General features: G+C 69.1%; 44 protein-coding genes and 7 pseudogenes. 25 read left to right on the top strand and 26 right to left on the bottom strand.

Going from position 1 to position 45,072, the window contains the following annotated elements; translation table 11 throughout:
- Nucleotides 1-107: 107 nt before the first annotated feature.
- Nucleotides 108-356 carry a hypothetical protein gene (locus ABZ919_RS39615; protein WP_361258538.1) on the top strand — a complete coding sequence of 83 codons (249 nt, stop codon included), beginning with the start codon at nt 108-110 and terminating at the stop codon, nt 354-356.
- Between the two features lie 173 nt (nt 357-529).
- Nucleotides 530-679 carry a hypothetical protein gene (locus tag ABZ919_RS39610; RefSeq protein ID WP_361258535.1) on the top strand — a complete coding sequence of 50 codons (150 nt, stop codon included), beginning with the start codon at nt 530-532 and terminating at the stop codon, nt 677-679.
- A 759-nt stretch (nt 680-1,438) separates the two neighbouring features.
- Here ABZ919_RS39610 and ABZ919_RS39605 read toward each other — a convergent pair.
- The gene (locus ABZ919_RS39605) at nt 1,439-2,527 is read right to left on the bottom strand and encodes an alcohol dehydrogenase catalytic domain-containing protein (RefSeq protein WP_361258532.1); all 1,089 of its coding nucleotides are present in this window, start codon (nt 2,525-2,527) and stop codon (nt 1,439-1,441) included.
- 102 nt (nt 2,528-2,629) lie between these two features.
- Between ABZ919_RS39605 and ABZ919_RS39600 the strand changes: the two genes are divergently transcribed.
- Nucleotides 2,630-3,523: a LysR family transcriptional regulator gene (locus ABZ919_RS39600; RefSeq protein ID WP_361258529.1), complete on the top strand. Its 894-nt coding sequence runs from the start codon at nt 2,630-2,632 to the stop codon at nt 3,521-3,523.
- A gap of 230 nt (nt 3,524-3,753) precedes the next feature.
- On the opposite strand, the gene ABZ919_RS39595 is transcribed toward ABZ919_RS39600, so the two are convergent.
- Both ABZ919_RS39595 and ABZ919_RS39590 read right to left on the bottom strand, forming a co-directional pair.
- Entirely contained in the window at nt 3,754-4,629 is an 876-nt protein-coding gene (locus ABZ919_RS39595) for an alpha/beta hydrolase (protein WP_361258526.1), read from the bottom strand.
- Nucleotides 4,630-4,876: 247 nt separating this feature from the next.
- A complete protein-coding gene (locus tag ABZ919_RS39590; protein ID WP_361258523.1) occupies nt 4,877-5,602 on the bottom strand; it encodes a dienelactone hydrolase family protein in 726 nt (241 codons plus the stop codon).
- A gap of 233 nt (nt 5,603-5,835) precedes the next feature.
- Between ABZ919_RS39590 and ABZ919_RS39585 the strand changes: the two are divergent.
- A pseudogene (locus ABZ919_RS39585) lies at nt 5,836-6,089 on the top strand (IS256 family transposase); the annotation flags it as partial.
- Nucleotides 6,090-6,185: 96 nt separating this feature from the next.
- Here the strand turns inward: ABZ919_RS39585 and ABZ919_RS39580 are convergent.
- A complete protein-coding gene (locus ABZ919_RS39580) occupies nt 6,186-7,118 on the bottom strand; it encodes a DUF2867 domain-containing protein (protein WP_361258520.1) in 933 nt (310 codons plus the stop codon).
- 51 nt (nt 7,119-7,169) lie between these two features.
- Here ABZ919_RS39580 and ABZ919_RS39575 point away from each other — a divergent pair, with 51 nt between their 5' ends.
- Nucleotides 7,170-7,778 carry a TetR/AcrR family transcriptional regulator gene (locus ABZ919_RS39575; protein WP_361258517.1) on the top strand — a complete coding sequence of 203 codons (609 nt, stop codon included), beginning with the start codon at nt 7,170-7,172 and terminating at the stop codon, nt 7,776-7,778.
- A gap of 375 nt (nt 7,779-8,153) precedes the next feature.
- Here the strand turns inward: ABZ919_RS39575 and ABZ919_RS39570 are convergent, their stop codons facing one another.
- Nucleotides 8,154-9,437 (bottom strand): MFS transporter, encoded by a 1,284-nt coding sequence (locus ABZ919_RS39570; protein ID WP_361258514.1) that lies wholly within the window; start codon nt 9,435-9,437, stop codon nt 8,154-8,156.
- Between the two features lie 66 nt (nt 9,438-9,503).
- Between ABZ919_RS39570 and ABZ919_RS39565 the strand changes: the two genes are divergently transcribed.
- From ABZ919_RS39565 to ABZ919_RS39545, 5 genes and pseudogenes are all read left to right on the top strand, one after another.
- The gene (locus ABZ919_RS39565) at nt 9,504-10,460 is read left to right on the top strand and encodes a DUF5937 family protein (protein ID WP_361258511.1); all 957 of its coding nucleotides are present in this window, start codon (nt 9,504-9,506) and stop codon (nt 10,458-10,460) included.
- A 276-nt stretch (nt 10,461-10,736) separates the two neighbouring features.
- On the top strand, nt 10,737-11,219 hold the full coding sequence (locus ABZ919_RS39560; RefSeq protein WP_361258508.1) for a winged helix-turn-helix domain-containing protein: 483 nt from the start codon (nt 10,737-10,739) through the stop codon (nt 11,217-11,219).
- A gap of 53 nt (nt 11,220-11,272) precedes the next feature.
- Complete coding sequence (locus ABZ919_RS39555; protein ID WP_361258549.1) at nt 11,273-11,830, top strand: transposase; 558 nt, start codon at nt 11,273-11,275, stop codon at nt 11,828-11,830.
- Nucleotides 11,821-11,922, top strand: a pseudogene (locus ABZ919_RS39550) (transposase); the annotation flags it as partial. The gene ABZ919_RS39555 and the pseudogene ABZ919_RS39550, both read left to right, overlap by 10 nt.
- Nucleotides 11,919-12,206: pseudogene (locus ABZ919_RS39545) on the top strand (GNAT family N-acetyltransferase); the annotation flags it as partial. The pseudogenes ABZ919_RS39550 and ABZ919_RS39545, both read left to right, overlap by 4 nt.
- 275 nt (nt 12,207-12,481) lie before the next feature.
- Here ABZ919_RS39545 and ABZ919_RS39540 read toward each other — a convergent pair.
- Nucleotides 12,482-13,306: a helix-turn-helix transcriptional regulator gene (locus ABZ919_RS39540; RefSeq protein WP_361258505.1), complete on the bottom strand. Its 825-nt coding sequence runs from the start codon at nt 13,304-13,306 to the stop codon at nt 12,482-12,484.
- A gap of 220 nt (nt 13,307-13,526) precedes the next feature.
- On the opposite strand from ABZ919_RS39540, the gene ABZ919_RS39535 reads away from it, so the two are divergent.
- Nucleotides 13,527-14,264 carry an SDR family oxidoreductase gene (locus ABZ919_RS39535; protein WP_361258502.1) on the top strand — a complete coding sequence of 246 codons (738 nt, stop codon included), beginning with the start codon at nt 13,527-13,529 and terminating at the stop codon, nt 14,262-14,264.
- A gap of 217 nt (nt 14,265-14,481) precedes the next feature.
- The gene (locus ABZ919_RS39530; protein ID WP_361258500.1) at nt 14,482-14,952 is read left to right on the top strand and encodes a transposase family protein; all 471 of its coding nucleotides are present in this window, start codon (nt 14,482-14,484) and stop codon (nt 14,950-14,952) included.
- A 502-nt stretch (nt 14,953-15,454) separates the two neighbouring features.
- On the opposite strand, the gene ABZ919_RS39525 is transcribed toward ABZ919_RS39530, so the two are convergent.
- Nucleotides 15,455-15,691: a hypothetical protein gene (locus tag ABZ919_RS39525; protein ID WP_361258497.1), complete on the bottom strand. Its 237-nt coding sequence runs from the start codon at nt 15,689-15,691 to the stop codon at nt 15,455-15,457.
- A gap of 426 nt (nt 15,692-16,117) precedes the next feature.
- Between ABZ919_RS39525 and ABZ919_RS39520 the strand changes: the two genes are divergently transcribed.
- Nucleotides 16,118-16,891, top strand: a complete 774-nt coding sequence (locus tag ABZ919_RS39520; protein WP_361258494.1) for an enoyl-CoA hydratase-related protein — start codon at nt 16,118-16,120, stop codon at nt 16,889-16,891.
- Between the two features lie 395 nt (nt 16,892-17,286).
- On the opposite strand, the gene ABZ919_RS39515 is transcribed toward ABZ919_RS39520, so the two are convergent.
- On the bottom strand, nt 17,287-18,441 hold the full coding sequence (locus ABZ919_RS39515; RefSeq protein ID WP_361258488.1) for an FAD-dependent oxidoreductase: 1,155 nt from the start codon (nt 18,439-18,441) through the stop codon (nt 17,287-17,289).
- A 628-nt stretch (nt 18,442-19,069) separates the two neighbouring features.
- Here ABZ919_RS39515 and ABZ919_RS39510 point away from each other — a divergent pair.
- Together ABZ919_RS39510 and ABZ919_RS39505 are read left to right on the top strand one after the other, a co-directional pair.
- Nucleotides 19,070-19,222, top strand: a complete 153-nt coding sequence (locus ABZ919_RS39510) for a hypothetical protein (protein ID WP_361258485.1) — start codon at nt 19,070-19,072, stop codon at nt 19,220-19,222.
- A gap of 546 nt (nt 19,223-19,768) precedes the next feature.
- Nucleotides 19,769-20,356 carry a lamin tail domain-containing protein gene (locus ABZ919_RS39505; protein ID WP_361258546.1) on the top strand — a complete coding sequence of 196 codons (588 nt, stop codon included), beginning with the start codon at nt 19,769-19,771 and terminating at the stop codon, nt 20,354-20,356.
- Nucleotides 20,357-20,378: 22 nt separating this feature from the next.
- Here ABZ919_RS39505 and ABZ919_RS39500 read toward each other — a convergent pair whose 3' ends face one another.
- From ABZ919_RS39500 to ABZ919_RS39490, 3 genes and pseudogenes are all read right to left on the bottom strand, one after another.
- Nucleotides 20,379-20,588: a DUF3761 domain-containing protein gene (locus ABZ919_RS39500; RefSeq protein WP_361258482.1), complete on the bottom strand. Its 210-nt coding sequence runs from the start codon at nt 20,586-20,588 to the stop codon at nt 20,379-20,381.
- A gap of 416 nt (nt 20,589-21,004) precedes the next feature.
- Nucleotides 21,005-21,247: a hypothetical protein gene (locus tag ABZ919_RS39495; protein WP_361258479.1), complete on the bottom strand. Its 243-nt coding sequence runs from the start codon at nt 21,245-21,247 to the stop codon at nt 21,005-21,007.
- Nucleotides 21,248-21,268: 21 nt separating this feature from the next.
- Nucleotides 21,269-21,745 (bottom strand): annotated as a pseudogene (locus ABZ919_RS39490) (acetoacetate decarboxylase); the annotation flags it as partial.
- 63 nt (nt 21,746-21,808) lie between these two features.
- On the opposite strand from ABZ919_RS39490, the gene ABZ919_RS39485 reads away from it, so the two are divergent.
- Complete coding sequence (locus ABZ919_RS39485) at nt 21,809-21,979, top strand: hypothetical protein (protein WP_361258476.1); 171 nt, start codon at nt 21,809-21,811, stop codon at nt 21,977-21,979.
- A 141-nt stretch (nt 21,980-22,120) separates the two neighbouring features.
- On the opposite strand, the gene mscL is transcribed toward ABZ919_RS39485, so the two are convergent.
- Nucleotides 22,121-22,564, bottom strand: a complete 444-nt coding sequence (mscL, locus tag ABZ919_RS39480) for a large conductance mechanosensitive channel protein MscL (protein WP_361258473.1) — start codon at nt 22,562-22,564, stop codon at nt 22,121-22,123.
- Nucleotides 22,565-23,142: 578 nt separating this feature from the next.
- Nucleotides 23,143-23,469 carry a hypothetical protein gene (locus ABZ919_RS39475; protein ID WP_361258470.1) on the bottom strand — a complete coding sequence of 109 codons (327 nt, stop codon included), beginning with the start codon at nt 23,467-23,469 and terminating at the stop codon, nt 23,143-23,145.
- A 120-nt stretch (nt 23,470-23,589) separates the two neighbouring features.
- Here ABZ919_RS39475 and ABZ919_RS39470 point away from each other — a divergent pair, with 120 nt between their 5' ends.
- On the top strand, nt 23,590-24,546 hold the full coding sequence (locus tag ABZ919_RS39470) for a hypothetical protein (protein WP_361258552.1): 957 nt from the start codon (nt 23,590-23,592) through the stop codon (nt 24,544-24,546).
- Between the two features lie 24 nt (nt 24,547-24,570).
- Here ABZ919_RS39470 and ABZ919_RS39465 read toward each other — a convergent pair.
- The 7 genes and pseudogenes from ABZ919_RS39465 to ABZ919_RS39435 form a co-directional block, all read right to left on the bottom strand.
- Nucleotides 24,571-24,750, bottom strand: a pseudogene (locus tag ABZ919_RS39465) (MerR family transcriptional regulator); the annotation flags it as partial.
- Between the two features lie 264 nt (nt 24,751-25,014).
- Nucleotides 25,015-26,217 carry a glycoside hydrolase family 64 protein gene (locus tag ABZ919_RS39460; RefSeq protein ID WP_361258467.1) on the bottom strand — a complete coding sequence of 401 codons (1,203 nt, stop codon included), beginning with the start codon at nt 26,215-26,217 and terminating at the stop codon, nt 25,015-25,017.
- 80 nt (nt 26,218-26,297) lie between these two features.
- Complete coding sequence (locus tag ABZ919_RS39455) at nt 26,298-27,575, bottom strand: family 16 glycosylhydrolase (protein WP_361258464.1); 1,278 nt, start codon at nt 27,573-27,575, stop codon at nt 26,298-26,300.
- Nucleotides 27,576-28,014: 439 nt separating this feature from the next.
- Nucleotides 28,015-28,623: pseudogene (locus tag ABZ919_RS39450) on the bottom strand (substrate-binding domain-containing protein); the annotation flags it as partial.
- Between the two features lie 314 nt (nt 28,624-28,937).
- Nucleotides 28,938-29,825 (bottom strand): neutral zinc metallopeptidase, encoded by an 888-nt coding sequence (locus ABZ919_RS39445; RefSeq protein WP_361258461.1) that lies wholly within the window; start codon nt 29,823-29,825, stop codon nt 28,938-28,940.
- 69 nt (nt 29,826-29,894) lie between these two features.
- On the bottom strand, nt 29,895-30,203 hold the full coding sequence (locus ABZ919_RS39440; protein ID WP_361258543.1) for a hypothetical protein: 309 nt from the start codon (nt 30,201-30,203) through the stop codon (nt 29,895-29,897).
- A 346-nt stretch (nt 30,204-30,549) separates the two neighbouring features.
- Nucleotides 30,550-30,771: a hypothetical protein gene (locus ABZ919_RS39435; RefSeq protein ID WP_361258458.1), complete on the bottom strand. Its 222-nt coding sequence runs from the start codon at nt 30,769-30,771 to the stop codon at nt 30,550-30,552.
- A 464-nt stretch (nt 30,772-31,235) separates the two neighbouring features.
- Between ABZ919_RS39435 and ABZ919_RS39430 the strand changes: the two genes are divergently transcribed.
- Entirely contained in the window at nt 31,236-31,856 is a 621-nt protein-coding gene (locus ABZ919_RS39430) for an SRPBCC family protein (protein ID WP_361258541.1), read from the top strand.
- Nucleotides 31,857-31,892: 36 nt separating this feature from the next.
- The gene (locus tag ABZ919_RS39425) at nt 31,893-34,205 is read left to right on the top strand and encodes an FdhF/YdeP family oxidoreductase (protein WP_361258455.1); all 2,313 of its coding nucleotides are present in this window, start codon (nt 31,893-31,895) and stop codon (nt 34,203-34,205) included.
- A 104-nt stretch (nt 34,206-34,309) separates the two neighbouring features.
- On the opposite strand, the gene ABZ919_RS39420 is transcribed toward ABZ919_RS39425, so the two are convergent.
- A complete protein-coding gene (locus ABZ919_RS39420) occupies nt 34,310-34,732 on the bottom strand; it encodes a hypothetical protein (RefSeq protein ID WP_361258452.1) in 423 nt (140 codons plus the stop codon).
- A gap of 285 nt (nt 34,733-35,017) precedes the next feature.
- Here ABZ919_RS39420 and ABZ919_RS39415 point away from each other — a divergent pair, with 285 nt between their 5' ends.
- The 3 genes and pseudogenes from ABZ919_RS39415 to ABZ919_RS39405 all read left to right on the top strand — a co-directional run bounded on the left by ABZ919_RS39415 (nt 35,018) and on the right by ABZ919_RS39405 (nt 36,938).
- Nucleotides 35,018-35,539, top strand: a complete 522-nt coding sequence (locus ABZ919_RS39415) for a WD40 repeat domain-containing protein (RefSeq protein WP_361258449.1) — start codon at nt 35,018-35,020, stop codon at nt 35,537-35,539.
- 383 nt (nt 35,540-35,922) lie between these two features.
- Nucleotides 35,923-36,088: pseudogene (locus ABZ919_RS39410) on the top strand (ribonuclease BN); the annotation flags it as partial.
- A gap of 55 nt (nt 36,089-36,143) precedes the next feature.
- Nucleotides 36,144-36,938 carry an SDR family oxidoreductase gene (locus ABZ919_RS39405; RefSeq protein WP_361258446.1) on the top strand — a complete coding sequence of 265 codons (795 nt, stop codon included), beginning with the start codon at nt 36,144-36,146 and terminating at the stop codon, nt 36,936-36,938.
- An 821-nt stretch (nt 36,939-37,759) separates the two neighbouring features.
- On the opposite strand, the gene ABZ919_RS39400 is transcribed toward ABZ919_RS39405, so the two are convergent.
- Nucleotides 37,760-38,791 carry a hypothetical protein gene (locus ABZ919_RS39400; RefSeq protein WP_361258443.1) on the bottom strand — a complete coding sequence of 344 codons (1,032 nt, stop codon included), beginning with the start codon at nt 38,789-38,791 and terminating at the stop codon, nt 37,760-37,762.
- Nucleotides 38,792-39,325: 534 nt separating this feature from the next.
- Between ABZ919_RS39400 and ABZ919_RS39395 the strand changes: the two genes are divergently transcribed.
- Complete coding sequence (locus ABZ919_RS39395) at nt 39,326-39,748, top strand: TetR/AcrR family transcriptional regulator (protein ID WP_361258440.1); 423 nt, start codon at nt 39,326-39,328, stop codon at nt 39,746-39,748.
- A gap of 59 nt (nt 39,749-39,807) precedes the next feature.
- Here ABZ919_RS39395 and ABZ919_RS39390 read toward each other — a convergent pair whose 3' ends face one another.
- The 4 genes from ABZ919_RS39390 to ABZ919_RS39375 all read right to left on the bottom strand — a co-directional run bounded on the left by ABZ919_RS39390 (nt 39,808) and on the right by ABZ919_RS39375 (nt 43,569).
- Complete coding sequence (locus ABZ919_RS39390; RefSeq protein ID WP_358939755.1) at nt 39,808-40,242, bottom strand: TIGR03668 family PPOX class F420-dependent oxidoreductase; 435 nt, start codon at nt 40,240-40,242, stop codon at nt 39,808-39,810.
- A gap of 33 nt (nt 40,243-40,275) precedes the next feature.
- On the bottom strand, nt 40,276-41,103 hold the full coding sequence (locus ABZ919_RS39385) for an LLM class F420-dependent oxidoreductase (RefSeq protein WP_361258436.1): 828 nt from the start codon (nt 41,101-41,103) through the stop codon (nt 40,276-40,278).
- Between the two features lie 1,105 nt (nt 41,104-42,208).
- The gene (locus ABZ919_RS39380) at nt 42,209-42,856 is read right to left on the bottom strand and encodes a hypothetical protein (protein ID WP_361258433.1); all 648 of its coding nucleotides are present in this window, start codon (nt 42,854-42,856) and stop codon (nt 42,209-42,211) included.
- A gap of 197 nt (nt 42,857-43,053) precedes the next feature.
- Complete coding sequence (locus ABZ919_RS39375; protein WP_361258431.1) at nt 43,054-43,569, bottom strand: hypothetical protein; 516 nt, start codon at nt 43,567-43,569, stop codon at nt 43,054-43,056.
- Between the two features lie 392 nt (nt 43,570-43,961).
- On the opposite strand from ABZ919_RS39375, the gene ABZ919_RS39370 reads away from it, so the two are divergent.
- Nucleotides 43,962-44,318 (top strand): hypothetical protein, encoded by a 357-nt coding sequence (locus tag ABZ919_RS39370; protein ID WP_361258428.1) that lies wholly within the window; start codon nt 43,962-43,964, stop codon nt 44,316-44,318.
- 145 nt (nt 44,319-44,463) lie between these two features.
- Nucleotides 44,464-44,943, top strand: coding sequence for a hypothetical protein (locus tag ABZ919_RS39365; RefSeq protein ID WP_361258426.1), 480 nt, complete (start codon nt 44,464-44,466; stop codon nt 44,941-44,943).
- Nucleotides 44,944-45,072: the final 129 nt, after the last annotated feature.

Here is a 45,072-nt window from a genome sequence, read left to right as displayed (position 1 = left end):
AACCAGCTGCGGGCTTCCCGGCGGCTGCCCAGGTCGTGTAAGACGATCGCGGTCATCCCGGCCATCTGCCCGGCCGTGCGGCACAGTCGCGCCCGCACTGGGGCGGGTTGCGTGACGAGGAGCAGCGGGCGCAGGGTCGTAAAGTCGGCGACCAGGTCGGCGAGGACGCGGGTGGGCTGCTGGCCGTGGTAGCCGTACCCGTAGCTCTCGGCTGCGGCCTCCAGGCCGGCAAGGTCCTGGGGGATGTCGCAGGAGAGGGGCTGGTCGACGTCGGTCCGGGCGGCGAGTGCCGGAGCGGTGAGGCCGGCAGGGTCGGCCAGCAGGCGGCGCGGAAGCTGGGCAGGCGACGGCGGTAGGTCGTCCTCAAGTCCCCCTGAACCTCGCGGAATGACGAAGTGTCAGACACGCGACCATACCCAACTTGGGGCCCCCATGACGGGGTTATCGCGAGCCGCCCGGGTGGCTGTACTGGCGGGTGTCCGCGGCCGTGCCGTCCAGGGTGCGGCCGACCGATCCGGGGGAGGGTCCCATGCCCAGTCCAGTCCAGCCCCCGCCCGCCGCGTCCGCGCCGCAGGCCGGTGGTCTGGTCCGCTCCCGGCAGCGGATCGTCGCCGCCCGGGGCCGCAACGCTATCCCCTCGGACGGCGGCGGCACCGGCCGCAGCGACGGCGATGACTGACGGGCCGGGAGCCCTGACGCGATGACGGATCTGTCCATCGCGGCATGCCTGGGCGAGGACTTCCTCGCCCAGGCACTGCATACCGCCACGTACCCGGCGCGCTTGACGTGGCTGGACTGATGACCTGGGACGACCCCAACCAGACCCTGGCCGGCCACCGGTTTCAGCCGCCGCGCATGCGGCTGTCCCGCGACGGCGAGACGCTGCACACTTCTGCGCATTCTGCGACACCTCGCCGCGCAGACCTCCCGCCGGCCACGCTCCGCCGCAGTCACCGCACTCATGAAGTTCCTGCCCACCGCTGTCGCCGTCGGATACTCAGCGAACCCGACACGGAGCTGCCCCTGCCCGGCCCCGACTTCGCCCGCAAGATCCGCACACTGCTGACAACCGCCGCTGGCCGGGCCAGCGACCCCATCGAGCGACCCACCCGCCTCGAGACGCGCCCGCGCAAGCGAGGCGGTACCGCTCGTACCATGCCGTGGATTCCCGAGCAGCTGGGGGAGACCGCCAAACGATGAGCCTCTCGAGAATGAGGGTCCCGAACCGTCACGGGGTGACCACGGCCCTGACTATGAGCCCGACCATGGGTCTGGCTGGCTTCGTACATTCCTCATGGCAGCGTTTGTTCGTCCGTTCGGGCGGCAGTTGGTGATCTTGAGGATCATGGTTGTTCACGAGACGTAACAGCAGCATGGCGAGCCTGCGCTCGTGAGGTTGGTGAGCGTAGCGCTGACATGTGGAGATCACTCGGTCTTGTCAGCGAGTTGGGGGGATGAGCGCTGTGCGGTCGAACGGACCACCGTGTGAGGCGGCATAGGTGACGGCGTCGTTGACGGCGTTGAGGCCGAACGACCGGACCCGCTCGGGGGCCAGGTCCAGGGTGCCCGAGGTGATCAGCCGGATGATGCCGACGTTCGCTGTACGCGGGTACATCCACTGGCCGCGCACGGTGATCGAGTTGCGCATGATCCATGGGTACGGCAGTGCGAGGTCGTCACCACCGAGCATGCCGACGCCGCCCATGAGGACGACGCGGCCGTACTCGCGCACGGTCATGGCAGCCGTGCGCGCCGCCGAACTGGGTGCGCTCGGCGGTAGCAGGTCGATCACCATGTCGATCGGGCCGTCGGCCGCCGCGGACATCGCCGCGCGGTCGTCGGCCTCGTCCCCGGTGAGCGGGACCGGGCGCACACGTGGACCGAACCGGTCGGCGAGGAGGTCGAGCGCGGCCAGGTTGCGGCCTGGGGCGACCACGCGGCCCGCTCCCATGGCGAGCGCGACCGCGACCGCGCTGCTGCCGAGGTTGCCGGTGGCCCCGCTGACGAGCAGCGTCTCGCCGGCTGCGAGCCCGCCGGCCAGCAGCCCGCCGTAAGGGATGAGGTGAACGCTGAGCGCGGCCCAGCGGGCCGGGTCGTCCCCCGCGGCTGCGGGCAGCGGGAAGACGTTCTCCGTCGGGACCCGCATGAGCTCGGCGAACGATCCGTCGTGTAGGTACCGGGCGAGCCGCGCGCCGCCCCCACCGCGGGAGCTCCAGCCCTGGAGCGTGATGTCGGGCGTCAGGGCGTCGTCCCGCGAGCGCACCGTGGAGTCGCACCACACCAGGTCGCCAGCGCGCAGCCGGGTGGCGTCCGGGCCCACGTGAACGACCCGTCCCACGCCGCCGGTCCCGGGCACGACGGGAGGGACCAGGGGGTAGTTCCGCTCACCGCTGAAGACCTCGGCCGCGTACGGGGCCACACAGGTGGCGAGCACTTCGACCAGCACCTCGCCGCCGCCGGCCTCGGGCTCGGGCACCTCCCGTACCGTGAGCGGGGCACCGAACTGCGTCAGAATTGCTGCTTGCACGTGATGACCTCCGTGTCCGGCCGTGTTCGTCGTGATCGACACTAGGAGCCCCGGGGGCATGCGGGAAGCGACGATCAAGCATGCGTGGTATGCGTATGCCGCATGGACATCTCCAGCACAGGCCTGCGGGTCCTGCGGCAGATCGCCGAGTCCGGCAGCTTCACCGCGGCAGCCACCCGGCTCGGCTACACCCAGTCGGCGGTCTCACGCCAGGCCGCCTCCCTCGAACGAAGTGCCGGCATCGCCCTCTTCGAACGCCGCCCCGACGGAGTGCGGCTCACCCCCGCGGGTCTGACCCTGCTGCGCCACGCTCGCACCATCCTGGACTGCCTGACGGCGGCCGAGTACGACCTCACCGGCACCGTCCGGCGGACCGAACTGATGCGGCTCGGACTGTTCCTGAGCGCGGGCGCGGCCATCCTGCCTCCCTCTCTCGCCCGCCTCGCGGCAACCGACCCGGAGATCACGGTCACGACTACCGAGGGCACCACACCCACCCTGATCCGGGCACTGCGCGCGGGTTCGATCGACCTCGCCGTGCTGACGTCCCGCCCGCCCCACCGGCCTTTGGACGGCGAGTCGCCGCGCCTGCACGTGGAGACCGTGATGGACACCGAACTGGTCGTGGCGGCGCCTTCGACCGGGGAGTTCGCCGGCCGCACCGCGGTGCACGTCGACGAACTGGTCGACGCTCCGTGGATCGCCACCCCGGCGTCGAACTCTGAGCCGGTGCTCGGTGTCTGGCCCGGCCTGCCGGGACGACCGCACATCGTCCACCGCGCGCGTGACTGGCTGACGAAGCTCCAGCTGATCGCGGGCGGCTTCGGGGTGACAACGGTGCCCTCCCGGCTCGCGCCGGTGTTGCCGCCCGGGGTGAGCCTGCTGCACGTCGAAGGCGCACCTCCCGAGATCCGCCGGGTTCTCGTGGCGCGACTCCCCGGCCGCCCAACCCCGGCGATCACGGCCGTCACCCGGGCGATCACCTCGACCGCCTGATACGTGCTCCCAGGGCCGTCGGCGTCGGTGCCGCAGCCCGCTGCGGGCGCACACCACCCCCCGTGTACCTCAGCACTGGCCAGGGCCCTTTCAAGAGGAGCACCCCGCTGCTGCCCGAGCAAGTACCCCAGTGACGTCGAAACTCGGACTCTGGTCCACTTCCTGTGATGCATGCACGGTGAGTGACCAATTTCCGGCTCAGCTTGTGTGGCGTGCTCTATGAGCGGTAGCTACTCGAGGTAGGGGTCTGGTCCAAGGAAGTCGGCAAGTGCACAGGCCAATGCCTCGGGCGCCTGTTCGGCGACGTGATGCCCGGAATCGATGCTGTGCCCACGAACGTCATCGGCCCACCGGCTCCAAATGGCACGGGGATCTCCGTAGAGATCCTCCATGTCGTCTTGCCGGGACCAGAGAATCAGCGTAGGGCAGGCGATGCGCGCACCGGCGGCGCGATCGGCTTCCTCGTGTTGCCGGTCGATGGTGAGGCCGGCGCGGTAGTCCTCCAGCATCGCTCGTACCACCTCGGGATTGCGTGTGGCCTGCCGCCACTCGTCGTAGTTCTCCTCTCCCATGGTCTCGGGGTCGCCGCGGTACCAGCTGTCAGGATCGGCGGAGATGACGCGCTCGGGGATGCCCGGCTGCGCGAAGAAGAACCAGTGCCACCACTGAGTGGCGAACTCGACGGTGATCCGCGACAGATGTTCCGTCAGCGGCAGGCAGTCCGCGAACACCACCCGGGAGACGATGTCGGGGTGGTCGAGCGCGAGGCGTAGAGCCACGGCGCCTCCGCGGTCATGTCCGACGAGTGAGAATCGGCGATGTCCGAGCCTGCGCATCACGGACACCACATCCCCGGCAACCGCACGCTTGGAATAGCCGGCGTGATCGGCCGTGAAACGTGGTCCCCTGGAACGCCCGTATCCCCTCAGGTCCGGGCACACCACCGTGTGACCGGCTCGTATGAGCAACGGTGCGACCCGGTGCCACGTCGCCGATGTGCGGGGATGCCCGTGCAGCAGCACCACCGGCGGACCGTCCCCACCGAAGCGGACGAAGACGGAAGCCTCACCGACATCGATCTGCGCGGTCTCGAACCCTTCGAACACCCAGCCTCCTCAGGCGGCTCACGTGCCGCGTCTTAGTGCCTGCTGATCCGCACATGACATCACGGTCGTTGGCGTTTCGGTGTTTGCCCAGCTCAAAAACTCGAACGGCAGGGTTTGAGCGGTGAGATCGGATGGTCCACGGCTGACGGCCGGCCTCGCTGTTGCGGATTGCCCGATGGAGCCGTGGTGGTGGTGCGACATGAAGCCGGCTTAAGGGAGCCGTGACCTCTTGGTGGTGTGGGACCGGTCACTCCGTCACAGGCAAGCACTCGGCGAGCAGGTCGACAATGTCGCACCAGGCCCGCTGTGCGTGCCGTGGGTGGTAGCCGACGCCGGGCCGCACCGTGTGGTCGACCGGTGGGTGATGGAAGGCGTGCAACGCTCCGCCGTAGACCACGAGGCGCCAGTCGACGCCCGCGGCCTGCATCTCGGCGGTGAACGCGTCCCGTTGCGCGGGCGGCATGATCGGGTCTTGCGACCCGACCCCGGCCCACACCGGGCAGCGAATGCGCGCCGCCTCGCCCGGTCGGCCCGTGGTCAGTGCGTTGACTGTCCCGATCGCGCGTAGGTCGACGCCGTGGCGCCCGAGTTCCAGCACGATTGCGCCCCCGGTGCCGTAGCCGACGGCGGCGATCCGGTCGGGGTCGGCCCGCGGTTCGGCGCGCAACACGTCGAGCGCCGCGTGGCCGATGCCCCGCATCCGATCGGGGTCGGCGAGCAGTGGCATGCAACGGGCCAGCATCTCCTCGGGGTCGCCCAGATAGCGGCCGCCGTGGAGGTCGAAGGCCAGCGCCACGTACCCCAGCTCGGCGAGCGCATCGGCCCGGCGGCGCTCGACATCGCTGAGCCCCATCCCCTCGGGCCCGACCAGGACCGCGGGCCGGCAGTCGACACCGGCGGGGAGCGCGAGGTGCCCGATCATCGTGAGGCCGTCGGCCTGGTACTCGACCGTGCGCGTGGTAATCGTCACCATGAGAGTGGACTGTAGTGACCGTCGACTCCGGTCGGGCGGGCGTTCTGCCGCTGGCAGAACGGTTGCTGCGCCGCCTGCGGACGGTAGAGGCCGCCTGGTAAGCGCCGCCGTATGGGGGCGCCAACGCCACCCCCCGACTGTCACCGCGCGCTGCCGGTAGTGGCGGTGACGAATCGCCTACGACCAGGAGGAGCTGCTGGCGTTTCACGACTTCCTGGCCACCAGTGGAGCCTCCTGCGGACCACGAACGGATCCACCTGTGGACCATGAACCCCATCGAGTCCACGTTCTCCAAATCAGGCTCCGCACCAAGGTCACCCGCGGTGCCGGCAGCCCGGCCGCAGCCCTCGCGACGGTGTTCAAGCTCGTCGAGTCCGCCCACGCCCGCTGGCGAGCGGTCGCCGGAGCTCACCTGGTCCCGCTGCTCCGTGCGGGCGCGAGATTCGAGAATGGCCAGCACGTGGAACGAGAGGACCTCGTGGCCTGATGACCATCCCGGAACCGCCCACCGGCGAGGGAACTCAACCAACTCGGCGAACGCGCGCACGCAGCCACCCCGTGCCCTTGGTACGTCCGCAGCCGCTCACCCCGGATCCGGTGATCCCGTGGCGGACGCTCTGAGTGAGACGGCCCGGCTCCGTTCTCCGGCGCTGGGCGCTGCGAGGGCCAACGTGCGGTGTGTGCGCCGGAACATGGTGCGAGCCATGAAGGGATGTACGCGTTTGACGACACTCCAGTAGAGGCGCGCGCGCAGACCGTCGGCCTTCACGGCCGTGCTGAGGGTGACGTGACGCTCATCGATGAGGATCGAGGCGCGGGCCGTCAGACCCGCCGTGTTCACGTCCAGGAGCAGCTCACCGCCCGCTTGGGCGAGGACCGGGAACGTGCCGCGCAGGATGCCCGTCCAGGCCGCTGGGTCACGTGGCAGGCCCGGCAGGAGTTCCATCCGGTACGCGTCCTCGTAGTCGGTACGGTCGAGGGAGGTTCGGATCAGCTGGGCCGCCGCCGGTCTGGCGATGGCTTGGGGCCGGGCCCAGCCGAGACGGTGGAGCAGCCGCACCCACGGTGACCAGCGCATCGGGCGGGTGACGCCGTCGGCCGCCGCGCGCTCGATGTTGTCGAAGATCTCCTCGATCATTGTGTCGTGTACGTGCCGTATGACGCAGGCCCACTGGAGCCGGAGGAGGCCGCGCGCTTCGCACTCGAGGACATGGCGTACGCGGCAGCGTTCGGCGCCGAGCGGTGCGACCGTCAGCTCGTGGTATCCGTCGAGGCCGTCGCCCGGCGGGGTGTCGAAGCGGACGCGACGCCCGGGTTCGTACGCCGTGACGTGGTAGCGGATCCGGCCGTGCCCGCCGTCCGCACCCACGCAGAGCGGGCCGTCAAGGCGCATACGCGGCCAGGCCGGGGCCGGGAAGATCGGGTCGTCCGCGGCGGAGAGGCGGTCGAGCAGGGCGCCGACCGTCACCGCGGGGGCGTCGATCACACGCTCGTGGACATTGCGTACCGCAGTCATCGCTTACCTCCATACGCTACCGTATGGTTGACCATACGGTAGCGTATGGTCATGGCGCAACGGCAGCAACGACAGCAACGACAGGGCAGGAAACCCCGGTTGACCGCCCAGGACTGGGCGGACGCCGCGCTCACCGCGATCCGTGAGGGCGGTATCGCGGCCGTCGCCGTGGAACCCCTGGCAGCCCGGCTCGGCACCACCAAGGGCAGCTTCTACTGGCACTTCGCCAACCGTGACGCACTCATCGAGGCCGCTCTGGACCGCTGGGCACAGAACAACACCGAGAGCACCATCAGTGAGGTCGAGACGGAACCAGACCCCAGGAAGCGGATCCATCTGCTCTTCGCCGAAGCCATCACGTCGGCCACGGCCGATCCGCTCGAGGTCGCGCTGCTCGCCACCGCGACGCAACCCCAGATCGCTGCGGCCCTGCGCCGGGTGACCGAGCGCAGGCTGGCATACCTCGCCCAGCTCTTCGCCGACCTCGGCTTCCCCGAACCGGAGGCCCGCCGCCGCGGACTGCTCGCGTACACCGTCTATCTGGGTCACGCCCAACTCGGCCACGCGGTGCCCTCGATGCTGCCTCCGGAGGAGGGCGGGGAGTTCCGCGCATATCTCAACGAGGCACTCGAGGTGCTGGTGACCCGCTCCGGGGCATGACGGACACGGCCCCCTGAGGAACTGGGCCATCGCGAGATCGTGGGCCGCGACTCTGGTCCAGCGCCCTCGCTACGTCAACAGCGCTGACGAGTGCTGGGACGAGAACGTGCAGTTCGTCGCCGCCCGGAAAGCTGCCCTAGGCTCAACGCGGAGATCACCGATGTGTACTGGTCACCGGCGGCGTACTGGTGTGCGTCGGACGGTTGAGCTCGACGCGCCGGCTGTGCATCTGAGGGCGCCGAGTCGTTTCGAGGTGATGCGGGAGTCACCTTCTGACCGAGCCTGCGACGTCGGTTTGTTGTGAAGTCACCCAGGGGCTTGCGGTGGGAGGTGGAGGGTGCGTCTGCCGCAGGAGGCTCGACGGGGATGTCGCGCTCAGCCGCCCAGTTCGTGCAGGTGACGTACGTTCCGCAGCGGTGAGCAGAACACGACGAGCCAGCTGATCGCGATCAGGACGGCGCCGGCCCAGATCGCGGGGCGGACCCCGAAGCAGGTGCCGATCAGCCCGGCCAGCAGGGCGCCGACGGAGAGAGCCCCGGTGAGCAGAAACCGAAAGGTGGCGTTCATCCGGCCCAGCATCGCCGCAGGGGTCACCGTTTGGCGGGTGCTGACCGCGAGGACGTTGGCCAGGCCGGTCTGGACGATGGTGACCATCCAGCCGGCCGCGCCGACCCACAGCAGGGGCCCTGGGGCCATGAGAGCGGTGAGCAGGGCGAAGGGACCCGCTACCGCGCCGACGATCCACAAGGCCCGGCCGTGCCCGAGGCGCCGGCCGACGGCGGGCGCGACGATCGCGCCGAGGAAACCGCCGATGCCACCGGTCGACAGCACCAGCCCCAGCATTCCGGCCGACAGGTGCAGTTTCTCGGTGAACAGCACCACGAACGACACCTGGCACACCTGGATCGCGAGGTTGGTCACGGCCCCCTTGACGGCCAGTGCTCGCAGCATCGGATGGCCGAGCACGAAGCGCAGCCCGGCGGCCGTCTCCCGCCAGAGCGGGGGTCTGGTCGTGGCTGTACGTTGCGGGCTTGGCTCGGCGGCCCGGATCCGCGCGATGTACGACACAGACCAGAGAAAGCCGAGCGCGTCGGCGACGATCGCTGCCGCCGGTCCGACGAACTGCACCACCAGGCCACCGATGCCGCGTCCGGAGACATCCGCAGCCTGATTCAGCCCGGTGAGGGTGGAGTTGGCGGCAACGAGCCGGTCCGCGCCGACGAGGTGGGGGACATACGACAGATGTGCGATGTCGAAGAAGACTGTCGCCACCCCGGTCAGCAACACCACCACGTACATCTGGGGAAGAGCGAGTACTCCGCAGACCCAGGCCACGGGGATCGAGCCGGTCAGCGCGACCCTGCTCAGGTTGGCCGCGACGAGCACGGCCCGTTTGGGCATGCGGTCCACCCATGCCCCCGCGGGCAGGCCGATGAGCAAGAAGGCCATGGTGCCCAGCGCGGACAGCAGGCCGACCTGTCCCGGCCCTGCATGGAGCGCGGTCTGCGCGAGGACGGGGAGAGCCAGAAAGCTGACCTGTGCGCCGAGCCTGCCCGCGGCGTCGGCTGTGTACAGAAGGCGGAAGTCACGGTCGGCGAGCGCGCTGCGGTGCCGCCGGTCCACGGCGCCGGGTGCGGGTGTGACGAGTGCGCGAGTCATGACGCCCGAGGCTGGCGGACGTACCGCACGGCTCGCCATGAGTTCAGAAATAACTAAACTCAGTTGATGCTTGAGTTGGAGTTCACCATCGAGGACCTCGCGCTGACCCGCTTGGCGATCTCGCCGCTGTGGGAGGCGATCGCGAGCCTGCGTGTCCTGACACAGCCGGAGGGTCACGCACTGCACGGCCCGTGGCTCGCGGCCGTACGCCCTCGGTTGGCCCGGGCGCGGCTGGACCTGCGGCCGGTCACCGAACTCGTCACGCCGAGGGTGGCTGCGTTCGTCGCGCCGGCTCCGGTGATCGCGGCCCCGGACATCCGGCTCGAACTCGCAGCGATGCGTACGCACCCGGTGGAAGGCATCCAGGCCGACCTCCATGCCCTGGGGCTGCCCCGGTACGCGGATCCCCTCGCGGCGATCGAACGGGTGGTGACCACTATCGAGGCTTACTGGGAGCTGGCGGTGGCACCGTACTGGCCGCGCATCCGCGCGGTCCTCGAAGCCGACGTACGGCACCGCGCACATCTGCTGTCCACCGGCGGCAGCCGCCAGCTCTTCTCCGACTTGGACCCCAACCTCCGCTGGGAGGACGGCAGGCTCGGGGTCAGGCTGCTCAGCAACCGCTCCGGTACCGTCGAGTTGGACGGGCGCGGCCTGGTCCTCGCCCCATCCGCGTTCGCCTGGCCACGAGTCTCACTGCTCACCAAACCTCCCTGGCAGCCGCTCCTGCGCTATCCGGCGCGCGGAACTGCCACCATCTGGGAGTCACGCCCCGCCGCTCCCTCGCACGCACTCGCCCAGGTGATCGGCAGACCCAAGGCGCGCCTGCTCACCCTGCTCCACGAACCCGCGACCACCACCCAACTCGCCGCGCTCACCCGGCTCACGGTCGGCGGCGCCTCACAGCACCTCACCGCACTCAGGGACGCGGGCCTAGTGCGCCCCACCCGGATCGGCCGCAGCATTCTGTACGCCCGGACCGAAACGGCCGAGGCACTCATGGCCGAGGCATCCGAACACTGATCACGGCTCAGCCCCGCCCGGCTCCGCTGAGGACACCTAGTAGGACTCCGTTGGGTCTTCACGTCGAGCCTGTTGAGGAGCATGTTGGGTGCGTGGCCGCACTTCAAGTGAAGCGGTTCCGGGCGATGTTGGCGTTATTCGTAGCCGATGTATTTGCCTCGGTGCCGCGGAAGGATCAACGGGCCAAGGGTGACTGCTACCTGCGGGGGCTACTGAGTTCTTCGGGTTGTTGTCGGGGGTGGTGACGCGTGGTGATCCCTGCGGTAGGCCGGTGGTATGCGGTACGCGCAGGGTGGTGGACTGACCGCGGAGCGGCGGCACTTTCGCGAGCGGATCCGGTACGAGGCCGGTGAGCGGTTCACTCGCGGTGAGAGAACCGCAGTGATCGCGAAGGATCTGCGGGTCAGTGAGCGGTCGGTGGAACGCTGGCGCCGTGCCTGGCGGGAGGGCGGGATGGACGCGCTCGCCTCCGCGGGGCCGCCGAAACTGCCCAGGCTGTCCGACGGCCAGTTCGCCGAGTTGGAGCAAGAGTTGGCGGTGGGGCCGGCCGCGCACGGCTGGGAGGACCAGCGGTGGACCCTGGCCCGGATCAGGGTGCTGATCGCGCGGAAGTTCAGGTTGGACTGCTCGTCGGCGGCGGTGTGGCGGCTGCTGCACCGGCACGGCTGGTCCTGGCAGTGTCCCGCCCGCCGGGCCCTGGAACGCGACGAGCAGGCGGTGGGCCTGTGGAAGAAGGATGTGTGGCCGCAGGCGGAATGACTGCGGCGGCGCTGGGGGCGTATATCGTCTTCGAGGACGAGGCCGGGTTCTCGATGACGCCACCGCGCGCCCGCACCTGGGGCCGGCGTGGGCACACGCCGGTGGTGCGGGTGCGGGGCCGTTCCTGGCGCCGCTGGTCGATCGCGGCGATGTGCTGTTACAAGCCCGGCGAGACGTCCCGGCTGATCTACCGGCCGCGCCGCCACCGCAAGCATCGGGGCAAAGGACGCGACACCTTCGCGTGGAGCGATTACCGCGACCTGGTCGTGCGCGCCCACATCCAGCTCCAGGCTCCCATCGTGCTGATCTGGGATAACCTCAACACCCACCGGGCTGCCGGGATGCGTGAGTACGCCGCAGCACACGACTGGCTCACCATCGTTCAACTGCCCTCCTACGCACCGGATTTGAACCCGGTCGAGGGCATCTGGTCGTTGTTACGGCGCGGCCCGCTGGCCAACACCGCCTTCACCGACGACGAGCACCTCGAACGCACCCTCCGCCGAGGTCTGCGACACATCCAGCTCCGCCCCGACCTGATCGATGGCTGCCTTGCCGGCACCGGACTGAGACTCACCCACCAGCCGACAACAACCCGAAGAGATCAGTAATGCTGGACGGCCGCCGCAAGTCGATCCAGGCGATGGCTTCGCGGCTGCCGGACGGCAACGAGCAGAACCTGCAGCAGTTCGTGAACCAGTCGATGACGGCCCAGCAGGGATGGTCACCGGCGTCGAGATGACACACCCGGACAAGGACACCGAGATGTTCCTGTACGAGCTGGGTGTGGACGAGCCGTTCCGCGGGCGCGGTGTTGGCCGGGCCCTGGCGTCGGCGCTTGCAGACCTGGCGCGCGAACGGAACTGCTACGGCATGTGGGTGATCACGGACGAGGACAACGTGGCGGCACGGGCGACTTACTGTCGTGCCGGAGGCATTTCGGAAGGGAGGCAAGTGGTGCTCGTCTGGACCTTCGACCAGGCGTAGATCCACAGAGTGGAGCGACCCGCCGCATAAGGCAGTTGTGACGCGCGCTTCCCGGCTCCCGCGCCGGGCCCGCGCCACCGTGCCCCACCGGGGGCCGCCCCCGTCCTGGAGCCGACAGAGCAGTAACCGTGTGCAGTTCGGCGTCGAAGAATGGCTGGCCTCTCACGCGTCATCTGCGGTGGGGCGGCCCTGTTTCTCCAGGAATTGCTCGGCGCGTAGTCGCCGGCCCTCCGCCGCCGTACCGTGAGCGCTGGTACTGCCGCCGGTCTTCTCCTTCATTTGCCGGTCACCGCCACGCCCTCATCGGGCGGTTCGCTGCTGTCCAAGTAGACGACCAGCGTCTGTTCCGGCTGTTCGGCCAGGTGAAAGGCGGTGTAGGCATAATCGATCGCTCCCCGTTGGGGGTGCCGTAGCCGTTTTCGACCGCTGTGCCGGGCCTGCACCTCGTACCGGGGCCACCAGTCCTGCACTTCCGGGCTGCCCTCGTTCAGGTCCTCGATCAGTCGGGTGTACCGCGTGTCGCCGGAATGGCGTGCCGCTAGCGTCCGAAGTCGGCCGAGGAGGCCACGTGCTTCGGGTTCCCAGTCGACCAGAACGTCCCGGGCCACCGGTTCGAGGAACACCCAGCGGGCGAAGTTGGCGGGCCGGTCCGCCTCAGTGATGAGCCTCGGGAACAACTCGTGGGCTGCCTGGTTGTGACTGAGGACGTCATAGTTGCCGCCGATGATGTACGCCGGGTTCGGCTGGAGCAGCAGGGGGACGGCACCCGCCTCGGCTGTCAGTGGCTCGCTTTCTTCGGCTTCGGCCGCAGGCGCGTGACCGGCGAGTTGGAGAAGATGATTGCGCTCGTGCCGGTCGAGCCGCAGCGCCGCGGCGAGGGCGTTGAGCACCTGTTCGGAGACGCGGATCTTTCGCCCCTGCTCCAGGTACGTGTACCAGGTGGCGCTGATCCCGGCCAGCAGCGCCAGTTCCTCTCGGCGAAGTCCCGGCGTCCGACGGCGGCCGGTCTGGGGCAGGCCCACCTCGTCAGGGGTCAGGCGCTCTCTCCGGCTGCGCAGGAATTCACTCAGCTGACGGCGTCGGTCCGGCTGCGTGGGCATGACGGGATGGCACCTTCACTTCCAGAATAACTACGGTCTGGATACCAGGCTAAGCCCCTCGGAGACTGGTGTGCGAGCACGGGCCGCGGCATGACCGACGGCCCCACACGGTCACACCGGCACCCGGCTTGCCAGTGGCGCAACGGCTTGCGGACGCTCCCCCAGGACCTGCTACCACTCGGCACCCCGGCCCCGGTGCCCAAAATGGAGAGGGCAACTCATGTCCGGAATCAAGGGCAAAGTGGTGGCAATCACGGGAGCCAGCAGTGGCATCGGCGAGGCGACCGCGCTGCTGCTCGCCGAACGCGGCGCGCGACTCGTCCTCGGCGCACGCCGGTCCGAACGCCTGGCGGAACTGGTGGCCCGGATCGAGAAGGCAGGTGGCACGGCCGTGCAGATCCGCACCGACGTGACCCGTCGGGAGGACCTGCAGGCCCTGGTTGCGCTGGCCGGTGAGTGCTTCGGCCGACTCGACGTCCTCGTCAGCAACGCCGGAGTCGGCACCATCTCACCTCTCGACGATCTGCGCTTCGAGGAGTGGGACCACATGGTCGACGTCAACGTGAAGGGCGTGCTGCACGGGATCGGCGCCGCGCTGCCGGTCTTCCGAGCGCAGGGCACCGGCCACTTCGTCACCACCGCCTCCACTGCCGCGTTTCGCGTCGTGCCGACCATGGCCGTCTACGCCGGCACCAAGTTCGCGGTCCGGGCCATCTGCGAAGGACTACGCCAGGAAGCCGGCGACTCCCTGCGGGTGACCACCGTCTCACCTGGTGTGACTGCGACCGACTTCGCCGAGGCGTCGACCAACAGCCAGGTGAGAGCAGAGATCACGAAGAAGCGGGACGACCTCGCGATCCCGCCCGACGCGATCGCCCGGGCCATCGCTTTCGCGATCGACCAGCCTGCCGCGGTCGACGTGAACGAGATCGTCGTCCGGCCCACCGCCCAGAGCTGACCTCCCCCGCCCTTCCGGTGCGGACACCCGCACCCGCGAGACTGTTCCCATGCCCGAGTGGAAACGACGGACGCGACGCCAGATGATCAAGGTCGCTGAGACCGAAGATCGACCTGGAGCCGCGTCCGCGTGCGATCTTCCCTGGTCAGCGTCCTCACGCGCCACTTCGAGGATGCAGCCGCGCCATGTTCACCCACGGACCCCTACGAAACTGGCCATGCTGGCCGAGGTGTTCGACCGCCTCCCCGATCCACGCCGGGTACGAGGACGCCGCTACCGGCTCGGCTCGCTGCTGGGGCTGTGCCTGGTCGCGGTGCTCGGTGGCGCGCGGTCGCTGGCTCAGATCGCCCGCTTCGCGGCCGACCAGGCGCCTGAGGTGCTCTATGTGATCACTGACAAGCTGTCCTCGCACAACAGCACGTCCCCCCGGACCTGGCTCGAGGACCATCCGCGCATCAGGCACGTGTTCATCCCGGTCGGCGCCTGCTGGCTCAACCTCCAAGAGGGCTGGTGGCACGTCTTCCGAAAGACCGCCCTGGCTGGACGCTCCTTCGGCGACCGCGACCACATCACCCACGCCACCGAAGTGGCCACAGCCCAGCTCAATGCCTGCGCCCGACCCCGGATCTGGGGCAGGCCCGCACCACCCACCAGGCTCTTGCGCCACCGCTTTGTGTACATCCTTTGAGGAATCCAGCACTAGGCATCGCGTGAGGGGACACAGGCTGCGAGTTCGGCGGCGAAGTGCCGGCCCTGGGCGCCCCAGCCGTGGTCGGTCCTGCCGAAGTGCTGCAGGAGATCCAGCAGTTGCTGCGCCTCGGTGCGAGTGAGCAGCGTCAGGCGGGGCTTAGAGCTCCGGCATACCGAATGCGGATCGAGAAGTTCGTCCACGCAAGGCGCAACGGAGGCCAGTCACGCCGGTTACGCTCGTCAGCCAGCCTCTGAAGAGGGATTTACCTCTACGCGTCCCGCGCGCTGTGCTCCCTGCTTGTCTGGCCTCGTGAAGTGCCGGTGAAGGGGGCGTGGGGGAGTTGTCGCATCCGGGCAGTTCCTGATCGCCCTCCCTGCCCAGCCATGCCACCGACCGCTGACGATCGGCCAGCGATCATCCCCTCGCCCAGCATCAGAGCTCTTCGGGGATCCGTACCGACCGGATGCGGGTGATCCCCTCGGCGGAAAGCCGACCTGCCTCACTGAGGCGAAGGCCCGGACGAGGCGAGCGGCTCTTGCAGGTCGCGTACGAGGAGCAGCTCGTAGCGGTCGAGGGCGGCGAGGTTCTCGAAGATTCTTCGCGCAGTGACCTCCTGACGTTCCAGGTTCGAGTCGAAGTCCCGGACAGTGAACAGCGAGTCGTAGCGCTCGAACCACATGCCATGGTCTTCCTCGTACTCATGGGTGAACTCGACCTCGACCGCCGCATTGCCCACGTTCGCTGCATAAGCGACGAACTCGGAATCCACAGGTCTCATTTCGGCGCCGCAGGCTGCCGCAGCATCGCTGATGAGTCGATCCCGAGGAAATCCGGGACGAATGAAGATGTACTGATATTCACTCACAAAGACCCCTAAAGCCACCGAACATCGTAGCCATCGTCGATGTTCCGGACGGAATTCATTCGCCCAGGGGGATTGTTCCGCACTTCTCCAATCCCTCGCGCGTCCCACCGCCACCTCCGCGACAGCGGCCGGTGATGGGTCGGGCGGGCCTCGGCGTGCGGAAGCAGGCTGCCGGGAGGGTGCCCCCATGTCTTTCGTCAAGCGATGCGTGGGGTTCGGGGCTCGTAGTAGGTGGCGCCGCGGAGCGTCGCGAACAGCACAGGGACTCTGCGCGCGGGCCAGGCGTAGGCTGAGATCATGGCCACATGTGAGCAGGTGATCGTGTGCACACGGGGCGATTACACCTGGGTCACTATGAATCATCCAGAGCGCAGGAACGCTCTGAGCAGGGAGATGCTGCGAGAGCTGCAGAAATCCCTGACCGAGGTGGCCGGCTCCCGGGCCAGGGGGATCGTGCTGGCGGCCAGGGGACCGGTTTTCAGTTCCGGGCACGACTTCGCCGACGTGCTGGCCCTCGACGTTCAGGGCGCCCGCGAACTGCTGCAGCTGTGCACCGACGTGATGCGACTGGTCGAGTCCGTCCCCCAGGTGGTGGTGGCCCGGGTGCAGGGGCTGGCCACGGCCGCCGGGTGTCAGTTGGTGGCGTCCTGCGACCTTGCCGTGGCGGGTGACCGTGCCGGGTTCGCCCTTCCCGGCGGCAAGGGGGGCTGGTTCTGCCACACCCCTGCCGTGCCGGTGGCCCGCTCCATCGGACGCAAACGGCTCATGGAGATGGCCCTGACCGGTGACGTGATCGACGCTCGTACCGCCCTGGACTGGGGACTGATCAACCAAGTCGTACCCGATGGCGAGCTGGACACAGCGGTCGAGGAACTCCTCGCCCGCGCCACCCGCGGCAGCGCGGCCAGCAAGGCACTGGGCAAACGCACCCTGTATGAACAACTGGACCGCCCTGAAGCAGACGCCTACGACATCGCCTGCCAGGTCATGGCCGACTCCTCCCAAACCCCGGCGGCTCGTGAAGGCATCACCTCCTTCCTGGAAAAACGCCCACCCCACTGGCCCCAATAGCACCAATGGCGGCCGAGGCGATGCAGTTCGGCTGCCAGAAGAGGTGATCTGGGCGTGGGCAGGAAGGGACGCGGACACCGCAGATGCCCGCTCGCCGTACCCAGCCGATGCGTCGGCACGTGCCGGCTGCCCGTCCACGGAGAGGGGCGCGCCCGGCCGCGCCGGGCGAGGCCGGCGGGGCAATCGACCGGCGCGCGCCCGTGCGGGTCGGAAAGAGGGGGCGCGGCCGTGCCTGTCAGCGGCCGGTCGATTGGGTTTGGACCCCACCACCGGCGGCCACTTCTGCCCTGCGGCACGCTGCGTCGACCGATCTTGCCGCCGAAGCCGTGGCCGGTTGCGTGGGTGCCGGCGGCGGGGGCCCCGTGGGTGCGCTCGTGAGCGGGCCGCTCTGCTCGTCAGGCCCAGCGGGCCCGCAAGTGCCGCACGAGGATGGTCGCCGCGGCCGGTGCGGCTTTGACGAAACCCAGAAACGGGCCGAAGTCCTGGGTTGCTGCGAGTCCGGTGAGGTAGAGCCCGGGTACGGCGGTCTGGAAGTTCTCGTCCAGCACCGGGAACCCGTTGCGGGTGGCGATCTGCTGCACGAGACCGGCCAGGTAGGGGACACGTGCCAGGTCGGGTGCGTACCCGGTGGCGAACACCACCTGATCAGCTGTCAGGATTTCGGAATTGGACAGCGTGATCTGCACGGTGTCACCACTCGCGCCGCCGTCGACGTGGACGACATCGGTGTCCGGCCACAGGCGCACCACCGCCGGGTCCAGCCGGGCAGGCAGCCATGGTTCCAGAGTCGCCCGTCCGGCCCGCCAGCACCGCATGTCGATCGCCTCCCGTTCCGTGGCCGTCAGCCGACGCCACCACCTGGGGACCTGCAGGGTGCTGTCGACGTAGTCGTCGAAGAACGCCCAGCTCACCGGCTCAAAACGCGGAACGGGATGGCGGTGGACGACGTCGACGTGTTCGGCATCGTGCTCGGCAAGCAAGGCCGCCCACTCGTACGCGCTCTGCCGACCTCCCACGATCAGCACCCGCCGGCCCGCCAGGTCATCGAAACGGACCAGGTCACAGCTATGGGCCGCCCGACGGACCGGCACACCGGCCGCCCACGCAGGCAACTGCCGGAAATAGCCGACACCAGGAGCAGCGACCACGACCTCGGCACGCAGCCGCCCGCCATCGGCGAGTTCCGCTTCGAATCCCGTCTCCCGCCGTGCGATGTCCCGCACCAGTCCGGACCGGACCGGCACCTGTTTGACGCGGCAGAACCACTCCCCGTACTCACGAAACAGTCCCACGGGCACCGGGAGAACCTCGTCACCGGCCAGGCCCTGCTCTTCCAGAAAGGCCTGAAAGGTGTGCACTCCCGCGGCGTCCAGATGCCAGTCGACCCCCGAGCGCAGTAGCATTCCGTCGGGCATGTGCTCATGCCAAAAACCCATCGGCCGCCCGACCACCTGCGCGTCAATGCCGTGATCGCGAGCGAGGGCGGCCGCAGAGAGCCCGAAGGGTCCCGCACCGACGACGAGCACATCGGTGGAGAGGGTTTCGTCCATGTCAGGCTCCCTTCCGGCCTCCGGATCCGGGGACACCACCAGGTGCGTGCGAGACGGCCGAGCCAGGACACCTCAGCCTCGGGCCTGGCCTCTGCGTACCCGGCAGGGGCCGCCCGCCCCGGCCGTGCGATTTCTCATTCCGATGTCACCACTTCCTCTCATCTAGATGTTATGCATGCAGCTGGTCAGACCGCAGATGCGGTGACAACGATGCTCTGAACGATTGGCAACCCATCTCGTCACCGACCTATCAGACAGGTCCTAGCCGACGCGGCAACCCCGGAAGACCTCTTTCCGGGGTCAGTGGCAGAACCGCAGGACGAAGCTCGACGACTCCAAGCCGTACTTGCACGAGTGGTGGGCCGAGGGCTGCACGAACGCCTGGGCCCTCTGGCGGGAGATTCAGAGCCACGGATACGCCGGTGGATACGGTGCCGTCCGCGCATACCTTCGCCTTTTCCGGGACGCAGTGCCGGAAGGGCGGCCGCCGTCGCCCAGGGCCGTTGCCGAGTGGATCCTGACACACCCGGACGCCCTTCCGGAGAAGGAGCGACTCAAGATCAAGCCCGTTCTGGCTCACTGCCCCGAACCGGACACCCTCGCCGGGCGTGTCCGCTCCTTCGGGCAAATGCTCACGCAGCTCCAGGGAGAACGTCTCCCCGAATGGATGGAGGCGGTCAGAGCCGACGATCTACCCAGCCTGCATACCTTCATCAACGGCCTCGCCAGAACACCTGGTGGCCTGATGGCGATGACGCGTCTGGCGGCGGGTGCGGTGTAGCAATCAAGTCGCCCGCAGCGGTGTGCCGGTTTGCTTCTCCACTTCTGGGGCGGCTGGGCCGGGGTGGTGCCGCGGCCGGAGCACGAGCCGGCCGCAGCACCACCGTGCCGAGGAACGAGCGGCGCAGATCATCGGTGAACCGTGCACAGGCAGCCCGCTCGAGGGCCGTCGGCTGTTACTCACTTTCGGATGAACGCCGTCGTTCAGGTCGGGTAGCGGAAGCCGGGGTGGCGCTCTCTGAGGCCTGTATTTGCCTGGCCTGATGCCCTGATACCGCGTCAACATGGTGCATTTCGCGCATATATGGTGGTTACACGGGAGAGTCACGGAAATATGTTGAATGTGTGACGGCCTTCGTGTTTCCCTCACCCGGTGAGGGCGCGGGCCGCAGGGTGTGCGTGTGCGGCCGACCGGCTGCACACCAGCACAACGCACCAGGCCGGGCCTGTGGGTTCTTCCACGGGGTCGGCTGGGTGTGGCTCCTTGCGAAGGGGGACTCTCGTGTCCGTTTCTTCTTCCGTCCGCCGTCTGACCGTCCTCACCGCTGTGGCTGCTGCGGCGGTGGGCGCTGTCGCCCTGCCGGCTTCGGCCGCGACTGGCCACCAGGCCGTCTACCCGCACCACAGGGCGGTCTACATCAGCGAAGTGCGCTACGACGGTCCCGACCGCGACGACCGCTCCAACTGGGCGCTGAACAAGGAGTGGGTTGAGGTCACCAACGCCACCCGTCATGGAGTGAACCTGGACGGCTGGACCCTGTCCGACGACGACGGCCGCACCTACACCTTCCGCCACCTGTGGCTGCGCGGCCGGTCCACGGTCCGTGTCCACACCGGCTTCGGCCGCGACACCCGTACCGACGTGTACCAGGACCGTCGGCGTGAGGTGTGGGACGACCGCGGTGACACCGCGACCCTGCGCAACGACGACGGCCGCTTCGTCGACGCCGTCTCCTGGGGAGACGACCGCGACCACCGCGGCGGCGACTGGGATCACCGCGGCGGCGACTGGGATCACCGCGGCGACCACCGGGACCACCAGGGCGACCACCGGGACCACCAGGGCGACCACCGTGGCGGTGACTGGGACCACCGTGGTGGTGACCGCGACGACCGCGGCGAGAACCGTCACTGACCTGATGGTGGGTGGCGCCGGTTCATAGGCGCCTCGACAGCGCGCAGGTCGCCTTCTCCGGGTGCGGAGGAGGCGACCTGCGGTGCGGGGGATAGGGCTGCTTGAACCAGTAACGGACGCCGTGGTGGTGGGAGCAGGTGCCCTGCGAGTGCCGCGAGTCGTCCGCGGTGGCGTCCTGGCACTTCGCGGTCTCGTACTTGTCCTTGGCTTTTGGTGGTGCGTTCAGCCGCACACGCCGGTGGTGTGGTGGATGCAGTGATGTGCGGTGTTGGCCGACGGAAGCGTTGCCGCGGACGCGGCCGGTGCAGTGAAGAAGACGCCGGCCACGGCAACAGCCACCGCTGAGACGGCAAGACGAGCGCGTAAAGGAACCCCCTTTGAGTTAGAGAGCGATGACACTGGCTCCTCGACTGGAGCCGCTTCCCGCCTGGTGGGACGCCGGGAATAGAGCTTTGGGCGCTGTTCCCGTGTGGCGGGACGTAAGCCTCATCGGCCTTTCATCGCAGGTTAGGGCCGTGTGGCGTGTTCCGTCCGCAGCCGACCCTGACCCTGCTGTGGGCGCTGGGGGATGAGGGGACTCAGCAACGGAGGCGGTGACCCATAACGCACCCACACCCGCCGACCCCGCACCGGAAGGACGCAGCCTGTCTAGCCGCCCGCGGCGCTGGAGCCGGACGAACTGCAGCACCTGGTCCTCGCCGCCGTCGCCCCGTACGTCGACCGCCAAGGGCTCGCGCAGCAGATCGCCCACGGGGCGTGGCTGGTGACCCGTGCGGCGTCCGGTGCGGCCGTGAGGAGTGCGGCCAGCTGCTCGATGCGGTCCGGGGACAGGGAGGCGGGAAGTGTGCAGCTGCGGGCGGCAGGGCACAGGGCTGCCTGGTCGGTGGCCATGGTGACGGGGTTCCTCACTTCTCAACTCCGGCTCTGGAAGGACGTCGGCACCGGCATGTGCAGGGCGAGCTGACCTTCCGTCACGACGTCGAACTGAACGGTCCTGATCGGGCCGAGGGAGCGCAGATCGTCTGCCATACGGCCCTCACCGACCTCCAGGGCGACGCCCCGCGGCATACGTGCGGTGCCGGCCGACAGGACGTTGGTCTGGCTCAGGGTCGAGTGCCAGGCGCCATCGATCGGCATGTACGAGGTGAGCGACGTGACACGCTCGCCGCTCCGGTACACGGTCTGGGCGGGGGTGGCCGCCGTCAGGGACAGGTCGGTGCCGCCGTTGTCGTTGGCCACGCGCGCCGTGGTGCGGCTCGCGTCGATGCCGACGTCGAGGTCGGTGACCCACTTGGGGAAGCCGTAGCCGTCGTGGCCGCGGACCTGGGCGATCTCAGTGCTCACCGGCAGTGACAGCACGTAGGAGTCGAGGTGCGGCGGCTTGATGCCCGCAGGCTCGGCCGCCGACCGCGGCACGCAGTGGTGGGTGCCCATGATCAACGGCGGATCGGAGTGCTGCGCCTGCGCCCCGAGCGCGATGACGCCCGGGCCCGCCAGGACGCCGACCGGCTCGCCGCCCTGCCGCCCCTGATTATCGTGGCCAAACGTGAATCCAGCGACACCCTCGCCCGGCTGATGCGCACCGCGCCGCTGAACGTCGCCGCCGAGTGCAGTGGAACCTGATGCCGCCGCGCGCCTACGCCGACGCCCGGGTCGTGATCGGCGCATCCATGGAACCGGCCTACGAGATCAGCGACGACGCTTACGAGTACGTACGCGACGGGCCGAGGTTGTCCGGCTGTCACCGATCGATCAGGGGACCGGTCACCCGGCCCGCTGGGTTGTCTCCCCGGCCTGGGCGGGTACCGCGGGCAGGGGGACGGTGCAGGAGGCGCAGCGTCGGGCCTGGGCCGGGACCGGGCTGAGGCACTCGGGGCAGTCCCGCTTGGGGGCTTGGACGTCGTTGTGGGGAGCGAGGCGCTCGTGCAGCTTGTTGATCGGGAGTACGACGAGGAAGTACAGGGCGCTGGCGAGGAGGAGGAAGCTGATCGCCGCGTTGATGAAAGCTCCGTAGGGGAACTTGGTGGTGCCTACTGTGAAGGTCTTGCGGGTCATGTCGCCGGTGGCACCGGTGGCCAGCCCCACGAGCGGGGTCAAAAAGGCGCTGACGAAGCCGTTGACGACGGCGGTAAACGCCGCTCCGATGACGATGCCGACCGCCAGGTCGACCACATTGCCGCGCAGAATGAAGCTGCGGAAGCCCTTCACCTTTTCACCCCTTCAAGGCCCATGACATCGACGGGCGGTACCCCGGCCCCTCACCCCGGATGCCCTGCCACGTCTCACCCATACCTACTGGGCGGCGGCACCACGGCCCGCCGAGGCCATCCTCTGCAGCGGTGTCGTCCGTCTCACCCGGCTCGGACCAGTGGCCTCCCTCCTGGCCGGGCAGCGCACCCAGAGCCGGCGCGCCCTTGGCGCGGTGACTGCCGTAGACCATTCGCCTATTCTCCTCGCTGACCGGCCTGGAGTGCCGCCACAGTCTGCAATCGACCGCGCAAGTCAGGGCCGCAGGCGGGCCGATCCCCGGGCTCGTCGTGCCCGGTGGGCGGCCGTCCCGAACTGAAGAAGTGGGCTCACGGCCAGCACCTGTACGACGTCTTGGGTATCCCGAGCACGACCCAGTGCCCCCAGACCCACCCCCTTCCCGCTCACCGGGCTGAAACAGCAGGGCGGACAAATGGGACGTTGCCGTTCTGGGAGATCCCTCCGGACGACTCCGCGGAGTTCCCGTCAGGTCTTTGTGGTCAGTTCGCCACGCTGGCTACCTCTTTGTCTCGCTCAGGTCACTCCGGCGGGTCGACCCGTGACTGGAGTTGCTGCCAGCAGTGGCGGACGTGCTGCTCAGCCTCTCGTACGGCGGAGGAGGTGTCGTCGAAAAGCCCGGCTGGAGATGATGGGACCTTGTACTTGTCGTAGACCGCCCTGGGGAGCTGGACGTCGCCGTCTTCCCATGCCGCCACCAGGCGCGCGGTGCAGGCGACGGAGCTGGGCTTCCGACTCAGCACCACGACCCGCCCCGCCGAGCCGGCAGCCACGGCGAACCCAGAGGAGGAGCAGGTGAACCGCCGCGGGTTCATGGCCGACAGCGCAGGCGCGGCCCTGTCGCTCATCCCCGTCCTCTCCCCACGGGATAGGGCCCCGCCGGGCCGGATCGGCGCCGTCAACGTGCGCGCCCTGGACGCGGCCGTGGCGAGGATTTACGCCCACGACCACACCACGGATCAGCCGCCATGCGCCGCGACGCCTCCGATGCCCTGCACACCGCCTACTCGTGGCTGCAGGAAGGCACCTGCACGGCGAAGACCGGCAAGCGGCTGTGGTCGGTGACCGGCCATCTGTCCCTCGCCGCCGGGTGGCTCAGCTACGACTCCGGCCGTCCCGCCGACGCACGCAGCCTGTACAACGAGGCCCTCGCCGCCGCGCGGATCGCCGAGGACCCGGGCCTGGAGGCGCACGCCTTCGGCTGCCTGTCCCTGCTCGCCAAGGCATCCGGACGGCCGCGCGAGGCAATCTCGGCAGCGCAGGGCGCAGGCGCACAGAGCGTCGCCAACTCCTACGGCTCACCGAAGATGCTGTCGCTGTTCGAGATGCGCGAGGCGGGCGGCTGGGCCCTGCTGGGGGACACCAGCGCCACGGACCGGGCGATCATCCACGCCCACAAGCTGTACGCACACGGGCCACGCGAGGCCGATCCGGACTGGCTGGAGTTCTACCACCCGGGCGAGCCGGCAGCGCTAGAGGCGTTGGCCCGGGCCGACCTCGCCCAGCACGAACGGGCTGCAGCCGGGGCGGAACAGGCGGTGCTGCTGCACGGCGACCAGTTCGCCCGAAATCGCGCCCTGTACACAGCCGACGTCGCCATGCAGCATGCCGTCAAGGAACGTCCGGAGTCGGAGGCCGCGGTCGATGCCGCCGGACGCGTCCTCGCGTACCTCCCGGAGGTGCGCTCGGACCGGCTGCTGCAGCAGTGGCACAACGTCTCGAGCGCGCTGCAGCGGCACGCGTCCGTCCCGGCGAGCAGCGATCTTGCATACGTCTGCGGCGTCCAGGCTCGAGGCGCTCAGGTCATCCGCGATGGCGTGCAGGGAGGTGACCACGGCCGCACTCCAGGTGGGAAACCCCGGACCGGCGACCAGGCCGACCGTGAGCAGGGCGTTGTCAGCGTGGAAGCGATGACGTCCGGGTGACGACGACGTCCGCGTGACGCTCGGCTCGGAGGACAGGCCAGCGCGGGAGAGGTCCTGGATGAAGGCGGCCCGGCGGACCGCCTGCTCGTCGTACTCCCGATAGCCGTTGGCGAGTCGTTCGGCGGGCAGCAGGCCCTGCTCCTCGTAGTAGCGCAGCGAGCGGGTGCTGACCCCGGTGGCCTTGGCCAGCTCCCCGATCCGCATGCCGTTCCCTCCCCGCCCACCTGCCCCGGCCGCGGGCTTGACCTTGACGTCGATGCGAAAGTCTGGCGTGGCGGTCATGAGGGCGACTGAACCGAGCAGGCAGCGAACCACCGATCAGGTTCGGAACACCGCGCTGGTCACCGGGGCCGGCCCAGCGCTGAGGCGGGAGATGCCGTCCAGGTACCGTCGATGGGGGCCCTCCGCCGGGCGCGGACCGGATCGGCCGGTGTCAGCGGCGCGATCCGGTTCGCGACAAGGCGCGCGTCAGAGCCGTGTCAGGGTCAGCCGGATTCCGGTAGGCGCGGTGTCCTGGATGTAGGAGGCGAAGTCGGCGACGTCGTCGAAGGCGAAGCCGTAGGCCTTGCCGTCCTGGGTCGCCGCGTGGATGGCTTTCGCGTAGTGGTTGGTGAGGTCGGTCCGGTAGAAGGCCGAGGCGTCGGTGACGGGCTGGTCGGGGTTGCTGAGGAGGGTGGAGCGGTTGAAGCCGGCGCCCAGGACGGCGGCGACAGGACCGGTGGTGCCGTCGTTCGGTGCGGCGAGGTTGCCGTCGCAGAAGAGGACGTCGCGGGTGGACGGCTTGCCGAAGGTGACCGGGGCCGGACCGTCGAACGTGAACCTGTCGGCGCGCACCCGGCCCGTGAAGGTGCCGGCGTTGGTGGTGATCTTGAGGTCCTTGCCGGTGTAGGTGCTCCACACCTGGTCGATGTACGGGGCGAAGTAGTCCTTGGCGAACAGGCCCGCGTCCAGGCCGTGTCCGGGAGCGATGACGCGCAGGTCGTCGACGACCAGCGGGGCGAACTCCGCGACCTGCTTGACCGCGGCGAACACCGAAGCCCGGCCGCCGTCGCGCAGGGTGCCCGTGGTCTGGTCCTTGGCTCCGGTCAGCCGGATGCTCATCGGCACGCTGAACATGTCGACCATGGTCGTGTTGCAGAACATGCCCGCGGCGTTGTAGGTGAACTCGGCGCAGTCGTGCAGTACGCGGTAGTTGGGGTCGGAGGTCACCCAGCCGGCGGGGTACTGCAGTGCCGGGTTTCCGTTGCCGTCCTTGACGACCTTGAACTTCAGCTTCTGCCCGAGCGACACGTATATGCGGCCGGACATATAGGGGAGCTTGAGGGTGGCCTCTCCGCTCGCGGGCAGGGAGAGGGCGTAGTCGGTGAAGCCGTCCGCGCCGTTGTCGGACAGGGCTATCGGGGCCAGGGTGCCGTCAGGGGTGACCCGTACCTGCTTTCCGTCCTGGTTGCCGACGATGTAGACGTGCACCGAGGCGTTGTCGAACGAGCCGCTGTCGTTGACGATCGTCAGCGGCAGCGCGCCCGCCGCGGCGGCCTTCGTGCCGGTGTCTGGCGTACCGGCGAGGGCGTAGGGGCCGAGGGCCGCGACGGCGGGGGCGGCCACCGCCGCTCCGCCCAGGGCGAAGAACAGCTTGCGGCGGGTGAGACTGCGCTGGTGACGTGCTGCCATGTGCCGTGCCTTTCGTTGGTACATGTGCCTCTAGGAGGCGAGTGGGGGATGGGTGGGGGTTGGTGGGGTGGGTCGTCGGGTCAGCCCACGGTCCACTTCTGGTTGGCGGTGCCGCCGCAGGTCCAGATCTGCAGCCGAGTGCCGTCGGCGGCCGAACCGCCCGTGGCGTCCAGGCACTTGTCCGCCCTGACGTTGGTCAGGTCGTGGGCGGCGGTGTAGGTCCACTGCTGGGCCTTGCTGCCGTTGCAGGTGTAGAGCTGGACGGGGGTGCCGTCCCCGGCGGAACCGCCGCGCACGTCAAGGCACTTGCCCAGCGCGCGGACGGTGCCGTCACTGCCCAGCGTCCACTTCTGGGCGTCGGCACCGGTGCAGTCGTGCAGTTGGATCGGCGTCCCGTCCGCGGTGGAGGCGCCGGCGACGTCGACGCACATACCGCCGATGCCCTTGATGGCGCTGCTCTTGCCCGTCGACCCGGTCGAGCCGCCTGTGTCGGAGGTCGAGACGCGGACGTAGTCGATGGTCATCGTCTGCGGGAAGGAGGTGGCCGAGTCGGGGCTGCCGGGCCAGTCGCCGCCGACGGCGAGGTTCAGGATGAGGAAGAACGGGTGGTCGTAGACCCACTTCTTGCCGCCGAGGTCGGCCGGCGTGCGGGTCTCGTAGACGTGGCCGTCCACCGACCAGGTGATCGCCGTCGGGCTCCAGTCGACGGCGAAGACGTGGAAGTCGTCGGCGAACGCCTTGCCGTCGGGCAGGGTGTAGGCGGCGCCGAGGCCGCCGGAGCCGGAATAGCCGGGGCCGTGGATGGTGCCGTGGACCACGCCGGGCTCGTGACCGACGTTCTCCATGATGTCGATCTCGCCGCTGTTGGGCCAGCCCGCGCTCCCGAGGTCGTTGCCGAGCATCCAGAAGGCCGGCCAGACACCCCGGCCGCGCGGGATCTTGATGCGGGACTCGAAGTGGCCGTACGCCTGGCTGAAGGTGCGGGCCGTGTTGAGCCGGGCCGACGAGTACTGGCACGTCCCGTTCCAGCACTGCAGTCCGGAGTCGGTGTTCTTGCGCGCCGTGATCACCAGGTGGCCTTCACCGTCCAGGGCGGCGTTCCGGTTGCCCGGCGTGTAGTACTGCAGCTCGTGGTTCCCGTTGCCCGAACCACCGGTCTCGAGCGTCCACTTGGCGGGGTCGGGGGCGCTTCCGGCGCTGCCGTCGAAGTCGTCGGACCAGGTCACCGCGGTGGGTGCGGCGCTGGCCCGGTTCGCGCCGGAACCGGTCGTTGTGATGAGGACGGCGGTGACGAGAGCGGCGGCGACCAGTGAGACCAGTCCGCCGAGCGTCCACCGCCGAGCGCGATGAGCTGCCATGGCTGGGATGACACCTTGTCTTGTGGGGGATTCAGGTGGTTCCGCCCGTACGGCGGCCCGCGGACGAGGAGGTAGAGCGTTCCGCTTGAGAGCGCTCTCTCGACTGCGGTGAACCGCGGGTGAACTCCGATGGTACGCACGGCGGTTACCTCGGCCAACTTGTCCGCGGCGCGCTCAACACCTTCTGAACTGCGGTTACTTGCAAAGTGAGTCGAGACTCAAGGTCGCTTAAGGAGTGTTTAAGCCTCCCTTAAGCGAACTGGCTCCGCACTGGACGCCCATCGGAATGGCCAATTCCGACGATGTGGCCGCATTCGCACACAAGGGCCGCACTCGAACCGCCCATGACATCGCCCTTCGGATTCGGACAGAAGACACTGCACTCCACGTGACCTCGGCGGGATCGCCCCGTCCAGGACCAGAGTCCGGGACACCGCCGTCAGGCGCTGGACCGGGTGACGAGACGGGTGGGGAGGATCAGCGTGGCGGGGTGCTGTCCGTCGACGAGCGCGACGAGCATCCGCGTCATCTCCCGTCCGAGAGGGGTGATGGGCTGATGGACGGTGGTCAGCGGTGGATCGGCGATCCGGGCGACGGCCAGGTCGTCGAAGCCCACCACAGCGACGTCGGCGGGGACCAGCCGGCCGGCCTCCCACAAGGTGCGCAGCGCTCCCGCTCCCATGTTGTCGTTGGCGGCGAACACCCCGTCCAGGTCAGGGCGGTCCGCCAGGAGTGCGGCCGTGGCGGCCGCTCCGCTCGGCTCGGTGAAGTCCCCCTCCCGCGGCGGGAACGGATCGAGGTCGGCCGCGAGCATGGCGTCCCGGTACCCGCGGTACCGGGCACGCCCGGCCTCCGTATCCAGCCGCCCGCAGATCGCGGCCACCCGGGTCCGGCCGAGCGAGAGCAGGTACTCGCTCGCCTCCCGGGCCCCGCCGGTATTGTCGACGTCCACGTACCACCGGGGTTCCGGACCGACCGGGCGTCCGCCGAACACGACGGGCATCGCCGCCTCCTCGGCCATCCGGGCCAGCGGATCGCCCTCGTGCAAAGGTGGTTATCCGCTGCCCACACCAGCAGATCCACTTCGTCCCTCTCCCATGTCGCGCGGGCTTGGTTGGCCGCCAACCGTGTCCTGCCGACCCCGCCCATGCCGGCCAGTACCTGGCCCAGCACGACCGTGCCGCCCTCGGTCACGGCCTGCTCTGGCTGCGCGGCGGCACGGTCCTGGAAGCAGTCACCTGTCGAGGCAGCACTTCCACTTGGTGTCGGCCGCTAACCACCGGGCGCGGCGCGGCATACTACGCGGTCTGCACCACAGCGGCGGCCCAACAGCCGGGCGCCGTTCCGTGGTTGTCAGTGTGGTCAGCTGAACGTGTTGCAGCTGGCGACGCGGCCGGAGCGGTAGCCGGTGGAGAACCATTGCTGGCGCTGGCTCGCGGAGCCGTGGGTCCAGGTGTCGGGTGTGACCTTGCCCTGGTAGCGCTGCTGGATACGGTCGTCTCCGACGGCGGCGGCCGCGTCCAGCCCGCGGTCGATGTCGTCCTTCGTCAAGTCGGTGATCAGTGGCTTACCGCTCTTGGGGTCCGGGGTGGTGGTGGCGTGGTGGGCCCACACTCCGGCGTAGCAGTCCGCCTGCAACTCGAGTTTCACCGAGCCGCTGTTCTGGCCCTTTCCGCTGCCGCGGGAGATCGTTCCGCTGAGGTCCTGGAAGTGGTGGCCGTATTCGTGCGCGATGACGTAGGCCTCGGCGAACGGGCCGCCCTTGGCGCCGAACTTGCTGCTCAGGTCGTTGAAGAAGCCGAGGTCGAGATAGACCTTGTCATCGGCTGAGCAGTAGAAGGGGCCGACGTCGGAAGTCGCGTTCCCACAACCGGTGTTCACACTGCCGGTGAACAGGAACGTCGGGGCCTGCTGGTAGGGCTTGCCGGCGGCTGTCTCCGTCTGCTTCCAGAATGCCTGCACGCTGTCGACCACGGCGACGATCCGGCACTCCTCCTTGCGGTTGGCGTCGGCACCGGTCCGGCAGTCCGCCGCGAGGTCAGCGGTTGACTTGCCGGACGAGAACGTGTCGCTTCTGCCCGAGCCGAACATGCCGGGGTCGGCACCCAAGAGCACGGACGCGACCAGCACCACGAGCCCGACCAGTCCTCCGCCGATGGTCTTTCCGCCGCCCGGGATCCCGCCCAGCGCACCTCCCCGGCCGTCCTCGACCTCGGACGTGTCCAGAGCCGCATCGTCGTCGAATTGCATACGCTGACCCTCCCTCAAGCAGCGCGCCGGACCGCCCCGCGTCGTCCCGCTCGCCTACCCCGTACAAGGTCATCCCCATCCCGTCCTCTTCCTGCTCCGCCTCTCGGAGGAGCCGGTGGGCGACGCCGCGACGCCGCTTCGTGGGTGAACGGCGGACCGCAGTGCGCGGTGACGACCCCTCCATGCCGTCGACCGCGCAGCGGCACCCCGCCTGTCGCCGGTGCCGGGACCGTGCCCGCGAGGTTCAGAAACGACGGACGGCCGCCGCGGGTCGGTCGGGACGATTGCGTACTCGTCGAAGAGCCGTTCAAGGGCTTCGTGACCGTGCGTGCGGCGGTACTCCATATCGGCTGCCGTCACCGGCATCACCCAGAGAATGCGGCAGTGTCCGTCGGCCGGCGGGCATTTCTCCAGACCGGGGCCGTGTAAGTAGGGGGCTGACCAGCAGGTGGTCGCAGTGGGACCCGGGCAGAGCCACGGCTCCCCGATGGGCAGGCTGTGCTCGAGGTCGAGGCGGGTGATCGGGGTGGCAGGAGGCGGTCATGGCCAAGAGCTCGGCGAACCGCTCGTCGCGGACGGGCGCGGTGAGGACGATTCCGGGCCGTGGCCGTCGGTCTCGACCGTGGACCAGCAGCCGGACCCAGCTGTCGGCGCGCGGTCCTGGGGCGATGGTGTGGATCCGCAGAGCGGGAACCGTTTCACACCTCGCGGTGTGCGGGGTCGATCACTGGGGGGAGTACGCCCGGTCCCGGCGGCGCAGGCACAGCTGGGCAGTCACGGCCTGGCCGTCCAGGGTCAGTGGGGCCATGAACGCGACGTCGGCGCACTCCTCGAGGACCTGGCGCCAGGGCAGCTTGAGGTCCGCCGCGTTGACGGTGCGCAGCCGCGGGGCGGTGCGTTGTCGGTGCAGGGCCTGCAGCATGTCGAAGGCGGCGAGAAGTCCCATGTGGATCAATGACCGGAGCACCCAGCAGGGCCACTACGACGACTTCGTCCACGCCGATGGCACGTTCGCCGAGCTCCGCGCACTCTCTCAGGACCGCTGACGCAGCCGGGCCGACTCCCTCGACCAGCGAGGCGCCGCGGCGACGGCGAAGCGGCAACCGGGGCGCGGTCGCCGGCCACCTGCCGGGTCACGGTGAGCGGCGGGTGGCCGTGCCCGGGGTGAAGCTGGAGGTGACCGTCGGCCACCTGGAGAAGCCCGTGGCCAGCGCCCCTACCACGCCCCGGGCTCGGCGCCCCTCCTGCGAGCCGGGCCCGTCCCCTTCTCGCGCGCTCGGGGCCGCCCGGGACGCCTACGCGGTCGGGTGACTCGAAACCCGGGATCGGGGAACCGGAAGAGATGCCCTGCCCCATATGGGAGGGCCGGGTCTCTGGACGCCCGGCTCCCTGACTGGAAGAAGGACCATGATGGCGCACGAAGACGACGGTGGGCACGCCGTGCCGAACACCCGGGGCATGCGCTCCGACGGCGACGGCGTCACACGCCGCCGTCCGCTGCGCGAGCGGCACGTCGAGGAGACGGTCGAGGTCGCGGTGCCGGTCCGCACGGCCTACAACCAGTGGACGCAGTTCAAGACGTTCCCGCGCTTCTCGACCGTGGTGCGCGACGTCGAGCAGATCAGGCCTACCGTCACCGCGTGGACCATCGGCTACGGCCCCCTGCGTCACCGTTTCGCGGTCGAGATCGTGGAACAGGACCCTGATGCCTACCTGGCCTGGCGTGGCCTGGAGCAACATCCCACCCACCAGGGCGAGGTCGAGTTCAGGCCGACGGAGTCCGGTGGCACCGCGATCACGGTCCGGATGCTCCTCCAGCCGCAGGGGGCCGCGAAGGTCCTCACCCGCTCGTCCAGGGTCGTGGGGCTGACCGTGCGACTGGTGCGCGGGGAACTGGTGAGCTTCAAGCACTTCATCGAAGGGCTCGGTCAGGAGGGCGGTGCCTGGCGCGGCACCATCCGCAACGGCCGGGTTCAGCACGACACCCCGGAACCGCCCAGGAGCCGTGTCGCCCAGTGGCCCGTCGGCTGACCCGCGTACCGCACACGGCAAGAGAAAGGCCAAGCGATGCAGAACCCGCCCGGTGAGGAGCCGGAGTCCTCCCTTTCCGTGACACCGCCGAAGAAGTGGGCGGCCGGGGTTCCCGCCGTCGTGCACGCGCTGGAGTACTCCCTGGAGCAGACCTCCCCGCGCAAGACCGGGGTCGACCTGCTCACCATGAACCAGGTGGGCGGGGTCGACTGCCCCGGCTGCGCGTGGGCGGACCCCGCTCCGGGCCGGCGCCATCGCAATGAGTACTGCGAGAACGACGCCAAGCACATCAACGACGACGCCACGAAGCGCCGGATCACCGCCGACTTCTTCCGCGAGCACAGCGTGTCCGATCTGGCCGCCCGCTCCGACATGTGGCTCAACCAGCAGGGCCGGCTCACCGAGCCGATGATCAAACGGCCCGGGTCGGATTACTACGAGCCCATTGGCTGGAACGACGCCTTGGGCGTCCTGGCGCAGGAACTGAAGGGGCTGGACTCGCCCGACGAGGCGGTCTTCTACACCTCCGGCCGGGCCAGCAACGAGGCCGCCTTCGTCTTCCAGCTCTTCGCCCGCGCCTACGGCACCAATAACCTGCCCGACTGCAGCAACATGTGCCACGAGTCCAGCGGCTTCGCCCTGAACGAGACGCTGGGCGTCGGCAAGGGCACCGTGAGTCTCGACGATCTCCACCACGCGGACCTGATCTTCCTGGTGGGGCAGAACCCGGGCAGCAATCACCCGCGGCAGCTTTCGGCCCTGGAGGAGGCCAAGCGCAACGGCGGCCGCATCGTGGCGGTGAACCCGTTGCCGGAGGCGGGGCTGCGACGCTTCAAGAACCCGCAGAAGCCGCGTGGGGTCGTGGGGCGGGGCACCCAGATCGCCGACCGCTTCCTGCACATCAAGCCGGGCGGGGACCTAGCCCTGTTCCAGGCACTGAACCGGCTGTTGCTGGAGGCGGAGGACGCGCGTCCTGGCACCGTCCTGGACCACGACTTCATCAACGCCCACACCTCCGGTTTCGAGGAGTTCGCCCGGCATGCCCGCACCGTCGACTGGGACGACGTGCGCGCGGCGACGGGAGTAACCCGCGAGGAGATCGAGAAGGTCCGCGACGAGGTCCTGCGGAGCGAACGCGTCATCGTGTGCTGGGCGATGGGCATCACTCAGCACAAGCACGGTGTACCCACCATCCGGGAGATCGTCAACTTCCTGATGCTGCGCGGCAATCTGGGGCGCGCCGGCACGGGCGCCTGCCCGGTGCGCGGCCACAGTAATGTCCAGGGGGACCGCACCATGGGCATCTGGGAGCAGATGCCGGACACCTTCCTGGACGCCCTTCAGGAGGAGTTCGGCTTCGATCCGCCGCGCCGGCACGGCCTGGACTCGGTGAACTCGATCAAGGCGATGCTGGAGGGCCGCGTCAAGGTCTTCCTCGCCCTGGCCGGGAACTTCGTGCGCGCAGCGCCGGACAGTGAGGTCACCGAGAAGGCGATGCGTTCGTGCCGTCTGACCGCCCACATCTCCACCAAGCTCAACCGCTCGCACACCGTCTGCGGCGACACCGCCCTGATCCTGCCGACGCTGGGGCGCACCGAGCGTGATGTCCAGGCCGACGGCGAACAGTTCGTCACCGTCGAGAACTCCATGAGCGAGGTGCACACCTCCCAGGGACGACTCGAACCGGCCTCGCGCGTGCTGCTGAGCGAGGTCGCCATCCTGTGCCGACTCGCTCGGCTGAGCCTCGGCGGCGAGGGGGACATCCCTTGGGCCAAGTTCGAGGGCGACTACAACACCATCCGCGACAGCATCTCCCGGATCGTGCCGGGCTTCCACGACTTCAACGCCCGGGTGACCCGTCCGGGAGGCTTCCAGCTACCCAACCCGGTCAACGAGGGCGTGTTCAGGACCGAGACCGGCAAGGCTCGGTTCACCTGCAACGAGCGGGTGGTCCCCCGGGCCCCCGAGGGTCACCTGCTGCTGCAGACCTTGCGCTCGCACGACCAGTGGAACACCGTCCCGTACACCAACAACGACCGCTACCGCGGCATCCACGGCAGCCGCCACGTGATCCTCGTCAACCCGGCCGACCTGTCCGAACTCGGCCTCGCCCAGGGCGATCGCGTGGACCTGGTCAGCGTCTGGGAGGACGGCACCGAGCGCCGCGCCGAGAACTTCGAGGTCGTGTCCTACCCGGCGGCCAAGGGTTCGGCCGCCGCCTACTACCCGGAGACGAACGTCCTGGTGCCGCTCGACAGCGTCGCGGACGTGAGCAACCAGCCCACGTCGAAGGGCATCGTCGTCCGGCTCGAACCCACGGGCCACCGATCCCGGCCGGCACCCGTCTGACCGAAACCGATGATGCCGCACCCCGGCGGGCGCCGCTGACAGCAGCGGCGCCCCGCCGTCCGTCTAGTAGTGCGTGCTTCATCTACGTGTGGTTGAGGCTGGTGTCAGCCGACGTTCCAGTAGATGTGCGAGATGCCGGTGGGGTTCCAGGCCCGCACCCTCGGAGCAGCCGCCCCGTTGCCCCAGGGCGCCTTGCAGTAGCCGCCGCCTGACCCGCACTTGTACCAGTGCCGCTTCCCGTGGCTGTCGAAGCCCATCACCTGCAGGGCCGCCCGCTGGTTGCCGTAGACGTTCCATCGGACGCCCAGCTGGAAGCCGGGGTAGCCGAAGACGGAGCAGTTGCCCTTGGAGGTAGTCCACTTGTACGGGGTGGCCGGCAGATTGCCTCCGCATCGGGAGGCTGCTGCGGGACGAGTGTGGGATGCCTGACCGGGGTCGGTGGTGGCGCTGGCCACCGGTGAACTCAGAACGGCACTGACGATCGCGGTCGTGGCTGCGGCCACGGCCAGACGCTTGCTGGCATGCACGTGCGTACTCCTCTTTGTTGGCTTGCCTCTTGCAGGGCGTTGTCGGTGGCGTCGAGCACCACGCCCTGGGAAAGGTCACTTCGGTTGCCGTGCCCGGTCGGGCAGGGGGGCTCAGCTGTTGTAGGCCGACACCTGGAGGGCCGTTTGGCGGTGACGTCGATGCGGAAGCAGTAGGCCCAGCGACGACTCAGACCGCTCCAAGAGACCCAGTAAGTGCCGTTGCACTTCGTCCAGCCGGTTTGCCGCCCGGCACTGACCCTGGTCGCGGCCTTGCGGATGCCGACCTTGAAGCTGCCGCCTCCGGTGCAGCGCACGTACGCCCCGACGGCCGACCCGTGCGGGCCCAGCGTCACGTTGCCGGTCGACCAGTGCTTGGTCGGCGTGTGGCTGTCGTCCCACTGCCAGTGCCAGCTGCTGCGGGCAGCGGTGGATACGGACGTGGCGCCGGCCGTCTCCAGGCGGGCGGCCTGCGCGGGGGTTGCCCCCCGGCCGTCCGCCCTGGCCTTCTCCCACGACGGCAGCACTCTGGCGGTGGCGGGCCCTGCCGGTTCCGTGCAGTTCGGGGACGTCGCGTCCCAACGGCTCCTCGGCTTCGCCCTGCCGACCCCGGGCGACCTGGTGCTCGCCCTGTCGTTCGGCTCCGACGACGGCACGCTGTACGCGTCCGGCACGAACGTCCCCGTACAGAAGTACGACCTAACGCCCGCGCAGCTAACCGCCCAGGTCTGCAAACGCTCCGGCTCTGGCCTCTCGAAACGCGACTGGAAGACCTACCTCCCGAACGTGCCCTACCGCCACACCTGTTGAGCGGGAGCATCCATCCGACGATCGGCTTCCCACTCGTGGCCGCCCTGCGCTCCGAACTCCACCTCGCCACCCCAGCCGTCGGCACCCCGGGCGCCGCCTGGAGGGCACTGCCAGTCCAGAGGGTCGCGGCGCCGGCCGTGCCGATGGAGATCCGTTGGCGGACACGGGCATCAGGGGGTGACTCCTTCCCGTCGGAGCGTGCGGGTGATGCGCTGGACGTCGGTGAGACGGATCAGGACGGCTTCGCGGCTGGGTGGGGACAGGGCGGGGTTCTGGGCTCTGGCTGTGAGGTCGTCTTCTTCGGCGATCCAGATGGGAGCGTGTCGTCGGGTGATCACGGAGTTGCGGCAGCGGTCGGGTACGTCCCCGCGGACGGCGGATGATGGGTCAGCAATCTGGCGATCCTGCTGGGCCTGGGCATTCGACGCGGAGACCGCACGCCAGCGGGCGATCGCCGGCCGGAACCCGCCGGACGCGGAGCCGTACGTCGAACCGCGCGACACGCGCGCGTGGGACGAGGAGGACGTACGCCGGCTGGACGACGCGTGAGCGTACTGGGCCGGAACCCGGTACGGCGGCCCGCGCGCGGGGAACCTGTCCTCGCATGCACATCGATCTGACTGGACGCACCGCCCTCGTCACCGGTTCGACGCAGGGCATCGGTGCCGCTATCGCCGCCGGTCTCGCCCGTGCCGGCGCCCGGGTGGCGGTGAACGGACGCAGCGAGGAGAGCGTGTCGGCCGCGGTCGCCACGCTGGCCCGGGAGGTCCCCGGCGCCGAACTGGTGCCGGTGGCCGCGGACGTGGCGGGCGAGGAGGGCGCCGGCCGGGTGGCCCAGGTGCTGCCGCGGGTCGACATCCTCGTCAACAACCTCGGCATCTTCGGCTCCGCCGACCCGCTGGAGATCACCGACGCCGAGTGGCGGCGGTACTTCGAGGTCAACGTCCTGGCCGCCGTACGGCTGACCCGGACCTACCTGCCCGGGATGACCGAGCGCGGCTGGGGGCGGATCCAGTACGTCGCCAGCGACTCCGCCGTCGTCATCCCCGCCGAGATGATCCACTACGGGATGTCCAAGACCGCGCTGCTCGCGGTGAGCCGCGGATTCGCCAAGAAGGCGGCGGGCACCGGCGTGACGGTGAACTCCGTCATCGCCGGGCCCACCCACACCGGCGGGGTCGAGGACTTCGTGTACGAACTCGTCGACCGGTCCCTGCCCTGGGACGAGGCCCAGCGCGCCTTCATGCGCGAGCACCGCCCGCAGTCCCTGTTGCAACGCCTGATCGAGCCGAAGGAGATCGCCAGCATGGTCGTCTACCTCAGCTCCGAGCAGGCCTCGGCCACCACCGGGGGAGCGCTGCGCGTCGACGGCGGGTACGTCGACGCGATCCTGCCCTGACCGTTCCCTCGCCCTACCACAGGTCACCGGCAGGACGCGCGGCCCGCGGATGCGCCGATCCCCGAGCTGGCGTGGGCCCCGCTTACGGGCCGAGCGCACGTCCCGTGCGGCATCCGTACGCATGCCGCACGTGAAGCGTATGTGATCCTGCAGGACACCCAGGTCACGTCGCAGGGTCTACGCCCATTCCATGCCGAGTTCTCGCAGCGCGCCCTGTCCGGCGGCAGCTTTTCTGATCTGGTTGGTGGCTTGGCCTGCACTGATCAGTCTGGTGTGCGTTGGTGGGCAGGGGAGTGCAGTGTGCCGGTAGCTGCGGTGATTGAAGCGCTCCGGGTCTGGTGGAGCCTCCACCCGGAGCGCTTCAGTGGACCCAGACCGTCTATCAGACTCGATGCGGCGAGCCTTCGTCGATTCGGCGACGGCTGGGGTACAGCAGCGCAGTACAGCAACCACAGCGACCGACCATGACCGGCAGTGCCTCTGAGGGATCTCGCGGCGACCTCTATGACCGTCGTTGACCAATCTCTCTAGAGCTACGGCGCGGGGAACCACGGGGAACACCGGGCAGTCACGGTAGCCGGACATGGGAGCAGCACCGCCGCAACACCCAGGTCAGGGGCCGTTCTCACCGCTCGCAGAGCGGAGGCGGTGGGATCCGAACCCACGGTGACATCGCTGCCACGACGGTTGCCAAGACTTTTCGGCGGCCGGGACGCGCGCGCCTCCGCCGCAGGTCAGACATGTACCGGAACCTCGGCGGAGCTGTCCTCGGCACCGGCGTGCCCGCTACGTACCCCGTGCAGTGACCGGTCACCGGGTTGTCAGTAGTGCCACCGATTGGCTCCAGCCTCATAGTCGCAAGCGATCTCGCGCCCTGCCGCGTCCGTGGTCGTCGCCCCCACGTCGATGTTCCGGCAGAACTCGCCAGCGTGATAGCAGTTTCCGGCGTTGGATCGGATGCTGCACAACTCCGTTGTGGTGGAGCTGCCTGATGCGGGCGGGTCAGTAGTCGTCGACGTGCTTCCGCCCGAACTGGAGCCAGAACTGGCCTTCGAGGACGAGTCGTCATCGGAGCCGGGAAGTGGCGGCGAGTCGCACGCCTCATTCCTCTTCAGCACCGAGAACGTGACGTCTCCGGTGGCCCCGGCACCGGCATCGGGCCACTGCCAGCACACCTTCCAGTTACCGAGGTGAACCGGACTGCGGTTCAGGTCGCTCAGGTCTGTGTACGTCACCGATCTAACGTGAAGCTTGTGGGCGTCCGCGACAGCCTTCGCAAGGTTCCAGCCCTGATAGTTGCTCACTGGCTCCGCAGGAGTTGGCTTCTGTGAAGGCGACGCAGACAAGGAGGACGCAACCGAGGGAGAGGCAGTCACGACAGCCGACGCTGTGGGCTTGGCGGATGCGGCCTTTTCTTGGTCCCCGCCACCGACGCCCGCGCCGATGGCGAAGCAAGCCACAACCCCTGCCATCAGGCCCCCGTAGGCCAAGAGGCGCTTCTCCGCTCTGTTCTTCCTGCCCCGAGCAGCGTCGGGTTCGGCGGGCCTCCTGTCGCGGACATGCGCGACAAGTCGCTCCCGTTCCACCTTCGGGCGACGTGGTGGGGACAGCTTGGCGCGTTCGGGGATCTTGACCTTGATGGACTGCGCGTTGCCCTTGGGGATCACGTCCTGGGTGGACTGCGCGTTCCGTGACAACACATCGGAGAGGCGGGCATTCATCTCCGCACGACGTGCTTCCCAAGCCTCCCGCTTCGCCTGCTGGGGATCCAGCTTAGGGAACGGGAACCGGCGGGACCAGTCACTCTTGTGGCAACGCGCGCAGTTGGAGACGCCCTCGTCGTTGACGCGCATCAGCCGGCCTATGCCGTGTCCACAATGTGGGCACGTGTGCCTCACTGCGACCATACTCCCCCTCCTCTGACCTGCACATATTAATGCTCACTTCAACGTTCGTTCGAAGAGGCTTTGCGTTGGTGGTGCTGCCCGCCGGGGTCGGACAGGGCCACGGCGTGTCCGGCCGGGCAGGTCACGATGGCGGCGGTTGCGAAGTGGCGGCACCTCGACGGCTACGACGATGCCCTGTTCGTCACCCCCGATGGCCGATGTACCTATCGGGTTGATCGCTTTCGTGGTCCTGGGGGTACAGCGGGTGACGGGAGTGGTGTGGTCTATGCCGGGACGACATCACGCAGTTGGGAGCACACCCGCAGCTGGGTGCGGTGGGTACGCCGGGGCGGATCGCGTGGTGGTGGAGGGTTCCGAGGTGGCGGAGGGCGGTGAGCCAGCGGTGGCCGGGGACGGTATAAACGCGGACGCTGAGGATGCCGTCGGGAGTGATGATGACGGTCCCCGCGTGGGGCCTGATCGGCGTGGGGGCAGTTCTCGATGAAGCGGCTCTACTTTCTCTTCTCCTCGAAGGAGATTCTGTTCCGTGCCGCGGTCACCCAGGCCCTGGAGCGGGACCTCACAGCGGTCGAACACGTCCTGGCCGACCCCAGCCGACCCCTTCCAGAGCGCCTCGTCGAAGCGCTCGACCAGTGGACGGGCCGCCACATCGGCCCGCTGACGCGCGACGTCGCGGCGGTCATCGAGGACAACCCCGACCTCCTCGGCGAGATCGCCGAGACCACGCCGCGACGTTTCGAGGAACTGATCACAGAAGCGATCGCCGTCGAGTCAGGACAAGACGCGGCCCCCCTTGTCGCACAGACGATGATCAGCGCATCGATCGGCCTCAAGCATCAGGCCGCTCCACGGGAGTTCTACCTCGAACGACTGGAGGTCGCCATCGATCTCCTGGTGCGCTGAAGATACTTACTGTAAAAGACAAGCTGATGCCGGGGGCGGCGTGTCCCCTGCCAGTACGGTCACCCCCCCGACGCGGCACGCCAGCCGTGCCACCGGCGGACGGCGATCACGAGCGCCGGACCGGTCGGCGGTCGCTGCCGGTACGGCGCGTACTTCTCCCGCAACAGGGCGACTGCCGCCGGGTACTCGCCCTGGTTGCCGGGCGGCAGCACGCGGGCGTCACCGTCCGCGCGGACCCACCACAGCCGCTCCCAGTCCTCGTCGTACGCGTCGACGAGCAGGCAGACAGCCGGGTGGGCCGCGATGTTGTCCAACCGTTTCAGCCGCTGCGACCTCTTCGGCTTCCAGTCGACGGCGGTGACGATCTCCTCGCCGTGGGCCGCGAAGACGACCGGCACCAGATGCGGGCGCAGGCCCGCGTCCACCGTCGCCAGGCGCGCCACCCGCGCGGTCGTGAACCGGCGGCGCGCCTCGTCCTCGGCCATGTCCGGCACGGTCAGCTCCTCTTCAGCGGCAGCCGCGAGCTGTCACCGGTGGCCGGACGTGGCCTCGGCCAGTTCGTCCAGGGTTCGCAGCGTCTGGTTCTCCGGCAGGGTCGGCAGATACAACAGGACGCGTTCGACGCCGAGTTCGGCGTAGGTGTCGAGCGCCTTCCGGTCGTACCGGCCCGCGTACACCACGACGGACGGGCGGTCACCGGCCGTCCGCCGCATACGCGCGATGCGTTCACCCAGCTTCTCGAGCGGCGGCTCGCTCGGCATCCACGCCGTACCGTACGCGGCGACGCGTTCGAAAGCGCGCTCGCTGTCGCCCCCGACCCAGATGGGCGGATGCGGCTTCTGGACCGGCTTGGGCCAGGCGTAGACGGGATCGAAGTCGACGAAGTCGCCATGGAACTCGGCCTTCTCCTTGGTCCACAGCTCGATCATCGCGCGGATGCGTTCGTCCATGATCCGCCCGCGGACGGCCGGATCCGTCCCATGGTTGCGCATCTCCTCGCGGTTCCAGCCCGCGCCGACCCCGAAAACGGCCCGGCCGCCGGAGATCAGATCGAGGGAGGCGACCTCCTTCGCGGTGTGGATCGGATCGCGCTGGATCACCAGGGCGATGCCGGTGCCCAGGAGCAGGTCACGGGTCACCGAGGCGGCCGCGGCGAGCGCCACGAACGGGTCGAGCGTCCGGTAGTAGATCCGCGGCAGCTCACCGCCCCCTGGGTACGGGGACTCCCGCTTGACCGGAATATGCGAGTGCTCGGCCAGTAGCAGGGAGTCGAACCCACGCTCCTCCAGGGCGGGTCCCAACGCCTTGGGGCCAATGCCTTCATCGGTGACAAATGTCGATACTCCGAACTTCATCCGCGACCACCTCGTCTCGTCGGCACACCTGCTGTCAGTGTGACGGGGCCGGTCGCTCCTCGTCGGGCATGACCTCTCGCGGCGCGGCGCGGCGCGGCGTGGCGTGGCGTCCGGACCCCATGCCCACTGTCACTGCCCGACCCACGCGTCCGCCGGCCGCTGCAGGGCCCACCTCGCGCAGCGCCGCAGCGGTGAGCACGAGAACGCCGGCCGATCGCACGCGGGTCGTCACGGAGCTCGTAGACGATGTCGAGCATCCGTGCCCGGCCCTCGCGACCGTGTGGCGGCCAGCGCGTCAGCCGCGCGGAAGGAACGGCTGCCCGGCCGTCTCGTGCGGCTGAGCAGCCGGAATCATCCTGCGATGTCCTCGCCAAGATCCCCCTCGGGGGCATGCCCGTCCTCCGCCGGTGACGGTGCTGTAGCCCGGCCTTCTCTACCGTGCGCACGGCCCCGGTGACGGCCCTGGCGGTTCGGCTGTCTGGGGGGAGGGCGTCCGGGCAGCAACAGGGCAAGGCCAGGCGGCAGGGCCTGGCGCCGATGCGGTGTCGTTGCCGACGCTGGTGCGATCAGGAACCGTGTGGGTGTTCCGGCTCCCCGCCCTCAGCGTCGAACACCTTGGTGAAAGTGGCACCGCACCGGCAGCGGGAGTGCTCGACCAGTTCTCCGTCGTCCGATGCGCTCAGCCCCTGACTGAGTCGCACATGCACATGATCACCCATGATGAGCTGCTTTCCTTGACGCCGGTCAGTTCGCGTCATCGTGAGGCTTGCCCTTTCGGATGGCAATGTCGCAGCTCACAGTTCGCAACTGCGACATCGGTGCCCTGCGGCATGGGGGTGGGTTCTCCGTTCGGGGCGTGGACAGGCGGCCCGGGAGAACGCGTTGTGTGGTCGCCGCTCCCGCGGGCCGGTGCCCCGTGCCGTGGCGTAGTGGCGGGCAAGGCACGCAACCTCGCACCCCGGACGCGTGAGGGCCAGCCGTGCCGGGCGCGACGGATGGCATGACGCAGCCGGCCCCGCCTCCTCTGGTCGCAGAAGGCGGGGCCGGGATGAGGGTGCCCCGGTCGGCAATCGGTGTTTCGGGCCTGACCCTCCGCTCCCGCCGGTCAGGGGGCGGGTGCAGGATTCGCGCCGACCAGGTGGTGGACCGCAGTCAGCAGGTCGGTTGTCGGCATCGTTCCGTCGAGTACGAGATCGGCCCGGGAGGGGGCGACGTATTGCGCGTGGCGGTCTCGGCCGCTGAGCAGGTGGTTACGCAAGGAGACCAGCGGGTCCTGGCGCTGGACCTCGATCCTGCGCAGCAGCTTTCGGGCCAGGCGAACGCTGTCGGGGGCATCCACGTAGATCCGCCAGGTGGCATGGGCCGCGACCCTGGGCAGGGTGAGGGCGAACAGGCCCTCCACCACCACCATGCGGTGCTGTCCGCCGGTGGCCGCTGCCTCGAGCGCGGCAGCCGCGGCGTCCTCGTCGATGGAGCCGGGATGGTTCCGATCCAGCGTCTCGGCACCCGGGGCGCTCAGCGTGCGGACCCCGCGGTGCAGCTCGTGCGCGGGGACGTAGAAGTCGTCCAGGTGGATGAGCGCCACAGCCCCGGGCCGGTGCAGTGCCAGGGCCTTGGCGAGGGTCGACTTGCCTGAGGCAGTGCCGCCTGCGATCGCCAGCACGGGCAGTATCCCGCCGGTTCCCGGGCTGGGATGGGCTTTGGCCTGGTCAAGGACGTGATCGGCGGTCCTCGTGTGGGGTGGGGTGGTCATGGTTGCTGCCCTCCGGTGGGGTGAGGTGCGTCCGGCGGACACTTCCGGCCGGTCGCGCGGCAGCGTGCTCGGGCGGCGGGTTGGCGTCGCAACCCATCGCGGCGCCGAAGCGCCCTTCCAGGTCGGGCGCGGGCTGGCAGCGCGCGACCCACCCCCGAGGTGGTGCCAGGGGCGGCGTCGAGGATGCAGGATGCGGGTCAGGTGGTCACTCGGTCCGGAAGGCCGAAAAGCGGGAAGAGGCGGTCGGTGTCGCGGAATGCCGTGATGCCGGCGATGCGGTCACCGGCGAACTCCACGACCTGCAGCGCCCAGGGCGTGTAGCCGGTGCCGTCGGCGGCGGGCCGGTACTTGCCGAAGGCGGGGGTGCCGTTGGCCACGGTCGCAAACAGACGAGAGCCGCGGCATTCGACGGCGGGGCCGGTCCGCGACGCCTGGATGTCCGGGACACCGCGCATCCACTTCGCGTACGGCGGCAGGCACAAGGTCGCACCCACGTGGAGCAGCATGCGCAGCTCCTCCATGTCGTAGCGGGAGAAGGCCGTGGCGTACCGCTCGGTCAGCGCCCGGCGGACGTCGTCGGACGGCTGGGGACGGCTGCCGTCGGGAGATTGGTGGTGTGTGGCCAGCGTGGCGCGGGCCCGCTGGAGAGCGCTGTTGACCGAGGTACGCGATCGCCGTGAGCGAGCACGGGTTGCCGAAGGCCAGCGGAGCATGCGGCTCCCAGGAACAGCCGGCCCGGGCCAAGGCGGAAATGGCGTCCGCGCGCTTGAGCCCTGCCGGGAAGGTGCCCGTCCCCCCGACAACCGACGGAGGGAGTTCGACGACGTCACGCCAGGTCTGGACGCAGATGGGGGAGACCTTGCGGCAGCGGCAGACACTCAGCTCAAGGTCTCCGTAGGCGAAGAGCCGCGGCCACTTTCTGTTCCGGCTCGTTGTTTCGATGTCCCAGGGCTCGCCGAGTGCTGCGGTCACATCGTTCCAGTCGGCTCCGCTGAACAGGTCCCAGACGACCTGTTTTCGCCCTGCTGGTCAAACCATCGAGAATCTCGACGAGGCGGAGCCTGACAGGTGCCCTGACCAGCAGTCCAGCGGGTTCAGGGGGTCCTTGAGGAGACGATCGTTCCGTACCTCGGCACCGCTGGCCCTATGGGGCGTATCGCCGAGCAGCAGCTCCGGCTCTTCGCCGCGATGTACGCCGACCGCGCGAGCTATCGCGAGGTGTGGCGGCCGTAGCCCCGATGAGCTGATCAAGCTGGAACGTTCCGCCGAGGAAGCGCGCGCGAGGCTCGCGGGCCTGACCGGCAAGGAGTACGACGCGCAGTGGCGCCGCTGGCGTGAGGCGTCCGAGGCTGCGCAGGCGGCTATCACCGCCCAGGCGGAGGCGTCCGGGGAGAACCGCTACGACCTGGAGCAGGGCGTGAAGAAGGCGGTCCGGCACGCCGAGGAGGATCCGGCGGAGTAGCCGCCGGACGCCGGTCAGCGAGTCGAGATGCGGTACTCGTCGATGGGCGGCACTACCCGGGTGAGGGACGTGGCCCTGGGTGCTACCGCCTTGACGATGGTGACTGTGCCGTCGAGGAGCTGCTGTTCGAAGTCCGTCAGTCCTGTTGCAGTGCGAGCGGGCCGTCCTCGCTGCCGCGGCGGTCCGCGAGAAGCTGCGGGCCACGGTGGCCACGGTTGCCACGCGCCGCCGGGCGTACGACGTCGTCGCGCACCAGCAGGCGGCGATGCCCGAGCAGCTGCTCGCGCTCCCGGCTGCCGACCCCGAGTACGACGACCAGGAGTCGGAGGCCGAACCTCGGGAGGCGGTCGACATGACGGCGCTGCGGGCCTTGCGGGAGTCCCGCACGGATGTGGAAGCCCTTGATCTCACGGCCGAGCGGCTGCGCCGCCTCCAGGTCGCGTTCACCAAAGCGGCCGATGCCTCCCGCGCTGCACGGACCGCTACGCCGAACAGGACGGTGCCGACGGAGTACACCCGGTGCGCGAGGACGACCTGCGGGCGCACCGCCCGCAGGAGCCCGGACCGCAGCGCGGCCGGGAGGCCGGCCACTGAGCGCACCGATGCCGCGCATCCGATGCCGTGACCGCAAAGGGGACACGAGGTGTCCGGATTGGCTTCTAGGGCCTGTGTGAGGTCGTGATCAATCTCGGGTTCTGGTCCCGTGCGGGGGCGGGACCTGGTAGGACGCTGGGTGTGACACGTAGGCAACTCA

The organism is Streptomyces sp. NPDC046759 (assembly GCF_040645475.1).
Lineage (GTDB): Bacteria > Actinomycetota > Actinomycetes > Streptomycetales > Streptomycetaceae > Streptomyces.
This window is presented reverse-complemented; position numbering and strand designations above follow the sequence as displayed.

What these genes read in the sequence shown, in the direction of transcription:
- ABZ919_RS39610 (WP_361258535.1), top strand. Translation starts at nt 530, where the DNA reads ATGCCCAGTCCAGTCCAGCCCCCGCCCGCCGCGTCCGCGCCGCAGGCC.
- ABZ919_RS39600 (WP_361258529.1), top strand. Translation starts at nt 2,630, where the DNA reads ATGGACATCTCCAGCACAGGCCTGCGGGTCCTGCGGCAGATCGCCGAG.
- ABZ919_RS39590 (WP_361258523.1), bottom strand. Translation starts at nt 5,602, where the DNA reads ATGGTGACGATTACCACGCGCACGGTCGAGTACCAGGCCGACGGCCTC.
- ABZ919_RS39580 (WP_361258520.1), bottom strand. Translation starts at nt 7,118, where the DNA reads ATGACTGCGGTACGCAATGTCCACGAGCGTGTGATCGACGCCCCCGCG.
- ABZ919_RS39575 (WP_361258517.1), top strand. Translation starts at nt 7,170, where the DNA reads ATGGCGCAACGGCAGCAACGACAGCAACGACAGGGCAGGAAACCCCGG.
- ABZ919_RS39570 (WP_361258514.1), bottom strand. Translation starts at nt 9,437, where the DNA reads ATGACTCGCGCACTCGTCACACCCGCACCCGGCGCCGTGGACCGGCGG.
- ABZ919_RS39565 (WP_361258511.1), top strand. Translation starts at nt 9,504, where the DNA reads ATGCTTGAGTTGGAGTTCACCATCGAGGACCTCGCGCTGACCCGCTTG.
- ABZ919_RS39560 (WP_361258508.1), top strand. Translation starts at nt 10,737, where the DNA reads ATGCGGTACGCGCAGGGTGGTGGACTGACCGCGGAGCGGCGGCACTTT.
- ABZ919_RS39555 (WP_361258549.1), top strand. Translation starts at nt 11,273, where the DNA reads ATGACGCCACCGCGCGCCCGCACCTGGGGCCGGCGTGGGCACACGCCG.
- ABZ919_RS39540 (WP_361258505.1), bottom strand. Translation starts at nt 13,306, where the DNA reads ATGCCCACGCAGCCGGACCGACGCCGTCAGCTGAGTGAATTCCTGCGC.
- ABZ919_RS39535 (WP_361258502.1), top strand. Translation starts at nt 13,527, where the DNA reads ATGTCCGGAATCAAGGGCAAAGTGGTGGCAATCACGGGAGCCAGCAGT.
- ABZ919_RS39530 (WP_361258500.1), top strand. Translation starts at nt 14,482, where the DNA reads ATGCTGGCCGAGGTGTTCGACCGCCTCCCCGATCCACGCCGGGTACGA.
- ABZ919_RS39520 (WP_361258494.1), top strand. Translation starts at nt 16,118, where the DNA reads ATGGCCACATGTGAGCAGGTGATCGTGTGCACACGGGGCGATTACACC.
- ABZ919_RS39515 (WP_361258488.1), bottom strand. Translation starts at nt 18,441, where the DNA reads ATGGACGAAACCCTCTCCACCGATGTGCTCGTCGTCGGTGCGGGACCC.
- ABZ919_RS39510 (WP_361258485.1), top strand. Translation starts at nt 19,070, where the DNA reads ATGCTCACGCAGCTCCAGGGAGAACGTCTCCCCGAATGGATGGAGGCG.
- ABZ919_RS39495 (WP_361258479.1), bottom strand. Translation starts at nt 21,247, where the DNA reads ATGGCCACCGACCAGGCAGCCCTGTGCCCTGCCGCCCGCAGCTGCACA.
- ABZ919_RS39475 (WP_361258470.1), bottom strand. Translation starts at nt 23,469, where the DNA reads ATGAGCGACAGGGCCGCGCCTGCGCTGTCGGCCATGAACCCGCGGCGG.
- ABZ919_RS39470 (WP_361258552.1), top strand. Translation starts at nt 23,590, where the DNA reads ATGCGCCGCGACGCCTCCGATGCCCTGCACACCGCCTACTCGTGGCTG.
- ABZ919_RS39460 (WP_361258467.1), bottom strand. Translation starts at nt 26,217, where the DNA reads ATGGCAGCACGTCACCAGCGCAGTCTCACCCGCCGCAAGCTGTTCTTC.
- ABZ919_RS39455 (WP_361258464.1), bottom strand. Translation starts at nt 27,575, where the DNA reads ATGGCAGCTCATCGCGCTCGGCGGTGGACGCTCGGCGGACTGGTCTCA.
- ABZ919_RS39445 (WP_361258461.1), bottom strand. Translation starts at nt 29,825, where the DNA reads ATGCAATTCGACGACGATGCGGCTCTGGACACGTCCGAGGTCGAGGAC.
- ABZ919_RS39435 (WP_361258458.1), bottom strand. Translation starts at nt 30,771, where the DNA reads ATGGGACTTCTCGCCGCCTTCGACATGCTGCAGGCCCTGCACCGACAA.
- ABZ919_RS39430 (WP_361258541.1), top strand. Translation starts at nt 31,236, where the DNA reads ATGGCGCACGAAGACGACGGTGGGCACGCCGTGCCGAACACCCGGGGC.
- ABZ919_RS39425 (WP_361258455.1), top strand. Translation starts at nt 31,893, where the DNA reads ATGCAGAACCCGCCCGGTGAGGAGCCGGAGTCCTCCCTTTCCGTGACA.
- ABZ919_RS39405 (WP_361258446.1), top strand. Translation starts at nt 36,144, where the DNA reads ATGCACATCGATCTGACTGGACGCACCGCCCTCGTCACCGGTTCGACG.
- ABZ919_RS39400 (WP_361258443.1), bottom strand. Translation starts at nt 38,791, where the DNA reads ATGCGCGTCAACGACGAGGGCGTCTCCAACTGCGCGCGTTGCCACAAG.
- ABZ919_RS39395 (WP_361258440.1), top strand. Translation starts at nt 39,326, where the DNA reads ATGAAGCGGCTCTACTTTCTCTTCTCCTCGAAGGAGATTCTGTTCCGT.
- ABZ919_RS39385 (WP_361258436.1), bottom strand. Translation starts at nt 41,103, where the DNA reads ATGAAGTTCGGAGTATCGACATTTGTCACCGATGAAGGCATTGGCCCC.
- ABZ919_RS39380 (WP_361258433.1), bottom strand. Translation starts at nt 42,856, where the DNA reads ATGACCACCCCACCCCACACGAGGACCGCCGATCACGTCCTTGACCAG.
- ABZ919_RS39375 (WP_361258431.1), bottom strand. Translation starts at nt 43,569, where the DNA reads ATGCTCCGCTGGCCTTCGGCAACCCGTGCTCGCTCACGGCGATCGCGT.